Raw genomic sequence first — 57,671 nt, 5'->3', positions numbered from 1 at the left:
GACGGCAGCCGTTTTCTTGATTTTGCGTATATTCGAGGGGGACAGCGCATCTCCATTGAAATCGACGGTTATGGGGGACACCATCGAAACGCATCGCGACGAACGTTCGGGGACGATCGCTTTAGGCAGAACCAGCTCATGTTGGACGATTGGAAGGTAATTCGATTCTCTTACGACGACGTTGTCGATAAACCAAGGCAATGCCAGCAATTCATTCAGCAGATGCTGGGTAAGTTCTACGGCGTAGGGAGACGGCAGGTAGCCGATCTCGAACTCCCGGCGATTTTGCGCGAATTGCTAAGATGGGCGCTTAAGCATGGGCAAGGGTTCGAGTTTAGTCCGAAGGAGGCGAGGGGGTTGCTGGGTAAGGACCGCACGACGATATATAAATATTTGGATCGTTTGAGAAGCCTCGAAATAATAGAGCCAGTTGCTGGTGGGCAACGAATTCGCTCCTACCGTCTTACGGATAAAGCGCTAAAGCTGTATCCGTAGCAACGGGCGGCGCTTGTAAACAGAATAGGATGGGAAATCCCTCCTATTCGCGCAAATATGAGTTACTGGAGGGAGGATAGGTGGAGAAATCCGACTTATTAAGGTGGGAGCGACGAAAGGAGGAGAGAAAGCGACGCTTGTAGACAGAATAGGATGGGAAATCCCGCCTATTCGCGCAAATATAGGTTACTGGAGGGAGGATAGGTGGAGAAAACCGACTTATTAAGGTGGGGGCGACGAAAGGAGGAGAGAAAGCGACGCTTGTAGACAGAATAGGATGGGAAATCCCGCCTATTCGCGCAAATATGAGTTACTGGAGGGAGGATAGGTGGAGAAATCCGACTTATTAAGGTGGGAGCGACGAAAGGAGGAGAGAAAGCGGCGCTTGTAGACAGAATAGGATGGGAAATCCCGCCTATTCGCGCAAATATGAGTTACTGGAGGGAGGATAGGTGGAGAAATCCGACTAATCAAGGTGGGAGCGACGAAAGGAGGAGAGAAAGCGGCGCTTGTAGACAGAATAGGATGGGAAATCCCGCCTATTCGCGCAAATATAGGTTACTGGAGGGAGAATAGGTGGAGAAAACCGACTTATGCCCGAGGGATTTTAGTTGAGACCGCCGTGTTGAGGCAGCGCAGCCGCCGCACAATGCCCGCCGCAACAGGTAAAGGGAGCAAGCCAACCAGCGGCATGCTCCCTTCACACCCTTCCTCGCTTTCCCGCTTTCCTCGCTTCCCAAGCTTCCCAAGCTTCCCAAGCTTCCCAAGCCTTCAAAGCCTACCCATTAAAGCCCGAGGCGAAGTAGGCGTATTGAACGAACTTCTTCACCGATGGGCGGGCTTTGCCGCTTTGGTCGAGCGGCGAGGAGTCCTCCTTGGACGGCTTGGCGTTGACCTCGATCAGCCATACTCGCCCCTGCGTGTCGATCGCCAGATCGATTCCCAGCTCGGCGAAGTGGCCGGGGATCTGGGAATCGATCCCTTTGGCGATCAGCAGCGAGACGCGCCGCAGCTTCGACAAGCCGCCCGCCGCCGCGGACGAGCCCGTGCGCGCAAGCGCGGCTTTGACGGTGCTGATCGTCCCGCCCCGCGCCACGTTCGAGACGAACTGGTTATTTTCCGCGATCCGCGCCACGATTGACGTAATCGTCCATTGCCCGGTCTCGCCCCGCTGGACGAGCGCCCGGAAGTCGATCGGTCTGCCGTTCACCGACAGCAGCTTCAGTCCGCGTTGGATCTGGTGCTGGCTCCTCTTCAGCTTGGCAGCGATCGAACCGTAGAGCTTATCCAGCGTGGAGAAGGTTTGTGCGCGAATGCCGGTCACATTGTTCACATGGCTCGTATAACCCTGCTCAGGCCCGCCTCCCCGATACACCTTCACGATGCCTTTGCCTAGACTGCCGTTGATCGGCTTAATGAAGACGACCTCGTACTTGCTGCACATCGTCTTCAGCATCTTGGAGCCTCGCAACGGATACGACTCCGGCAAATATGGCTTCAGTGAAGCCTCCTTCTTAAGCGCCTCGAATACTTCCGTCTTATTCAAATATTTTTCATTGAAAAACACGGCGTTATGCCGTTTTTTCGCATAGCGAACGAATTGCTGCACGCCCGGCAGCCTCTCCTTCCTGCGGGACGTGATGCGATTATAAATGATATGGGGTACGGGAAAGCGTCCACGCACCCAACTGTCCGTATAGTGCCACCCCTTGATCGAATCGCTCTGGCTCATGACATCCTCCTTCGTGAAAAAGAAGATGGACGCGCCATAGCTTTTGCACAGCTCGGATAGCTCATAGCAAAAAGACGTATTAGTGCCGAATGGCATCTCGGACGAATTTCGGTTAACGCGGCTTACGATAACCCCGATGAGCGGGCCAAGCTGTATGGTTTTGGTAGAGTTTTTATAAACAAAGCTTAATAACTGTTCGTGCTTGGCACCCCACTTGGCGGCAAGTTTCGCATCGATTTGCAAGAAGCTGCCCTCGGTTGACGGTTCAACCGTAATCTCTTGCCTGGCGGAGCCAAACGATAGAGTTAGAGGCGTACGATAGGGGATGTTCCATCTCTTGGCGTGTTCTTCGCTGAGCAGCAGCGAGGGACTGCTTGCGCTTGCACCAGGCTCATCCTGATTGATGCGCAGCGTTACCTTTGTACTATTCATGAATACTCCTTCCCAGCACCGACTTGTTCAATCGATTTCACTGCATGCAAGCGTCAATAGCCTCCAACACGGAACGTCAATTGGAACGTTCTCCGAACTGGATTCTATAAGGCAAGCAGCAAGCAGGCGCTGTTAGGCGGATGTAGATCGGATAGCGCGAACGGAGGCCGCGATCTGACCGAACAAACGCGGGTTTGAATGATAGCGGAATAGCTGGTACTGCGGCTTCGTATTGGCTTCTACCAGCCAAATCTTCCGGTCCGTATCGATAGCGATATCAAGACCAAGCTCAGCAATTTTTGGAAAATGCTCCTTCATTGCCGCTGCGATCTTAAGCGATATCTCTTTGATTCGTTTATACCATTCCTGGCCGTCTTCCTTCGTAACGCCTAGCGCAGTATACAGCCTTATCGCTTTGCCGCCGTTGCTGTGGTTCGTTACGAATCGATTCGGTGCGGCAACCTTTCCCATTATGCCGAAGAACCGCCAGTCCCCATCCGGCTTCAGATGAAGCAGGGCGCGAAAGTCGATCGGGTTGCCTTTTATCTGGATCAGGTCGATGCCTTGCTGAACGATATATCGCTTATCTTTGATCAGTTGCTTCAGCTTTAGAGCGGCGTGCTTCTTACTCCGGTACTTATGTGTGCAGGATGCCGTTCGGATAATATAGTCGTCTTTCTCATGCGTAACCTTCATAACGCCCTGCCCTTTCATTCCAAGATCCGGCTTGAGGAAGAGGACAGTGTATTTATCGATCATTTCAATAAAGTTTTTCGGCGTGAACAGCATCGTGTCGGGCAAATATTCCCTGAGCAGCGGATCACTCCAAAGCGACACATGCTTCAGCCACTTTCTTCCGGGATACCTGATCTGTTTGGCTATCATGGCGAATTCTCCTCCGTGCTTCTGTAAAAGCGACTGTATGCCTTGCAATAGGCTCCGATCGACGTCATTCATGTTATTCGAATGGAGGCCAAATCGTACCTGTCCCCTGCCGCATTCGTGAAATGGGTGATAGCCTAAGGCCCGCCCCCACGCGATTGTCATAGGATAATGCGGAAGAGTAGATCCAGACAGGAGAGCGAATTCATTATGACAAAAATATTGGGGATCATGACGCACCGCGTCTCCCGCCCGCAAGCGTTTAACCGCCAAGCCAAGTCCGCGATTGCCGAGAAGTTCGACGGTTTGCTCGTATACACGCCGAAGGATGTCAGTATCAAGCGACGCGCCATAAGCGGCAGCTTGTACCGGAACGGGAGCTGGGCGAGGGCGACGGTACCTTTTCCGAAAATGAATCTCGACATCGGCTTCTATACCCCTGCGGATATGCACAGAGCGACGATCGTAAAGAAGAGCAGCCGGCTGCCGTTCACAGCCTACGGTCTCGGCAACAAATGCCGGATTCAGAGCCATCTGGTGCAGTCCGCCTACTTGAAGCCATATTTGCTGCCGACAGAGCAGGTGAAATCGGCGGAAGCGTTCATTGCATTTCTGAAAAAGCATGAAAGCGTCATGCTGAAGCCGATCAATGGATGGGGAGGCAGAGGCATTATACGTGTTACGCTTCATAAGGAGCATTTCACCGTACAACGGGACGGCAAGAAAAATCAGCAGTTGCCGCGAAGCGGGCTTGGAGGTTATATTCGAGGCGTGCTGGGGACCGGCAGGCACTTGATGCAGAAGTGGATCGATATCCGGGGCAGCAGGGGCGGGGTATTCGATATTCGCGCGCTTGTGCAGAAAAACGGGAACGGGCAGTGGCAGACGTCAGGAATGGCTGTTCGCGAGGGTAAGCGCGGCAAGATTACTTCGAACATTAAAAGTGGCGGCAACGCCTTTGGCGTGGTCCAGTATCTGACAAAGGAATTCGGCGCTGAAAAGGGCGAAAAGCTTACAGAAATGGTTGCGGAGGTAGCGGAGTACATCCCTTCATTTCTGGAAAAATCGTACAAATCCAGACTGTCAGAATTAGGGATCGACCTCGCGGTCGATACGAGCGGCAAGCTGTGGCTGATCGAGGTCAACATAAAGCCCGGAAAGACGATCATGAAGCGGGTTTACGGGCACAAAGCATGGGAGCAAAGCCTTCATATCGGCTTTCAATATGCGCGACAATTATTAGAAAAATAAGAAAAATATCGCCCGATATCGCTTTCATTAGGAGATGTCGGGCGATCTACATATGGAATAGGCTGACAGAAAAACGGCAACTGGTTAGATATACCAGCGAAATGGGGCAGCAAATCTTGCTATTATAGGGGTATATCTCAGGCTAAGGAGCTGATAGGATGAAGAAGAAGATTATCGTATTATCACTGGCATTATCTCTTAGCGCGACGGGCGTTGCTTTCGGGGCTGCAAGCTCGACGAAGGCGGATGCGATCGCCAAATACAATAAGTATATTAACGCAGACAGCTATGTAAAGGATGAATTGTATAACGTGGCGGATTTCCGCGCCAAATACGCAGGTCAATCCGGCACTTTGGCATACAAAGTCGTAGAGCGAGCAATATGGTATATGGAGCATGGTTATTTAGTATACGGTCATGGCAGCAAAGCGTACGGCAAATACGGCTATGAGGATTGCTCGGGTTTCACGAGTCTCGTATACGGCGACTTCGGCTATAGCCTCACCGAAACGTCTAGAAACTATGACAGCGTCGGCACCAAAGTAACGGGCGTCGGCAAGAAGAAAGTGAATGGCAAATGGCAGCTTACCGGAATCGAGAACCTGCGCATCGGAGATCTTCTGACATGGCAAACAACGGATCACATTATGCATGTTGCGATCTATATGGGTACGAATCGCAACGGGCAACCTGTCGTTATCGGTACGCGTGGCGACGGCAATCCGACCGCGCTGGGTACTATAGACGGCTGGTCCTATTGGTGGGGAGAGAACTTCCATTCAGCAAGACGCGTTCTGCCTGACGCAGCCTTTACAGGCATGGCGGGCAAGACTGAACAGGCGCCGGTAATTCCAAAGTCCTACATACTTCCGCCCCAAAAATCGATCCCAAAGTGGGATAGCCCTATCGTACAACAACCTGACCCGACACCGCAACCGCCGGAAATTGTCAATCCAGGGGAAGAGCAGTCGGACAAGCAGTATGTGGCAACGAAGAAGGGCTGGGTTTCGCTGAAAGCATCAGCCAGCTCAAGCTCTTCGACGGTAGGGCGTTTGGAACTAGGACAGAAGGCTGAACTTGTGAAAAAGGTGAATAGCTACTGGTATCAAGTGAAGGTCGACGGGAAGCTGGTCTATATTACGACAAGCAGCACGTATACGCAGGTCATCGGAGGCTCGACAAGCGGCGGTTCGGCGCCGCAGGCGGAGAAGAAGGACTACGTGACGACTGTTAAAGGCTGGGTATCGCTGAAGGCGTCGGCAAGCTCGAGCTCGGCAACGGTCGGCCGTCTGGAACTGGGACAGAAGGCCGAACTTGTGAAGAAGGCGAACAGCTACTGGTACGAGGTTAAAGTAGACGGCAAGAGCGTCTATATTACGACAAGCTCGACTTATACGAAAGTAATCAACGAGTAACTCATTGATTAATAAGGAAGAGGAAGGGACGGAGTTCCGCATCGAGCGGAGCTTTTTTCCTTCCTCTATTTTATTTTGACGGACAAAACTTCATCTAGGCACATATCCATACGGAGTCATTCGCCTACTCATATAATGTGTTGTGTTGCGGTCTCGACCCCGAGGGGGACCGCTCACTCAGGTACAGGTTAGAGAACGGAGATGAATCATGAGCACGGACATTACGATTGCCGCGGTCGGCGATTTTCTAATCAAGACGAGAATTATTAATTCAGCGAAGGTATCGGGCGATAAAGGATATTCCTTCGATCCGATATTCGAACCTGTCGCTTCCCATTTGCGCAGCGCCGACTTTACGATCGGCAACCTGGAAACGAACTTCGGCGGACCGAAAGCAAGCGACTATTCCATCGTGAAGCGGCATCCGAAGACGAACTGGCCGATGTTCAACTGCCCTGATCCGTTCGCCGATACGCTCAAAAACCTTGGCTTCGATGTGCTTACGACGGCCAACAACCATTGCATGGATTGCGGCATCGGCGGCCTTAAGCGAACTTTGAACGTTTTGGACAAAGTAGGCATTGCCCATACGGGCACGTTTCGCTCGCATAGCGAGTCGCAGGAGTTGCTTATTCATGAGGTCAAAGGGATTAAGATCGGCGTTATCGCTTACACGAAGACGACAAACCAAATACCGGTTCCTTCCGATCATAAATGGGCCGTTAATCTCATCGACAATGCCAAGATCGTTGCCGATCTTAAGAAGCTAAGGGCTGCGGGCGCCGAGGTTATTATTGTATGCATGCACTTCGGGAAGGAATACGGGATGTATCCGAACGACCAGCAGAGAACGCTTATTCCGTTGTTATTCAAGAACGGAGCCGACATTATTCTAGGCGCTCATTCGCATGTTATTCAACCGGCGTTATTTTATGAATCACGAGATATATGGGGCACGAGCAAGCGCAGATTCGCGATCTATTCGCTGGGCAACTTCATTTCGACGAGGCTGTACTATAACGACCACACGCTGACCGGCCTTATTACGCGCATTCATGTTCGCAAGAACGACAATGGCAAGATCGAAATCAGGAACGTCGAGTTTACCCCGACCTGGACGCGCATTACCAAGAACGGAGCGAGAAGCAAGTTCCGGATACTGCCGATGGCCGAGACAATCAAGGCGCAAGCGGGAGGAAGCGGCGAGCTGAACCGCATGAGGAAGGTGCATGAGCATGTGAAGCGGCATTTGAAGAGAAGCACGGATGCTCCGGAGTTAAAGGTTATGTAGCAGCGCGGTTGAAAATAATAATACCCTATTAACGCAGGTTCTTTCCTTGCGCTTGATAGGGTATTATTATTTGTTCAGTCTATGCCGGTAAATAGATCGGGAATAATTGCGTTTTTTGGATAACGATTACTTAATAACGCGTCTTGCAACGATAAATCTTTCTTTGTAGTAGCTGCTATAGACGTTGGAGATGACAACGTCTTTGCTCACGCTTGCGTTGTGGATCATTTTGCCGTTGCCGATGTAGATGCCTACGTGGCCAACGTCGCTTTTGTTTTTCGAGCCGCCATTCCATGTGAAGATCAAATCGCCTTTCTCGAATTTGCCCCAAGCAACCCGTTGTCCAACTTTCGCTTGATCGTCGTCGTCTCTGTTAACGAGCTTTACGCCGACATTCGCCAGTCTGTATGCCAAGTATGTGAAGCCGGAGCAGTCCGTTTTGTATGGAGGCTTGCTCTCTTGACGCTGATTCCAGTGCACGTAATCCACTTTGTTTTTAAGGGAAATAGCCGTTTGGACAACCTTGTTTCGTTTTGCCTCAACGGATGCAGATGCTGCGAAGCTCACATCGTTCAACAATGCCGTAGCAGGGATGCTTACCGCCATCATGAGTACCGCAAGTTTTGTTTTGAAGCCTTGTTTCATAAGAGTATCGCTCCTCTTCAGTAGTGTCACTCGTATTATAAATTTAAAAATAAAGCGCAGAATACCCTGCAAAAATTGGCATAGTAAGCGCTATCATTCTGCTGACATAGCGCAAAGCGAGCACTGGCGCGGGTTTGCCGAGCAGGCGCAAAGATAGATGAGCTTGTATGAATATTTTTTTTCTTGTTATGGATCTTTCGATATGTTAGAATGGCGAATTTCGCTTGCCCTTGCCAAAAGGATGGCGTTAGCCGTCTCGCCTTCGGTAGAATGCAGCAGGAAACAGTGATAAAATGAGATAAGAAGGTAACGGAACGACAAGAGATGGGAGCGGCGGACGATATATGACTGTAGACTCACAGAAGGATATTGACGGACTTAAGGAAATCGGACGAATTGTTGCGATAACTTTAAATGAAAAGAAGCGGCAAACCGAAGCGGGAATAACGACGAGGGAGCTTGATGAGCTTGGCGGAAAGCTGCTCAAGAGCCATGGCGCTTTCTCAGCACCTAAGAAGGCGTTCCACTTTCCGGGACATACTTGCATCAGCGTTAACAATGAAGTGGCGCACGGTATTCCGGGCAGCCGTATAATAGAGCCGGGCGATCTGGTCAATATCGACGTATGCGCCGAGAAGGACGGATATGTGGCGGATACGGGCACGTCCTTCCAAGTAGCGCCGTATACCGAGGAGATTCAGCAGCTTTGCAGTTTTACGCATGAGACGATGATGAAGGTGATCTCCTCGCTGAGGCATGGGGTGAAGGTGAATCAGATCGGCAAAATGTTCGAGCAGCAGGCGAAGCTTGGTGGGTACCAGATCATCGGCGATCTATGCAGCCACGGCGTCGGCCGAGCGGTTCATGAATGGCCGCAAATATCGCCTCTCTATAATAAGAGGGATAAGCGTGTACTTCGCGAAGGGCTCGTTATAACAATAGAACCTTTTCTCTCCACGGGCGCGGACTACGTCGTGCAGCAAGCTGACGGCTGGACATTATGTACGCCGGACAAGAGCGTGGCAGCCCAGCACGAGCATACGATCATCATTACGAAGGAAGCTCCGATTATTTTGACGGTGGCATAGTTCATTGCAAATGAAGAAGAAGCTGCCCTTATGGCGCAAGGGCCTAGGCAGCTTCTTTTTTATTTTCCGGCCTGAAGTTACTGCCAAAATCCAACATAGCTCTAAACATGCGATCAGCCGGCAGCACACATTAAGTAAACCAAATGTCGCGAAAGCGAACCCAACCGAGCGATTCGAGCGAGATGCCGCGAACGGACGGGTGAAACGCCGTCTTTAGATGTTTCCGGTATAGAAAAATGAGGCTGTGCGCGCGCTTTAGCTCTTCCTCGATCTGTAGAAACAGCGCCTTCCGCTGTTGCGGATCAGCCTCGGATAGAATAGATTGAAGCTGGTCGCCAAGAGCCCTGTATATAGCGGGCAGCATATGCTGCTGCATGCTTTTGTACAGATCAACGAGACGGAGCTCCCGGTGCTCGTCTAACATGATGGCGAACAAAAGGAAGTCGGCTTCCAACCTCGACTTTCCTTTGAACTCTTCGGCGGCAATGAGCCTTATTTCAATGGCGACCCCTGCCGCTGCGCATACCTGCTTGATCAGCGCGGCATCGGATTCATACTGCGGAATCGTTGCCAGCACAAGCTTTTCGCCATTATAACCAGCCTCGGCGAGCAGTACGCGTATTTCGGCTACAGATGTCGGATCGCTTTGTTTCATTCCGTCGGGTGTTGCCGATTCTTGGTGAAGCCAAAAGCTGATCCCTTCCTCGATGACATCGCCGGAGAGCAGCTCGAGCAATCGCTCCCGATTAATGGCAAGGTCGATCGCTTCGCGGATGGAAGGGTTCGCAAGCGGGCCATGCTTCAGTTCGTTGACCGTTATGAACTTGCAGGTCATGCCCGACTGGCGAACCTGCTGCCATTGCTCGCTCGCCGTTTCGCTCATCCGTACGTTGTGCATGAGCTGGAAACTCGCAAGCTCGGGCGCCATTAAACGATCCTCGACCTCCTCCAGCGTCCATATCTCGACCCGATCGAGAAACGCCCTGCCTTGGAAATAAGGGGCGAATGCCTCCAGCACCCATACGCCTTGTTCATGACCGGCCAGCTTGAAAGGCCCGGTACCGACGGGATTTTCGAGGAATTGCCCGGTCTCGGCATCGCATGCGTCTTGCGGCACGATTGAAGCTCTATTCGTAGCGAGAAACGATAAGAAAACCTCGTTTCGTTCGGCAAGCCGGATGCGAATCGTCGTATCGTCCGGCGTCTCCATCGATGCAATTCCGGCATATACCCAGCCGTGGAGGCCGCTTGGCGCGAGCTCGCGCAGCCGCTCCAGCGAGTACTTCACGTCGGACGATGACAGCTCGCGTCCGTTATGGAAGAGAACGCCCTTGCGCAAGTAGAATGTCCACAATGTTCGGCTCTCATCGACTTCCCAAGCATGCGCAAGATGGGGCAGAATCGACTCGCCCTTCGCATCCATGCGGACAAGTCCATCGAAGAGCTGATTGACCAGATGGGATTCGCCCGTGTAATGGATAGCGGCGGGGTCAAGGGAATGGATCGTCTGCGGGAGCGGGAAGCGAAGGATATCGGTACGCCGATTGCCCTGCACCTCGGAGTGAAAACCGAACTGACCGGCAAGCCATTGCTGGAACCGGACTTGTACGCTGGCGGATTGCTGCGCCGATTGCACGATCGCAAGCGCGCCTTGCAGATCTTGTTTATGAACGAGCTCTTGCGCCTCTTGAAGCATTAAGGCGTCCGCTCCGGCTATGAACGTAAGCAGCGATCGGTTGCCCCGGCCGCGCTTCGGTTGCCATTGCAGCCACTCTTCCTGCTGCATCCGCTGCAGCAGCATAACCATATTGCGATGCGTGCATGCCAGCAGCTCGGCAAGCTCCTGTGTCGTCGCTTCTACCGATGCCCCCTCCTGCACATGGGCGTATGCGCGTCTCAACGTTAAGTAATGTCGGCGTATTTTCAACAGCGAAACACTCCCGTTCTATAAAATATGAAATTTCCAGTTTTGAATTTGCACTTTTTGTTCTTGTTTTCTAGGTTACAATAAAAGGAGCTTCATCACAAATCGGGTAAAGTAGAGGTGTAAGACATGAGAGATCCGGCGCCATGGCAGAAGAAATACGATACAATGGTCGTACTTGCATGTGTTTTCGGACTTCTGAGTCAATATTTGTTCGTAGAAGCGAGGGCAGGCCTATCGGTGCTCTTGTTCGTAAGCGCCTTCTATGGACTGTTTTTCTACGCGGTGAAAGGCCGAATCGGCGGCTTCGAGAAGTGGCGGGGGCAATTCAGCTCGGCGTGGACGCTATTTGTGCCGATAGGCTTACTGACGTTGACCTATTCCTTGTTCGCGAATGACGTATTCCGGGTATTGAACGGATTTGTGCTATTCGCTCTTATTATTTCGCAGACGGTGCTGCTGACGAAGAGCAGCGCGCTTCCATGGTATCGGGGCAGATTTTATAGGGAGCTGCTGTTCTTGAGCATCATTAAACCTTTCTCTTATGTGACCGTGCCGTTCAGCTTGATCGGCAGCCGGCTAAAGGATAATGAGCGGGGCGACGCGAAGCATGCCGCGGTCAAAAAAGCGATTATCGGCTTGCTGCTAGCTGCACCGCTGCTGATCGTCGTTATTACGTTATTGGCATCGGCGGATTCGATCTTCCAGTCGTGGCTGAACAAAATTCCAGAGCTGTTCCGGCTAAGGACGGCAGGCGACTTATTCGGACGCGGACTGTACGGCGGCGTTATCGCGCTGTACGCTTTCTGTTATATATGGGTACTGCTGTTCCGCAAGACGAACGTCGAGTCGAAGGATCCAACATTGAGCCCGAGCCCGGGACCAGCCTCCGTTCGGGAGCGAATGATGCTTGACCCCGTTACGGCAGGCACATTCCTTATCAGCATCAACGCGGTATACTTATTGTTTGTGAGCATCCAATTTTCGTATTTGTTCGGTGCTGCGGGCGGTATGCTCCCGGATGGTTCGGCTTACGCCGAATATGCGCGCAGAGGCTTCGTAGAGCTTGTTCTGGTATCGGTAATTAATGTGTGCCTGCTTCTCGTGGGACTTCATCGCATACGTAGGGCGGGCCGCGGTGGGGAGCTCGTACGCAAGCTTTCCTTGACGTCGCTTATCTTCTGTACTCTCGTCATGCTCATTTCCGCATACAGCCGCCTCTCCTTATATGAAGAAGCTTACGGCTATACGCAGACGAGACTGCTCGTTCACGGCTTCATGATCTACTTGACGGTGCTGTGCGTCGTTGCTGTTATCCGTATTTGGAAAGAGCGATTCTCACTGGCCAAAGTCTATATCGGCGTGTCAATCGCGGCATATGCGTTGATGAACTATATAAATATCGACGCAAGAATTGCGGACAAAAACATAGAACGATTCGAACAGACCGGCATCATCGACATTGCCTATTTAAGCACGCTTTCCTTGGATGCAGCGCCGGCGATGTATAAGCTGGAGAAGAAGCATCCGGAGCTGGACGGCATAGGCGATTCCGTAGCCGATTGGAGGAGTGAGGCAAGCTCGTATCGCGAGTGGCAGTCTTGGAGCCTGGCGATACAGCGCGCTAAATAATGAAATAACAGAAGGGAAGTTTGATCATGCGCCTTGCAAGATTACGAATGACGAAGAAGAGAGGGTTAATCGTGGTTATTGTTATCATAGCCTTAGCTATTTCTTTCTTTTATTTCGAAAATAACGCGATTACGACATCGACGTTGCGTATGCAATCGGATAAGCTGCCGAGCGGCTTCGATCGATACCGTATCGTGCAGCTATCGGACTTGCACAGCAAAATGTTCGGCGATAACCAGAGGCGATTAGTACGCAAGGTGAGCAAGCTTAAGCCTGATCTCATTGTGGTGACCGGCGACTTAGTGGACGCGAGGCGGTACAACGCAGAGAACAGCTTAACCGCCATGCGCGAGATGCTGAAGCTCGCGCCCGTTTATTTCGTGACCGGCAACCATGAACGGCGTTCGGGACGCTATGACCAGCTCGAGGAGGGGCTGATTGAGCTCGGCGTTCATGTGATGCGAAATGCAGGCGAAACCATTAAGCTGGGAGATGGAAGCTTCCGCTTAATCGGCATAGATGATCCGGCGTTCTACGGATATATGGGGAGTCAAGGCGCTGACGAGAGAATACGGAAAGCACTGGATTCAATCGATGAAGAGGCAAACAACAAGAAGGAGGGATCCTTCACGGTTCTGCTATCCCACAGGCCTGAGCTGTTTGACGTTTACACCTATAACCATATCGATCTGACCTTTTCCGGTCACGCGCATGGCGGACAGATCAGGCTGCCATTCCTCGGCGGATTGATTGCTCCGAATCAAGGTTATTTTCCGCGTTACGACGCGGGTAAGTTCGAGGTCGGATCATCAACGATGGTCGTTAGCCGCGGGTTAGGGAACAGCCTCTTTCCGCTAAGAGTTTTCAACCGCCCCGAGGTCATTATGGTCGAACTGACCCGATAGGCAAAAAAAGAGCCCCGCAGCAACGGGCTGCGGGGCTTAAAGTGTTTCTATATTTCAAAAGGGGGTTGAAACCTATTATAGCCGCCTATTATTAAAGAGGGATGAAAGAAATATTTCAATACGATTACAAATTATTGCTAATGCCCGATGCCTGATCTTCGCTGGCCGCCGATATAAGCTGCTTCACGGCGTTCCATTCGGCGAGATGCTTCTCCAGCGTATCGATAAGCTGGTCGAGCATATGCTCGAAGCCCAGCTGATCCGCAGCCTCAATATTTTGTACGGAGGCGAGCAACGAGCTGCTGAGCGGGCTGTGGCTCGGGATAGACGAAATAAGTTTGTACAGCTTTGCTTCGATTGGAGCAGCGGCGGCAGTCTGCGTCGTACTCTCTGCTGCCGGCAGTTCGGCGGCCGGAGCTGCTGCAGCGGGAGCAACCTTCGGTTCGGCAGGTTTGGCGCGCTCCGCTTTGTTCTGCTCATGAGTCGCCCAAGTCTCGAGCAGGCCGCTGCCTGTCTTGAACAGAAGCTTCGCTTTCGTGCTTTCCGAGATCGCCTTGTCCTTGAACAGCTTGGCGATCTTCTTCACGTCGCTGACAGGGAGCTCGTCCCGCGCCGCGATGAGCGCGAGCGGATCGCGATGCTCCATCGGCAAGTCCTTAAGAGGAAGCAGTTGGTCCTCGGTCAGCTTGTCTTTCCGAATCTCCGTTCCGCTCACGATCAGCTTCTTGACGGCGTTGCTGAACTTCAGCAGCTCGCACTTGTTCTTAATATACGATTCCGGCTTGCCGAGCTTACCGGACAAATATTTGGTCGAGCTGCGGAACTTCGGATCGTTCAGAAGCTTATTGAACGCTTCCGCCTCCTCGATCGGGGAGAAGCCCTCGCGCGTCAAGTTTTCCGCGATTTGCTCCAAATAAATTTCCATCTCGTCGGTCACGGTGGATACGATACACGGCATAGAAGGCAGCCCAAGCATCTTGCAAGCCTTGTATCTTCTATTGCCGTAGATGATTTTGTAACGGCCGTCGCCGGTCGTTCTTACTTTAATGGGAGACAGCAGCCCGATCTCCCCGATGCTCTTCATAAGCTCCTGCAACGCTTCATCGTCGAATTGGTATCTCGGTTGATCCTTATCTTCGTCAATCAAATCCGTAGTTATTTGGATAATGTCCATATCATTTCTCCTATCGTTCGGTTAGCATAACCTACTTAAGCGTCCGATGGGGACAATCGTATTATAACCTACAGATCGATATCTGGAAAATAAACTCACGCGATTTGCTTGCCTGTCGCCGTGATGATCGCCGTTATCTGCCCCTCGAAGCTATATATTTTCGCTTTCTGCTCGTTGATCTGCTTCGAATAAGCGAGCAACTTCGATAGCGAGCCGAGCGTCCGCTTCGAATCGCCTTTCTTAAGCGCATCCTTTACGATTCTCGCCTCCGCGTCGAACAGCTTCTTGGTGCTGCTGTTCGTAGCTTTGGCCGTCTTAATCTTCGATTCGTAGGATTCGATTCCCTCCAAAGTCTTCTTATACGCAGCGATCTTCTTGGCAGCGGCCGTTTTCGCTGCCTTGTAAGCGGCGTCCTTGCCGCGAATATCGTCGCGTGCAATGGCAACGGCTATCTTGAGGCTGTCCACTTGCGGCTTCAGCAGCGCGACAGCCGTCTTGCTGTCGATGGACTTCGCCAATCTCAGCTGGCTGTTCATTTTATCGTAAAGCTCGAATAAGTCGGCGTATTTCTCGCGCGTTTTGTCCGCTTCGCTTTTCAGCTTCGCGAGCTTGGCGGCGTCGACCTGCTTGATTTTTTCCCGCACGGCAGTCTCGGCTGTCGTGTTGCGGCTATGCAGCCCGCTTATGAACGTGTCCCATGAAACCTCTTGTTTCTGCGATGCGAGCAGATCGGCATATTGCTGCTTAAGCTTAGCCGCTGTCGTCTTGTCGGCGCTCGCGGTCATTTTGTCAAATGCGGTTTTGTACGTTACGGTGAGCTCGAACGGGGCGGCGTGTACCGCAGGTACTGCTGTTCCAGCCGCAATGATGACGGCAAGCAGCATCGAGGCAAGCAGAATCGGCCATCTTGGATTCATAATCATGATTCACAACCTCCTTGGATTTTTGACCCGCTGTAACAAAACGCAAAAAAAAAAGCACCGGCAAGAAAGAGCGCTAGCGCGCCTTCTCTTACGGGTGCTTCCATCGTAAGCGGGTCGTTATTTGGTTGATTTCCATCAATATACAGGACGGGCAGGAGATCCGTCAAGTGAAATTGAAATGGATATGAAGACGCAAACCGTCTAAAATTAAGCTCTAACGTTTTGTATATACGGGATGTAATTATGGCTTCTATAGAGAGCCAATGAAGGAGGAATTTCGGTGAGAAAAAATCGGTTGGGAAGCTCGGACCTGTTCGTCAGCGAGATCGGACTCGGCTGCATGTCGCTCGGAACGGACAAGCAAGCGGCAATCTCGCTTATCGTAGAGGCGCTGGAGGGCGGCGTTAATTTCTTCGATACGGCCGACCTGTACGATGACGGTTTGAATGAAACGATCGTAGGCGAAGCCATTCGCGGCAAGCGGAAGGACGTCGTGCTGGCGACGAAGGTTGGCAATCGGCGCGTGCCGGGACAGGAGGGATGGGTGTGGGATCCGTCCAAGGCGTATATCAAGGATGCGGTGAAAAAGAGTTTAAGCAGGCTGCAAACCGACTATATCGATCTGTATCAGCTGCATGGCGGAACGTTGGACGATCCGATCGACGAAACGATCGAGGCGTTCGAGGAGCTGAAGCAGGAAGGTCTGATTCGCCACTATGGCATATCTTCGATCCGTCCGAATGTCATCCGCGAGTATGCGCAGCGCTCGAATATCGTTAGCGTGATGAGCCAGTACAGCATTCTGGACAGACGTCCCGAGGAGGAAGTGCTGCCGCTGCTTGCCGAGAAGGGAATTAGTCTGATCGCCAGAGGCCCGGTCGCGAAGGGCATATTGACCGGTAATGGAGCCGCCAAGGCCGACAAAGGTTATTTGGATTACGGCAAGGAAGAGGCGCTGCAGGTTCGGGAGCAGCTTCAGGAGCTTGATTTGCAAGGGCGCAGCCTGTCGCAAACGGCGATTCGTTATGCGCTGTCGCCGCCTGCGGTCGCTATAGCCATACCGGGCGCGAGCTCATCTGCGCAACTGAGACTCAATATCGAGGCTGGCGGAGCACAGCCGCTGACGGGAGCCGAGCTTGGAGCAATTCGTATCATTGCGCGCGCCAATCGTTACGAGCAGCACCGCTAGTAGGTAGAAATGCGGAATAATAAGACAAATCTCATTGGTTACGAACGCAGGTTCATGGGCAAAGAGGTTTGTCTTTTTTTGTATTTACAGAACAAGTGTTCTGGGTTAATATGAGCTTGTGGTTATCAATTCCAATAATGACATTTGGCCGAGATAGGCTTTGAAAATAATTTTTTTCCGATGACAGGTTTGACTCGCATTCGGCATCTGTTAGGCAGGAGGGGTGAATCCAGATTGATGATTGAGATTGCAGGCTTAGGGCAAGCGTCTGCCGAGACGCAAGAGCAGGAGCTGGTTGAGCGCGCGAGAGCCGGAGAGAATGAGGCGTTCGGCGAGCTTGTTCGCCGTCATCGGGCGAAGGCGCTTGGCTTGGCAGGAACGCTGACGAAGGATGCCTACATGGCGGAGGACATCGTCCAGGAAGCGCTTATACGGGCGTTTTTGCATTTGGGGACGCTTACAGATGCGAACCGATTCATGCCGTGGCTGCATCACATCATTCGTAACCAAGCATATATGAAGCTTAGGCGAGGCGGGCCGTATGCGAAGGAGAAACCGTTTATCGGATTCATGAGTCAATCGGGCATGTCCGAGCGTGGCTTAAATGATGGGGCGATGGATTGGAGCGACATCGATTGCATTCTGTTTCACTTTGCCAGCCATGCCGAGGAGGAGGTGCAGAGAGGCCATAATCCCGAGCACCATATGATGCGGCAAGAGACGCTGCAAGGCATTCATCGTCTTATTCACTGCTTGAGCAAGCGCGAGAGAAGCATATTCGAGGCAAGATTCTTCGGCGAACTGCCCCCTTCGGAGATTGCCGAATTGTTCGACATGACGACCGCTAACGTTTACAACCTACTGTCCCGTTCACGAGCCAAGCTGCAGAAGGAACGTATTCGCCATTCCATCAGCCTGCACGTGCAGCGCAGATCTGCACTAGGAATGCCAAGACGGAAGCTGCTTGCTCCTCATATATTATGAAAGGCTCATAGAACAGAGAAGGAAGAAGGATGACAATGGAGAAGGACTGGGCGAAGACATGGACTTCCGCTGCAAGCGCGATCCATGGAGCTGTCAGCTATACCGATAAGAAGCATTTGACGTTATCCGATGTCATGGGATATACGGGCCATGCTTTCCGAATGAACATCGATAGGGATACGATGCATATCGCGGCCCCGACCTCTTTTCCCGGGGGATACATACTGCGGCGAAACTTGTGCAATCTCGGCTTTACGAGCTGCTTGGCCGATCCGATGGCGCCGCTCACCCCGGATAAGGTGGAGAGGACGATCGCGCTCGTCCAGCAATCGATTGACCGAGGCGTGCCTGCGATCGCCTTTGATCTGTTCATTCCCGAGTTCGGCTTGATCTACGGCTATGACGACGATCAGCAGTTGTTTTACGCGAAGGATGTATCCAAGGACGGAACGATCTCCTATTCAGAGTTCGCCGACCCGAAGATTGACTTGCTGTTCGTGACGACGATTAGCGAGAGCTTGCCGCATTCCAAATACGAAATGCTTAGAATGGCGCTCGATATGATTGTTCAGCATGCAAGGGGCCGAGAGTGGATGCATATATTCGAAGGCAAATTCGTGCAGGGGCTTGCCGGATACGACGCTTGGATATCCGTACTCGAGCGGCGGAGCGCGGATGGTTATGGTCATGCCTATAACACGGAAGTTATCGCAGACGCACGGGAGCATGCGGCCCGGTTTTTGCAGGACATGGCGTTTCGCTGGGACAGCGGCAACGTGGTGGAGCGGAATGTACGCAAGCATGCGGGTGAAGCAGCTCTCTGTTATAGTACCGTCGCGGAGGCGCTAGGCGAGTTGAGGGAGCTGTTTCCTTTTCCCGAGGGAGGAATTCCGAATGATGGGGAGACGGCGGATAAGGCTATCGCATTATTGAAGCAGGCACAAGAAGCGGAGACGCGAGGCGTCGAGATATTGGAGCGCCTGCTTCATTTTATGAAAGAATATCATTCGGAGACTTGGGTGAACTGATTAGGAGGAGAGACTTGTTATGATTAAACGGATCGAATGCGCGTACGTCCCGGTATCGGATGTGGAGAGATCGGCAAGGTGGTATGTAGAGGTACTCGGTATGGGGCTCCGCTCAGAGGTAGAACCAGGCAAAGGGGCGATTATGATAATGGGCGATGGCGGATGGTTGTTCCTCCTCCCTAGTCCGGACATGACTCCGCTGACGTTTCCAACGACAGGCTGGACGGTGGATGGCGACCATTTCGAGATGTTCCCGATCTGCTTCGAGACGGATGATATTCAGAAGCTGTATAAATCTTTGCTCCAAGCAGGTTTGTGGCTAGAGGCCGAGGTGCGCGATGAAGGGAGCTGCGGACATCAGCTTACTTTCAAGGACCCGGACGGGAACAAATTTCAGGTGTGGCAGCAGCCGGAGTAATATGTAGCGGCAAGGGGGCGTCAATTACCGCTGCAGGAATTCATGTGATTGGCGGCCCTGGCTAACAGTTCAAAAATATTTGACTTCATTAACTGTATGAAATAGAATTACAGTATCCTTCATAGGAGGCGTTGCATCGATGAATAGTGAATTTACAGTCGCTGTTCACAGCCTTGTGCTGCTGGCTTACTTGCCTGAGCATATGGCGAGCAGCGAGACGATTGCGCGGAATGTATCGACGAATCCGACCCGTATTCGCAAAATTATGGGCATCTTGCGCAAGCATGGATATGTAAGCACGAAGGAAGGCGTCGGCGGAGGCTATATTCTGAATTGCGAGCCGCAACGGGTCACTCTTGCGGAAGTATACAAAGCATTCGGCGGTGGCACGCTTAAGCCCCACTGGTGCTCCGGTAATCCGGACGAGGAATGTCTCGTGTCCGCCAATATTGAAGGCGTGATGGATCATTTCTTCCACGAAGCGGAGCAGTATTACGTGTCGTATTTGGAACAAAATACGATTCATTCCGTTCTTGATCGAATCCGGCTTTGTCAGCAGAATCAGAAGAAGATATCGCAGCAGTCGCACCAAGTGCAACTGGAGCAGACATAACCGTATTCGGTTATCGTCTACTCCTAACTATAATGTATTTTTATTTCATACAGTTAATGGAATGGCATCAACCACTACAATAAAGCAGGTGAAAGCATGTCCGAAATTGATGAACAAGCTCAAGCTCAAGTTCAAGTTCAAGGAAAATCCATCCCGCTGTCCGTATTGGACGTCTCTCCGATTATAGAAGGGGGTACGGTAGCGGAGTCTCTTCATAATACGCTGGACCTTGCCCGTCATGCGGAACAGTGGGGCTATAACCGCTATTGGCTTGCCGAGCATCACAATTCGCCGAGTATCGCAAGTTCGGCAACCTCAGTCGTGATCGGCCATGTAGCGGCTGGAACGTCGAAGATACGCGTAGGGGCGGGCGGCATTATGCTGCCTAACCATGCTCCTCTAGTCATCGCCGAGCAATTCGGTACCCTTGAGGCTTTATTTCCCGGGCGCATCGATCTTGGCCTTGGCAGAGCGCCGGGTACCGATCAACTGACGGCGGCTGCGCTACGCGGAGGCCGTCGCGGCAACGGTCTTGACTTCCCCGACCAACTTGAGGAACTGCGGGCCTTCCTGGAGCCGGAAGGTTCTGAGCTTAATCGGGGCGTAAGAGCCATTCCTGGCGAAGGCCAGAATATACCGATCTGGCTGCTCGGCTCCAGCGACTTCAGTGCGAATCTTGCCGGACAGCTCGGTCTGCCGTTCGCTTTCGCCGGACATTTCTCCCCGGCCTTCACGGTTCCGGCGATGAACCTGTACCGCAGCAGCTTCCAGCCTTCAGACGTGCTTGAGAAGCCGCATGGCATGGTGGCGGTTAACGTAATCGCCGCCGATACGGACGAGGAAGCGATTCGTCTCTCGACGTCCATGCAGCAGCTGTTCCTGTCCTTCATCCGCAATCGTCCAGGTCCGCTTAAGCCGCCCGTCGACAATATGGATGAGGTATGGAGCGAGCAAGAAAAAGCAGCTATCCAGCAGCAGCTTGGATCATCCATAGTCGGAAGTCCCGATACGGTTAAGCAGAAGCTCCAGGCGTTCATTGAAGCGACTGGTGCGGATGAGATTATGATAGCAGCGCATATTTATGATCATCAAGCCAGACTGCGATCTTATGAGTTAGTGTCAAGCTTGATCTAATAGAAAGGAAAGGAGCTGTTCCCCGGGGATATGGGAAGCAGCTCCTTTCTTATGTCTTATGGGTTCGATTGATGACGCTGAGAGCACATAGGTTCTTACAGCATCAAAGCCGCATAAGCAGCGAGCGTGAAAGAGCAAAATACGCGCTTACAGAGCAAAGTGAACGCGTAGTAGGCGGAGTACTGGTGCTGTAAGAGCACATAGGTCCTTACAGCGCCAAAGCCGCATGAGCGGCGAGTGTGAAAAAGCAAATACGCGCTAACAAAGCAAAGTGACCATGTCCGAGGCGGATGCTTGGCTCAATGGAGCGTATTGTTGTATTATTCCATAGGCGGCCGCTTGCCCCGCAGCAGTTCCCGGATGGAATAACCGAAGTCCATTTGAAGATGCGGATAATCCTTGAAGCCTTCCCAATCTCCTCCCCATGAGAAGCCAAGCTTCTTCGCTATCGCTACGACCTCCAACCAGTCGGCTTTACTATTCCCGTTTCCATCGTATTTCATATCCCATACGACTTCGCCATCCTTCGTTCGAAGCGCGAAGTCGATCGCAAGGCCATAATTATGGTAGGAATGTCCGCCGCGAACCTGCGTTACGACGGGACCGTCCGTCGATCTGCCTTGTTCATACAGTCCGTTCTGTTCCTCGGTGGATCGGAAGCCGTCCGTAATCAGGATCGTGATGCCGGCTTCGGAAGTTTGCGCGATTAGTTCTTGCTGCTTGGCCGCTACTATCGGATGCAATTCCGTAACGGGAGGCACATTTATTTCTGGCGAGAAAGGCAGCTCTGAGCCCGATCGCTCAAACAGCTTCCATGCTGTGGCTGCAACAAGGAAGGCAATAATGAAAATAAGCGCCTGATTGCGTCTGCGCCTGCTTGAGGACTTCCGGTTGACCGGAAGCGGCGGCTGCGGCAAGCTGCCGGGCGTATAGGAAGTACGTTCGATCATCGTTGTTCTCCTTCAGTGTAAGCAAGAAATATCGGAAATATAGGCATTATAAGTATGCCGCTTAAGTCGGATAAGCTATCCGCTTATATTACCATACGAGCCTAAACTCCGCCCTAGTCTTAAGTCTAAAGTAAGAAATGCGTATGAAAAGTTAAACTGTTGACATTTTATCAGTTTAGATCTAAACTGACTACATGAAGAAGAAACGAGGTGATAAGTTGGAGCCAAACGACACAATGTCTGATTACAGCAAGCAAGACGAACGATTAGGCTTGTTGATCTGGTACCGCTTGTCCCGGGTATACGGCCGCAACGTTCGCGAGACGCAGCAGCATTTGAAAAAATGGGATTTGACGGTTGCCCAGTTCGATGTGATCGCGCAGATCGGCGAGCAAGGAAAGTTGACGCAGCAACAGCTTGCGGATAAGCTCTTTGTCACCAAGGGAAATATTACGCAGCTTCTGGCGAAGCTGGAGGAGCAAGGGCTTATAACTCGCGAGCAGCAATGGAAGATCAAGCTGGTATCGCTGACTAACAAAGGTAAGGCATTATACGCTCAAGTCGTTCCTAAGCAAGAAACGTTTCAAGTCTCGCAATTCGATGCGTTGAGCCGGGATGAGAAGAAACAGCTCGTTCGACTGCTAAGAAAAATTCAGAAGTAATCAAAACCATTTTGGGAGGTCATCACATGCAATTAAAAGGTATCCATCACGTATCCGCGATTACCGGCAAAGGGTCCGCTAACTTCGATTTTTATACAAGAATATTGGGTCTTCGCCTTGTGAAAAAAACCGTCAACCAGGACGACACATCGGTGTACCACTTGTTCTACGGAGACGAGAAGGGCAACCCGGGTACGGAACTGACGTTCTTCGAATTTCCTGGCGCACCGCAGAACCGCGAGGGCTTGAGCAGCATCTCTACAACATCCCTACGGGTGCCAAGCGATGCGGCGTTGACGTATTGGAAAGAGCGGTTCGCCGAATTCGGCGTCGAGCATGACGACATAATCGAACGCGCCGGACGGCAGACGATTGCCTTCCGCGACTTCGAACGGCAGCGCCTCGTGCTCGTATCCGACGAGAGCAACGTTGGCGTCGCAGCGGGCATTCCGTGGGCAAAAAGCCCCGTTCCCGCACCCTATGGCATTACGGGTCTTGGTCCCGTTCAATTGACAGTCCATAATGCGGAACAGACCGCTCTTGTACTGACACAGCTTATGGGCTTCCGCCAAAAAGGCCAATATGCTTCGACGATCGCAGGCCAGAAGGATATTGCCGTCTATGAGACAGGAGAAGGCGGCAGCGGCGCGGAGATCCACATCGAAGAGCGGAACGATCTGCCTCGCGAGGTGCAAGGCGTCGGCGGCGTCCATCACGTTGCGTTCCGCGTCGATAACGACGATGAGCTGCGCGAATGGATTGAACATATCCGCGGCGTACGAATTCCGAATTCGGGCTTCGTGGACCGGTTCTACTTCCGTTCGCTTTACTTCCGTGAGCCAAACGGCATCTTGTTCGAGCTGGCGACCGATGGACCGGGCTTCGATACGGACGAGGATATTCACCACCTTGGCGAGTCGCTCTCTTTGCCTCCATTCCTGGAAGGCAGAAGAGCACAGATTGAAGCAGGCTTGCAGCCGTTGAGCACGCCGATTAAATAACGTTTATCCGATTCGGTTATTGAGAAAATAGAAAGGTGTGAGGAGTATGAAACATATTTTCGAGCAAGGCGACAATCCGAAAGCGCCGACATTGCTGCTGCTTCATGGAACGGGGGGGAGCGAACAGGATTTGCTCGGCATCGGGCGGATGATCTCTCCCGGTTCATCGCTGCTGGGCGTTAAGGGCAATGTATCCGAGAACGGCCATGCGCGGTTCTTCCGCCGACTGGCGGAAGGCATCTTCGACGAGGAAGACTTGATCTTCCGCACGGAGGAGCTGAAGACTTTTGTGGACGAGAGCGCGGAGCAGTACAAGTTCGACCGAAACAACGTAATCGCTGTCGGCTATTCGAATGGCGCGAACATTGCGGGCAGCCTGCTTTTCCACTACGAGAATGTTCTGAATGGCGCGATTTTATTCCATCCCATGGTGCCGCGAAGAGGCATAACACTGCCCAATCTGGGCGGAACTGCGGTCTTCATCGGCGCCGGTGACAACGATCCGATCTGCCCGCCGAACGAGACGACGGACTTGAGTGCCTTACTTGAAGGCGCATCGGCTGACGTAACGCTGCACTGGGAAAGCTACGGTCATCAGTTAACGCGGGGCGAAGTGCTGGAAGCGGTTAAGTGGTTCAATACGAACTATGTCTTTAATTAACTAAATAGCGTGCGCTAAGCAGGTAGCCCGATGTTGACGGAGAGCATCGGGTTATTTGCCGTCTGAAAGGGCGGTTCTACAAAAGATAGAACTGCTGCCTTCTGCTCTTAGGGTTTATGCTGAGCGTATAAGAGTAGCTTCGTAACCTTGAGAGGAGAATGAATATGTTTCAGACATGGAACTGGAAACAGGCAACTCCCTATGCAGCTTCGAAGCTGATAGGCTCAGGGGTGCTGTATCTGGCAACTATTCTTATTCTTGACGGATTCCGCCACGTCGGTCATTGGCCGGAGACGGCCAAAGTTCCGCACTATTGGATTTTTTACTACGGCTATGCACCGCTATTTTCTATCCTCGTCGATTATCTGACGCGCAAGACGAACCCGGAAGATCACATTTTCATCAAGATCCCACTCTATCTGGTTGGTGGCACTTTGCCATTCGTAGTGCTGTTGGGCGGATTTCACTTATTCTCGATGGTGGCCAGTCTGATTGGAATAGCGTGTGCCAGTATCTATTACGGCGTCTCGAGCTGCGCTTATCGCTTTAATCGGCTATGGCCGTTTTCCAGCGTTATCTCGGTTGTTATGACGGTCTTTCTCGCCGTATTGGTTCTCTTGTGAGTAAAGTTTATTTTGAATCGAAATTTATCTTTCCTTTCGTACATTCTATTTTCTATGATTATGAAAGTAGAGTCGGGAGAGGATGCTTCTTATGAACATGATTGCTGAGTTGGAACAATGGATTGTCGAAGCGGATATCGGGAGCATGCAGCTTGCTATGGATAACGGATGGCTAAGCTCGGAGCAGCTGACGCAAACCTATATGAATCGGATACAAAAGTATGACGGCAAGCTGAGGTCGGTGCTTGAATTGAATCCGGACGCGCTGGATATTGCCAGAGAGCTGGACGAAGAGCGAGGCAAGAAAGGGAGCAGAGGCCGGTTGCATGGCATTCCGATTCTGCTAAAGGATAATATCGCAACGAAGGACCGGATGCATACAAGCGCAGGAGCATTGGCGCTGGCCAATTCCTTTGCCGCTGCGGATGCGCCGTTAGCCGGGCAATTGCGACTCGCTGGCGCTGTCTTATTGGGCAAAACGAATATGACCGAATGGGCGAACTTCATGGCTAGCGGCATGTGGTCGGGCTATAGCGCAAGAGGAGGACAAACGCTCAATCCGTACGGTGCGGTCGATCTATTCGTTGGCGGCTCAAGCTCCGGTTCGGCGGCTGCCGTGGCGGCCAATCTGGCAGCGGCAGCTATCGGGACGGAGACGGACAGCTCGATCATCGAGCCTGCGAGCCAGAACATGGTCGTCGGCATCAAGCCGACGGTTGGACTTCATAGCCGTACAGGCATCATACCCATCTCGCACAGACAAGACACGGCAGGTCCGATTGCGCGTACGGTGACGGATGCCGCGATTTTGCTAGGTGCATTAACGGCAATCGATACGGGGGACAAGGCGATGCTCAAGGGCGATCGAACGCCGATCCGGGATTATACGCCGTATTTGGATGCGACGTACTTGAAGCAGGCGCGTATCGGCGTTCCCCGTTTCTACTATCGCCTTCTTGATGAAGAAAGACTGGCGATTATGGAACAGGCCATTGCACAGTTGAAGCATCAGGGCGCGACGATTATTGACAACGTGATGCTGCCATGCCAGAACGCAGAGTGGGATCACAATCTGCTCGCAATCGAATTCAAGCAGGGCGTGAATGATTATTTGTCGACGTTGCCAGTCACCTCGGATGTGTCCGTACGCAATTTGCAGGATGTGATCACCTTTAACAACAACCATGCGGCAGACGCATTGAAATACGGTCAGGATGTCTTGGAATGGTCGGAATCGATGACCTTATCGGTAGACGATCCCGCGTATCTGGCAAGCGCGGCGCGTACAGAGGAGCTTGCTCGCGAGCGAGGAATCGACTATGCGCTGAAGGAACATCAGCTGGATGCGCTGCTGCTCCCGGCGATGCATGACGAGCAGGATCCTGCTGCCAAAGCGGGTTATCCGCTTATTACCGTTCCTGCGGGCTGGTCCGAGAACGGCTGCAGTCATCCGAACGGCTTCTCGACGAGAGGGCCTTTCGGCATTGCATTCGCGGGAACGGCATATAGCGAGCCGACGTTAATCCGGCTCGCCTATGGATTCGAGCAAGCGACGAAACGCCGCTTCCCGCCCGATCTTGATTAACGGTGCCTTGCAAAGCATCAGACAGGCAGTCCCTGCTCCTGCTTATTCTTCAGCTCGACGAGCAGCGCGTGCAGCTGCTCCGTCGCAAGCCCATGCAGCACGAGCCGGAAGCCGGCTCTGAGCGTCGTAAGCGGCACCATAGGATGCTTGTTGTTAATGAGCGCGAGCCGATCGTTGCTGCCGATGATTTTCGAAGCGAGAATGCCGATCGTTTCATCCAACTGCAGGGAATTGGTAGCCCGCCAGAAGTCGTTATCGGTCAGAAACAGCTGGTACACGGGCGTGAAGCATTCAATCGCCGTCGTCAAATCCACGAAGTTGGTCCACCGCTTCGGCATCGGCCCGATCGGAAGCGGAATCGACGAGATAGCGGCGAAGTTAAGCCGTTCTTGCTTCGTTACCTCCAGCTTGTTTTCCCGCAGCTCCTTATTCAGGTTGATGACGAAGTTGTATAAGTTCAAGTCATGAATGAGGAACAGATCGTCCTTCACCGGCTCCAGATTCGTTGGCTTTAGCGGGTTCATTGTTATGTTCACGCCCGGCACATTATCGCGAATGAACTGCAACACCTCCGATCCGAGATAGAAGTGGCGGAGGATCATATAGTTGGCACTCGGACTGACGAACGTCTTCATGCCCCAGTACAGTACCCGGTGCAGCAAGCGGGAGGAGGTGAGCGCCTTCGGTACAATGATCTTGTAGATTTGCAGTAAAATAATCATGAGACGGGCAAGCGGACGAAGCAGCGGAAGCAGAAACTGCCGCGATCGGCTGGAGCAGTCTTTCAAATAAGCGGCCTTCGCTTCTTCATTGAACGGAATGCTTTGATCGAGATAAATCGCCAGAAAAGGATTCGGGTCGTTCCGGTCATGCGCCATATTGCGAAAATAGTCGGCCTCGCTCATACGTTGTTCAGCTCCTCTAATTGCAGCAAATAGAGCCGGGCTGTCGTCTTCGCCGTCTTGACGATGCGAGCGGCAATGTCCGCCGTCAGCAGCGGATGCTGCACGACCGTTTCCAGCCGTTCAAAGTGAAGCTCGTCGGAATCGCTATGATAGAGCAAGAAAGACACCTGCTCGTCGTCCAGCCCCAGCTGGTCGCGGATCATCTCGCCCCAATATCGCGCCATCCGGCAGCCGAGTCCTTCGATAATCCACATGGCGCCGATCAGATCGACAGGATTGTCGCGGCTCGCTCGCTGGAACAGGTAGGCAGACAGCGCCTCGCTGCCGATATTTTTGTCCCCTGCTTGAATAGCCGCCAAGTCCCCGCCCACAGCTACGTAATTGCGCTCCAGAATTTGAAAATCGCGGTGCTCATCGCGCGCATGGGCAATAAACGCCGAACGCAGATCGATATGCTCGATCGGAATGTAAGAAGCTGCGCGCGCGATCCATTGCGACCCGTCGATAACTTGCTGGCGAATATTTTCCATAAGCGATTTGTAATCGTTCATTGTGAACTTGCCATGATACAGCTTATGGATGACGGGAACACGGGCCAGCTTCTGCTCGAAGTCGATCCATACGCGCACGAGCTGGCGAACGAGCTGCGCCTGCACATCATTTGAACTGTCGTACTTAAGCTGCGGCGCTTCGGGCGCCCGCTCCTCGAACACAGCCGGACTTGAAGCGTCCGTGGTCCCTACGACTGTCAGCAGCATATACGACGTTTGGAACCGGCCGCTCTCCGGCACCATGCATAGCACACGCTCGCCTGGAGAAAGCTTGCCGCTGCCAAGGAGCTCCTCCAGCATAATGTAGATCGATGCCGCCCCCGTATTGCCTCTCGTGTATAGATTCGTGTACCATTTCTCCTCTGGAATCGTTAAACCGCCAAGCTGCAGCAGCCGGAATATTTCATCACGGAAAAAATGCGAGGAATAGTGACACACCATCCAGTCGATAGCGGAAGGATCAACCGCGCCTTCCTCCACAAGCTCGAAAAACCGGTCAACGCCGACCTTCGGCATTTCGTTCACGAGCCGAATGTCCTGCTTCAGATTGACCGCACCGTCGTCGGCTGCTTCATGTATCGAACGATAATCAAGCCAGCTTGCATGATCCTTGTCATCCTTGTTAAACCCTGCGTACATGCACACGTCATAGTTGTTCGCATACGACTTGTTGTCGATCCACTCGATACGAAGCGACAGGCCGCTCGCGGCAGGCGTATTCTGCAAGACGGCCGCACCCGCGCCGTCCGACAGCATGAAGCGGAGGAAGTCGGTATCGAACGGCACGGCACTGTCCCGATAAGCCTGCTGCGCTTCGAACCGCGTATGCTTGAAGACGCGGCTAGGAAACTCGCTGGCACAGGATATGGCTATGCGGCTCTCGCCGGACAGTACTTGCAGATAGGCGTTCTTCATCGCCTGCATGCCGCTGGCGCAAACGCCGTGATGCGTCGCGATTTCCATGACGGGCAAGCCGGTCTCGGCATGAACCATGCTCGCGAAGCCGGGAACGAGCAGGTCGCCTTGCGTCGTGCCGACGGCAAGGAAGTCGATGTCGCTCTCGAGTGCGTTCGGGTTGCGATCGAGCGCATCGCGAATGGCTAGAGCCGCCATCCCGGCATTGCTGTACAAGCTTCGTTGCTGCTTATCGATGGCATAATGGCGGTAGCGGATTTTATTTTGTTCGAGGATTCGCCGCATGGACTTGGAGCTCTTGCCGTTAATTCGGCCGAGATAGTCTTCAATCTCCTCGTTGCCGACAGGCTCTCCCGGCAGAAACTTTCCCATGCTCGTCACATAGACGTGATTCATCCTGTACACCTCCTGAAGGATATGTTATATATCCCATAATCGCTGACGGGGCTTGCAACGGATAGTTCCAACTTTTTATGGTACTGGTGCGTTATCCTGAATTTTGATGAAACCATTTCCGTTCTCGTGTGTCATTGTATTAGAAAGAGGGTGAGAGACAGTTGGAAATCGATAAGCAATTAAAAGAATGGATGGAGCTTTATTACGATCGGCTCTGCTATGTAGCTTATTCGTATGTGCGGGACCGGAGCAGAGCGGAGGATGCCGTGCAGGAGGCATTCGTAAATGCGTATCTCAAAGTACGGCAATTGAAGGATAAGGATCGCCCTTATCCGTGGCTCGTTCGAATTGTCATTAATCAATGTCTGAACACGATTCGGAATCATAAACGCGAGAAGCTGGCCGGGCATGTTCCCGAGAGGAGCATCGCCAGTACCGAGGACGTGTATATGGAGCGCAGCAGAGATAGGGAAGTATATGCGGGCATTATGAGTTTGGAGGCCAAATTTCGGATGCCGATTATTTTGTATTATTTTGAGGACATGTCGGTCAAAGAAATGGCTTATGCTCTTGGAATCGGAGAGGGAGCGGCGAAGACGCGACTGGCAAGAGGACGGAAACAATTAGAGAATTTATTAAGAAGAGGTGATAGCGATGAATGTGGAGAGTCGTATTCGTCAGGCAAAACCGGCCTATCTCCGCGCTAATAGCGATCAAGCGGCAGAGGCTGTATGGGATAAACTGCAGCAGCGGGAGACCGCCCTGGTTCAAAAGAGAAGCCGCATAAGCAGAGTCAGTATCGCTGTTGCAGCCGCGGCGGCGGTCATCATCTGCCTCATAGGTTCAGGCTTCGTGTCGCCAATAATGGCGAGCGCGCTTAAACAGTTGCCGCTTATCGGCGGGTTGTTCGGTCAGGCAGGCGATGCAGGGCTGCAGACGGTGGCTGAGCAAGGAATGATCCAGAATGTGAATACAAGCGTAACCCATAACGGGGTGACGTTCACGATCTCGGACATGATGTATGACGGCACTCGTATTTCCATGGTGCTGACGAGAGAAACGAGTGACGGCAACAACCCGCCGCTTAAGAAGTGGGTGGACAAATCAACGGATACGTATATCGCTGCCTTGAAAAAAGGCGAAACGCCAAGCGATGTCATCGAGGTTCGCGCGAATGGCGAGAAGCTGGCGGTTTCGCGTCATCTGGCTTCTGATATTATGCATCACAATTCTTCCATTCTGACGATACAGCCGGATGTGGGCGTAACGGGTTCGTCGTCGTTCGATCTGCCGGAGCAATTCGAATTCGAGGTAAAAATTCAGGATGCGACCATTAACCAGGAGTTCAAGCTGGGCTTCCCGGTTACGAAGACGACGAATCAATATATCGTGCTTGCTTCCGAGAAAGCGAAGTCGCATGGCGATTATGATATGAGCATTAGCAAGCTGGAAATGACCGAAGCGACCATGCAGATGGAGGTTCGATTAGACTTCAAGGCGGGCCAAGAGATGGAGGCAATCGGCGATCATCTGGGCTATGATGTTCTGAATGAGCGTGGAGAGCTTGCGACGCTGCTGGGGGGCAGCTCGGCTGAAGGAACGGACGAGAAATCGTATGTGAATGTGCTGCTGTTTGAGCCGTTCAAGGAATTGCCGAAGACGCTTTTCGTTAAGCCTTACGTGCAGGAGAACAAAGAGAAGGTGTACATCAAGGAGCTTGAATTCACACTATCTGTGCAATAAAATAACGGCAGCCATCAGGGCTGCCGTTTGTTTTAATTAAAGTAGCTTCTCAATACGAAAGCAGGCTCATCGCCGGCATTGCCTTCAATATCAAAGGCATCATAATATCCATCAATGACAGCACGGCTGACGGTCTTGGTTTGCATATCGATCTTCACGATTTCGGTATAAAGCGGTCTGTTCGTCTCTTCTTGTTGCATAAGCTGGCGATAACGCTCTTCCAAGTCGCTATGAAGCATGAAGTAAATGCTGTCTCCGTGCCTTAGGAGCGGACCTATATCAGCATAGTTTTGGCGGAAAACCGTATTCACCTCATTACGAGCCAAATCAATCGCCAAAATCCGATAGCCTTGAACTAAATAATACAGTTCCGATGTTTCATCGACGATTAGAGAGCTCTCCCCCTGTGTCGTCATATCATAGATACCGTCCGGAGTGGAACGAGGATAAGCCAGCGTGCTTAACCAGTTCCCTTGTCGATCGAACCGCTCCAGGCGGTGATCAAGCAGCAAGACGACTTCATCCCTATAAGGGATGATTTTCTCACTTGCCCGGGCGTTTACTGTAAACCCAACATAAAAAGAGCGATACTGTTGCTTTTTGGCATCATATTGATAAAGGGAACCGTCGAAATAGTACCAAGTAAGTCCGGATGTTGTATCGTCGTACAATTGATGAGGCATGAATCCATCGAACATTGCCTTCTTCATGCGTGCCGTGGATTCGAATGGCAGTTGTTTGGTGTTCAGTAGCTTAAACTGCGCATCTACCGTTAATTGACCCGCGATGGACGCAATACGCAATTGATCGCCGTCAGAGGTTAGCCGGTAGGGGGTATGAACAGCGAACTCGGCTTCTACCTCCAGCTTGTCATTCAGCTTGATGACGCGTGAGCCTTCCGTATCCGAGATAAACCAAGCGTCTCTCCAACGAATGAAGTCCATCGCTCCTCGCCCGCCAGCCGCTTCCCCGATCGAGACCTTAACCGTGACCGGAAGCTCTCCAAGCTCGCTCAGCTGTCCGTCCGTATATTCATAGAAATAACGATCGTATAACACAAACCATTGCGATCCATATTTGCGGAATACCTTCGCGTAACCGTAATCTCCTTCTCTTCTTACTTCTTCCAATGCGCCCAGCAGCTCTTCAGGGATCGATTCGTTCGTATTAAAATCCTGATAACTCCAATCCGGAATCTCGTAGCTGAAGTATGGTGGGATATAAGCAGGACGTTCTTCTTTCTTGATGGCGAACTCTTTTAAGGGCGAAGACCATAGATGACGGGGAGACGCTTCTTCCGTGTTAACGAAATCATATAAGGAAATATATTGGGTCATTCCTCGCACGTCGTACTCCGCAAGCATTCCTCTCGTCGTGATCAAGCGTCCTTCTGTCGTTGGAAAATAGTCATACGTCGGCGTATTGGTATCGAAAGGCGCGTCTTCTTTGTACTGAATCACTTCAATCTGCTCGGGCGTAGCGCGGGTGAAAGTGGAGTTATTCAAGGCCTGCCACTCGCCTTCCCATAGCCTCGGCTCATAAGGCATATACGCAAACGATAGGTCGAGATAGGATAGGGCTTCATCGCCAGCTTCATTGCTGAAGCGGCCTATGAGGCGGTTTGCGTGCTCCTTTGGAGAGAACACTTGCTTCACATCGGTTAAGCTGTAGTCCGCATAACGAAGCACATAGGGATAAGCGGATTGAAAATAGAGGAGACTGCTGTATTCGTCGGCAAAGCTATAGATGGCCGAGCCTTCAGGTAATGGAAAGGTATGGACATTTGTGAAATAGCGAAGTTGATTATCTGTCCCGGGCTCTTTCGGATTCGGCGTGAACGTTATTTGGCTGTTGTTGGGAATCCATTCTTTATGTGAGGGAGCGACGATATACTCGGAAAAATTGGATATGCCGTTGCGCACCATGATGAGAAATATACTGGGTTCATTGGCGGCCGTGACGGCAAGCACCTGTTGCGGGCCAAAATAAATGTTGTCTAGCTCCGTAATTGCAGGCGTAGGCTGCGTCTGCACCGAGATCCATGCACCACGATGTCCTTCTTGCTCCAAACTGCTGTCGATAAGCTGAGTGCCTATAAGCAGGGCATTCCCACTAACCCATGCTTGTGTGGTGAGGGATTGTTCCCATGTATAAAGTACTCGCTCGTCTACTCCGTCCGATGAGTAATAAAGATGAGAGTCCTGTACGTAAATGCTGTTTTGTTCCTTCTTCCAAAGCACAAGCGGCTCTGCCGTATCGGGATCAAACGGTTCTGCGGGAGGGGTCCAGTCCGGCGCTGCGTCAGCAATCGGTTGTGTCGAGACAAGACGCGTTGCGGCAGGGATAACCGCCTCGCGCTTAGCATCGGCTGACCAATAAAAATAAAGGATGATCGTAAGCATCGGAATAACGATACATACGGTCCAAATGATTCGCCGCCTGCGCAGCTTCATAATAGCCACTCCCTCATTCATCTCGCAATTCCTTCCATTTATTGACGAATGATACAGACCGAATGTTGCTGTCAGTGGAGTTACATGCGGCAGTCGTTACGCGTAACTTCTATACCGACTCCATCACATAAGCGAGCAGAAGCGCTGCCGTATTGACGACGGCGTCGGCATGCGTCCGCTCCATGCCGTGCGAGGCGTGCACGCCAGGGCCGATAAGGGCTGCGCGGATGTTGCTTCCTCCGCGGAGGGCGGCGGAAGCGTCCGATCCGTAGTGCGGATAAATATCGACCGCATACGGGATCTGCTCTCGCTTCGCGAGCTCAATGAGCCGGCTCGTCATATTGTAATCGTACGGGCCGGAGGAGTCTTTGGCGCAAATCGATACATCCAGCTCAGTCGTTGACAGATCGTCGCCGATCGCCCCCATGTCGACGGCGATCATCTCCGAAATGTCGCTTGGAATATGGGAGCTGCCGTGGCCGACCTCTTCGTACGTGGACAAGATGAGCTTGAGCGTATGGGCAGGAGTTTGCCCCGACCGTTTCAACCATTCAAGCAAACCGAATAACGCGGCCACGCTAGCTTTGTCGTCGAGATGGCGTGATTTGATCCAGCCGTTAGGCAGAATGCGCGTCCTGGCGTCCCATGATATGAAATCGCCGACGGCGATCCCCAGCTTCTCGGTATCCTCCTTCGTCTTCACGGCTTCGTCGATCCGAATCTCCATATTCGCCTCCTCGCGTTTCCAATCGCGCGCATCGGTATACACATGAACGGAAGCTTTGGTCGACAATACCGTTCCTTCGTATGTACGGCCATCCCTCGCATGAATCAGGCAATATTCCCCTTCTACCGTATGCATCGCATACCCGCCAATCGGCGTGAACCGGATCATGCCGTTAGGCTTGATTGAGCGAACCATTGCGCCAAGCGTATCGACATGGGCGGATAAGCCGATTACTCGTCCGGTGTCCTGCCCGGGAATCGTAATGATCGCATTTCCTTTTGGGGTCATTTCGAGCGAGTATCCAAGCTTCCCTGTCTCGGCTTGCACATATTTCATAACGTCCATGCAGTATCCGCTAGGGCTCGGAATTCGCAGCAGCGCCTCCAGCTGGTTAACGATATATTGCCGGTCAAGCTGGGATGCGTAAGCATCAGGCATAGTTAAGCTCTCCTTCCAATGTTCGAAGTTATTCTTGCAGTTTGGCATAAAAGCGTCGTTTTGCCGTATGGAGCTTTTTCTTAAATAATAGGCTCAGGTAAACGCCTTGTATAGTGCCGAGCAGGAATGTACCTAGCGATGCGGGCAATCCGATGACTAATATAAGTATCCCGGCTCCGAAGTTTCCATCGTCGTTTAGGCTGGCTGGGCCGCCATTAAGATTGGCAAAAGCAACGATCCCAATAAAGAACAGCAGATACAGAATAGTTGAAGTAATCAAAAAGTGCCATTTTCCGTTAGCTGTAAAGGTGGTTGCCGCTATATTCGTCAAAAGCATCAGAAGTCCAAACAGAACGCCGACAACGATGCTCGTCTCCATTACTACCAAATCGATAAAGCAGATACTTAATATTGCGTGAAGCAGCGGACTGAAAAGTAATTCAATAATCCGTATTCCCTTCATAACAGCAGACCTCCCAGTTTCTGTAATTTCAATATACTGTAACAATTGCTGCGAAAGCAACGTCTAGCCTAGTAGTGAAGGCGTTGGAAGGGATGAGCATGATGAGAAGTTTGAAAATGACAATTGCTGCGATAACGATGATTTTGCCACTTGCATTAGCGGGCTGCGGCAATCGTGAGCCAGGGTCAGGTACTGGATCAACGCAGTCACCAACCGAAACCGAAACGGGTACGCGAGCCGAGACGAACAGCGGGGCGGGGTGGAGGGACGACCACGATATTAATGATACGAACGATGTTATTGCCATCCATAACAGCGTCAGCAATTGGGAGAAGCTCGATACCTTTACGGAGCTTAAACCTGGTACGCAGCGCATCGTACATTACACGATCGAAGGAGATCCTATATTTTACGACTTAAAATATAGCGATAGCGGTTTCCAGCTTCGTTACGATACGACAGCAGATAAGTTCGGGTCGCCGAGCGTTAAAGTTTACGATTGCAAAGGTTTCGAGAAGAGTGAATCGGATGTAGAGCTACGTTATACGCTAACCGGTTGTCAGGGGGATAACGATGAATTCGTCGTCCTGGAGCTGGACTACAACGTCGCGGAGCAGGATTTGTTCGAATTCACTTTGCTCTACGGGATTACGGAGAAAAACGAGGTTCATACGGCCGAGAATAAGCTTGTCAAGGATCTTCAAAACGGCGAGGTTGCGGAGCTGGACGACTTCAAGCTAACATCTCAAGAACGAGGTCTTATCTATAAGGAAATGGTGCTCGCGAATTATTTGGCGGAGAAGAAGCTGTCAAGTACTTGCAATGCGGAGCCTCATGCAAGCTATGACTTGACCGTACGCATTAATGGCGGCGAGAGACATTATGAATGGTCGGAATGCAATAGCGGCGAGGATAACGAGACGATGACGAAAATGGTGCGGAAGATTATCGCCATCGTAGAAGGGAAGAATGAGTACAAGGCGCTGCCGGCGGTTAAGGGCGCTTACGAATAATGGATGTTATCGAAGCAACGCATAGAGATGCTGGGCGGATTGCATCGCATATTCCTTGCGAAGAGGAACGCCTCCGTCCAGTACGACGAGGCAAGGGACGCTTGCGATCTGCCACTGGTCGCGCAGCTTGGGGGCATAATTAATGTTTATTTTGTAGAGCGGGGTGGAGACGCCTGTCGCTTCGGCAATTTCGAGCATCCGCTCACCCACCATGCAAGTACCGCATAACGGCGTGAAGAACAGTATGCCGGCTTTGCCGCAGCTGCTTTGAATGCGTTCAAATAACGCTGCTTCTTCGAGCTCTTTGATAGCCATAGTTACGCCGCTCCTCTTACTAAACTTCTTTAATTTAATTTACGTTATTTCATACAGATATTCAATATATCCTATTGTGCGAAAGGGGAATCCGAACTTCATGAGGATAAGAAAAAGAGTAATCGTTATAGTTTCCGCTGCGGTTATCGTTCTACTATGGGCGCTTAGCTTCTTGTCGCCTGAATGGACGATAAGAAGGCATATTTTAGAGCATCTGCAACCGATTAATAGCCTGAAGGCCGAAATATCGACGCTAGGCAAAGTGGATCCGGAATATGGGTATTTATATAACGTCGACGGTTTAATGGATACGACAACGGGCGACGAACTAGGTGCGGTCTATTTGAAAAAAGCGGGAATTTTCTGGTATGTAGCCAGCGCAGGCTCAGGACCATGATTGTTATAGGATGGCTTGAAAGAGGGGATGAATGAAATGAAGCGTTTGACGGCGGGTACTGGATTTACGATTTCATATCGGACGGGTCTACCGTTACGATGAGGGTTGATTCGACCCGCGACTCCTATGCGCAGGGCAAAGTTGCTACATATACGTGCCAAGGGGTTGCGATTGTGAAGGAGAAAAGCGAGGACGGCGAATGGATCGACTACTTGTCTGTCAGCGATTGCGACGGCGAGGAGAAATTCAAGCAAGGAAACGAATTGGCTTTAATTCCCCGCGAATATCAATGAGCCGCAGCGGTTTTCGAAAATGATGGATGAGGTGATGAAATGGTGATATCCCGGACTCGGAAATTTTTACTCATTGGTATCGTTGCGGCGGTAGTATGCGCAGCTCTTCTAGCGTGGCTGCTGCTGCAGGAAAGCCGGGACGAGGAAACCCTCATTCACCTAAATGAGAACCTGTCCGCTGCGGGTGCGCAACTCGCTCAAACCGAGCAGAAAATAATCGCTTCGTTTGGCGAAGGCGAGAATGTGGAAGGCTCTGGCGGGCATCTTCGGACATACGAGGCTAACGGTATTCGAATCGGTTTTTCCGGAGATCAAGACAATGATCTTTACGGCCTAGTAAGTTCCATCGCCTTCTGGGATCCAGCTTATGACGTGTATAGCATTAACATTGGGGACGATAGGATGGCTGCAATCGATACTCTTCTGTCGCAAGGTTACAAACATTTGACAGAGGGAATGTACCGCAATGGGGAATACATCATTTCATTGAGCGGCGCTGAGACGGTAGAACTCATTCAAATATGGTTCGACGACAAAGATTTGAGGGATAGGCAGTATTAGGCAATACAACTCAAACTATATTTGACCATAAATCTTGAACGATATATATACCTTTCTAATGCTAGTATATACCTATTTTTTCTAAAAATAGATTGTCGTCTAATCGCATTGATATAAATGTCCATGCCTCCAGTAGACTTCGAGAGTACTATACAACAAATAAAAATGGAGGTGTGTGCATTGGGTTGTCCTAAGCCAAGGCGAAAAAGCAGTTGCATAAAGGTAGGAACGATTGTTTGTCCATCAATGAAACCAAAAGGTATAAAGAAAAAATGCAAGCCGAAAAGAAAAAGTTGCTGCAAGAAAATTATTATCAAAAAAAGAATTGTTCGTGTAATAAATCGGATAAATAGAGCTGGCCGTGTTGGTTCTGCAGGATCTGTAGGATCGGCAGGTAGCGTGGGCAGCGCAGGGTCAGCTGGCAGTGCGGGCAGCATAGGTTCAGCAGGCAGTGTGGGTTCGGCAGGTTCGGTCGGCCCTGCAGGAGAAGTAGGCTCAGCTGGAAGCGTAGGATCAGCGGGTGCAGTAGGTTCAGCAGGCGCGGTAGGCGCTGCAGGTGCTGTAGGCGAAGCTGGTGTAGTTGGTGCTACTGGCGCGACTGGTGCCACCGGTGCGGCAGGTCTAGGACTTTCCCAGTATGGGTATATTTACAATCTTACTTCTCGGGTAGTTGCATTAGAAGAGGATGTTATTTTTGATTCCAATGGTATTCTTACGCCAGGTATTACGCATGCCCCTGGAACTACTACGATTTCAGTTAGCGAAACGGGCGATTATGAGGTTACTTTTTCCGTATCGGGTGTACAACCGAACCAATTTGCGATATTTCATAATAACGCCCCCGTTGCGGGAACCGTATACGGTTCGGGTGCCGGTACTCAAATAACCACCGGGCAGGTGATTCTCACTTTATCGGCCGGTGATTTCATTACGCTACGAAATCACACTTCAACTGCCGGGGTTACGTTACAGCCTGTAGCCGGCGGCACACAAGCAAACGTAAATGCCTCTATTGTTATTAAAAAGCTAAATTAGCTCTTTCGAGTCATGCGATGATTCGGCGCTTTAAACGAAAATAAGATTTAGTTCGTTTAAAGAGCAGGAGGCTTAGCATGACGGAAGAGCAGGAGAAAAAGCTGTCATTTTGGTTGTTTGTTGCATGGGCAGTGGCCGTTCTGGCAACGGCGGGAAGCTTGTATTTGAGCGAGGTGAAGCATTTTCCCCCATGCAGCTTATGCTGGTTCCAGCGCATATTCATGTACCCGCTAACGCTGCTGTTCGTAGTGGCCTATGCCAAGGGGGATAAGGGAATTGTCTCTTACGCGCTGCCGCTCGTTGCAATTGGAGGAGGCTTCTCGCTGTACCACACCATTCTGCAGAAGCTCCCGCATGATTCCACGTTGAATGCTTGCGGTCCAGTATCCTGCAAGGGCGACTATTTGAACTGGTTCGGCTTTATTACGATACCGATGCTTGCGCTAACGGCGTTCATTATAATCTTGGTGGCGCTAATTAAGATTAGAATGCTGGTCAAGTAAAGGAATCGTAATGGTTGAGAATCGTAGCAGCGTTATTTGTGATGTTGGGGGTTATATTGGAGTGTTATATTGGAGTTTGGCGGACCGTATAAACGTTATTTGCTACAAATGATGCTAACTATGCACAATAGGATTGAAATTAGGTTTCCTCGTTTCGCTGCTGCTCCAAATGGAGAGTATTCGGCGGAATAGCGTTAACGAGGTTCGTAACGGGAAGCGGCGGGCCGAATGAAGGGGTAATCATCAATAAAATCCAGTATCTAGTAGATCCTATAGGATCTTAATAGATACTGGATTTTTTTATATTCAACCAAATAAAAGCGTTTTATTTCGATTCTTCCGTTGTTTTGTTGTGAAGAATGAGGGCGTTTACACCATCATTAGCCGTCTTGGCAAGTTCGGCGAGATCGAGAAGCTCGATCAGATGGTGACCGGTCTCGCGAAGTTTTACCGGCTAACGCTTAATCATGGCAAGTTCATTATTCCGGTGGAGAAGGAGATTGAGCAGGTGAAGATGTATATCGAAATTCAGAAAATCAAATACGGCAGCCGGATCGTGGTCATGTACGACATAGAAGCGGACATCTATGGGTATGATACGGTTAAGCTTATTTTGCAGCCATTTATCGAAAATATTTTGGAGCATGCGTTGTTTCAAAGCTGTGTTACAATCAAGTTATGCGCATATCGGGACAAGGACACTATCTTCTTTAAAACCATCGACGACGGCGTCGGCATGAATCAGGAACGCGTCCATCAGATCAATCAACGGAGCAGCGGTGAGCAGGCAGGCTACAGCATTCGCAATGTCGATGAGCGTATCATGCTGCAATTCGGAGTACAATATGGTGCTTGAATCGGAAGCCGATTCGGAGCAGGTACAACCGTCCTTATTCGCATTCCATTTTTTAAGGAAAAAATATTTTAAAAAAAATGAAACCTAAACAATATAGGCTTCGTAACTATACGGTATCAGAATGCTGCACAAATTGCATAGCGTACTGAAACACTCCAAAGGGGAGTAGCTTTTACAGTAAAGTCGTCATTACGAGAATGACCTTCTCCGGCTTTATTGGCAACGTCAACGTTGTTAGCCAGACCTTTGCCTATTTAGGCAGAGGTTTTTTTTATGCCTCGGGAGATACTACAAATCAAAACGGAGGGATCAGCATGGATTTATCACTGTTGTTGGAGTACGGTTGGGTATTGCTCGTATTGATCGTACTGGAAGGTTTGCTGGCGGCGGATAATGCGCTCGTCTTGGCAATCATGGTTAAGCACTTGCCTGATGAGCAGCGCAAAAAAGCGTTGTTCTACGGCTTGGTCGGAGCATTCGTGCTTCGTTTCGGTTCCTTGTTCGCCATCTCGTTCTTGGTGGACGTATGGCAAGTTCAAGCAATTGGAGCGCTTTACCTGTTATTCATTGCGTGTAACCACATCTTCCGAAAGCTGATCGTCAAGAAAGCCGAGGACGAAGCCGACGAGGCAGCAGGCAAGCCTGTCAAAGAGAGGAAGGGCAGCAGCTTCTGGATGACGGTCGTAAAGGTCGAGATTGCCGACATCGCGTTCGCAGTCGACTCGATTCTTGCAGCAGTTGCGCTTGCAGTTGCGCTTCCGCCAACAGGCTTGGGTACGTTTGGCGGTATGGATGTTGGACAATTCACCGTTATTTTTCTTGGGGGCTTTATCGGCTTGCTTATTATGCGTTTCGCGGCATCCGCATTCGTCAAGCTGCTGGAGCGCAAGCCGGGGCTTGAGCTTGCGGCATTCTTCATCGTAGGCTGGGTCGGCGTTAAGCTGGCCGTCATCACGCTTGCGCATCCGTCCATTGGCGTTGTTTCCGAGCACTTCGCGCATTCGACAGGCTGGAAGCTGACGTTCTACATCGTGCTTATTATCATTGCCGCACTTGGCTGGTTCTTGTCGAGCGACAAAGAAAAAGAAGGCACTTCGCAAACAGCTGCTTAATCAGAATCAGATGATCGCCACCTTATAAAGTTGTTATCCGTTACGCCGTCATCTTCCTGTATAATAGGCTTACTGATCTGTTAGGTGGAGGAGATACGCGTGGCACAGCTTTATTACAAATACGGAACGATGAACAGCGGCAAGTCGTTCGAGATCATTAAGGTCGCACACAACTATGAAGAGCAGGGAAAGCCGGTCCTTATATTTTCGCCGTCGGTAAGCGCCAGAGGCAACATCGACCGAGTCGGATCGCGCGTCGGCTTCGAGCGCGACGCGATACCGGTTCACGATGAGACCGATCTGTACGAGAGCGTGAAGTCGTTCCTGAATCCCGGGGTACAGCATAAACAAATTTATTGCGTACTCATTGACGAGGCGCAGTTTCTGAAGAAACATCATATATTGGAGCTCACACGGGTCGTAGACGAGCTGAACATTCCGGTAATGGCGTTCGGGCTGAAGAACGACTTCCAGAATCAGCTGTTCGAGGGCAGCTACTATTTGCTCGTGCAAGCGGACAAGATCGAAGAGATCAAGACGATCTGCTGGTATTGCGACCGCAAGGCTACAATGGTTATTCGCTTCCGCGAGGGCCAGCCGATCAACGCGGGCGAGCAGATTCAAGTAGGCGGCAATGAAGATTACAAGCCGGTATGCAGACGCTGCTATAACCATGCATTCCGCGGAGGCGTAAGCTATGACTGATTCGTTGAGGACAGGCATTGGAGCGACGGAGGAGCATGCGTTATTGCTTATGGACAGCTACTTGCGCTGGACAGGCAGGGAGCTGGTCAACCGCGAGTCGGTAGATTCTTCACCTTGGTAACAGCCTATGGCTATGTTGACGACTACACGAGCATTCGAATATCGAGCACGGGCCGGCGCTTCTATATCAAGCAGGCAACGGTTTGGAATGTGATCGACGAAGCGGGTGTCTATAGAGGACAAGCAGCGACGTTCACGGAGTATAGTTATATCGAATGAATGGGAACAGGCTATACTGAGAGTAGACGACAAGGTCCTCTCTTGGTATAGCCTGTTTTTTGTGCCTAGGTTTGGTGTTTGTCGTGTCGCCGAGTCTCTCTGGCTTCGATTCAATAGCTCATAAAAAAAGCATCTCCTCCTAGCTGAGTTGGGCTAGCGGAGATGCTTTCTTTGCGTTAAAGCCTACTTTACGACGCCGCAAGCAATGCGGCCGCCGGAATTGCCCGAAGGATCGGTTACGTAGTCGTCCGCCTTCTCATGGATGACAAGCGCTGCGCCATCTGCCTTGATGATCGAATTCGGTTGTCCCGGCTGAAGCGTGACAACGGCGGTCTCGAGATCCGCGGTTACTTTGCCGTCCGCGCCGACTTCGATATTCGGGAGGTCGCCTCCGTGGAAGCCCTTCGGATTGTTGAACCCATGCTGCTTATGCGTCGGATTGAAGTGCTCGCCCGCCGACTTGAAGTCCGGCGGATCACATTTGCCGAACTGGTGAAAGTGGAAGCCGTGTTTGCCCGGAGGAAGCTTCTCTGCTTCAAGATGGATCATCACCTTGTCGCCTTTCTGAGTCAAGGTCGCTTTGCCGATCGCTTGGTTTTCCGCATTCACGATCGAAATCGAAGCGCCGGCAGTCTCATTTCCTTCGTGGGCATTTGCGGCTCCGAACGCTTGCGATTGAAGCATAAGCAGCAGTGCTGCCGTTATTGCGATAATTTTCATCGTGTATCGTTTCCCTCCACATACGGATCATGGTTTGCAGCCGCTTAAACGGGGCATTTCTAGTATGTGTATAAAAATGGAAGATATTCATTTTGATAAAATAAGATTGAGTTAATAACGGAATTTGATTGCGGCAATGTTTCCATTTATAGTAAAGGGAAAAAAGGAAACGAATGGGGTGAAAGGCATGCCGATTCATATCGGACTGGCCGGCTGGGGCGATCAGGATCGGCTGTACAAGTCTGGCACGAGAGCAAACGAGAAGCTGGGCGCGTACGCGAACCATTTTCCGGTCGTCGAGGTGGACAGCACCTTCTATGCGATACAACCTCGGGAGCGGTTCGCCAAGTGGGTGGGCGATACGCCGGTTACGCTTCACTTTGTCGTTAAGGCGTATCAAGGAATGACGGGCCATCTGCGGGGAGCGGGAGCTGCGGCCGCCGTCGCCAAGAACGGGGCGCTGCAGGACGGCATGTTCGGTGCGTTCCGTCATATGCTTGAGCCAGCGGTTGCCGCCGGACGGCTGCGGGCCGCGTTGTTCCAGTACCCGCCGTGGTTCGATTGCACGCGCGAGAACGTACAGCTGCTGCGGGAAGCGAAGCGGCGCATGGAGGGGATTCCCTGCGCGCTCGAGTTCCGCCACCAAAGCTGGTTCGCGCCGGATTTCCGCGACAAGACGATCGAATTTATGAAGAAGGAACAATGGATTCATAGCGTATGCGACGAACCGCAGGTTCATCCGGGCTCGGTGCCGACCGTCCTGGAGACGACGGATGAAGAAGTGACGATCGTGCGGATGCACGGGCGCAATGCGTCCGGTTGGAAGCAAAGCAGCGCGTCGAATTGGCGGGATGTGCGATATTTATATCGCTATAACGAGACCGAGCTGACGGAGTGGGCGGAGCGGGTTCGTCTGCTGGAGCAGGGCAGCCGCTACGTCTGCGTCATCTTCAACAACAATTCCGGCGGAGATGCGGCGGACAACGCCAAGCAGCTGATGGCGATGCTGGGCCAGCGCCGTCCCGACGGCGGCGACCCGCTCGAGCCGAAGGAGAGGGAACAGCCTGCCGCGGAGCAGCTGGATTTGTTCGACCTGAATCCGTAATGCGGTAGTACAGCGCGAATCGGCGCCCGCGCTGCTGATCCAACGTTGCTTAAGCGGCTAAGGACTGAGGGGACCCTAGTAAAGCGATGAGGGGCGTTTGGAGTAAGCTTGCGGACACGCAAGACTTTAATCGCTAGGAAATAAGCTGCAGAAGCTGATTTTTTCTTCGTTAGGGTATCTAGTGTCCGCAGCTTGCCTCTAACTGCGATTTTGCTGCAGATAAGGGCTTCTGTGTCCGTAAGGCCGAGGGTGACAGTCCAACAATTGTCGACGTGGGCCAATCTTTTGTCATACCTAGTGTTAATTTTGAGCACTAATCGGCCGCTGCACGCATAATGTGGGCGAATAGTGTCCTTACAGGCAACTAATAGAGCGGAAAATATCTTTTTGCGGAAAAAGCTTTGAATAGCTTCCGAAATGGAGCTAATCAAGGCTTTTTTGGCGTTGGAGACCTTTACTTTCCCGGAGTGACGCTAATCGTACTCGTGCCACAGTTAGCGATCCGCACCTCTGGACTGAAACCTATAAGCACGCGGGCTGACGCCGTGGAAAGAGCTGAATTGGCGGGTAAACGGGTGGATGGACGCGTATCCGAGCTTGTCCGCGATGTCGGTAACGGAGAGGCTGGTCTCGATCAGGAGATGAGCAGCCCGTTTCATAAGCAGCCTATGGCGGTAGGCGCTGGGCGAGTAGCCGGTCTCGCGTTGGAACAGCGCATGGAAATAAGAGCGCTTCAGACCGCACATGGCCGACCACGCATCAACCGACGATCGCTCCTCCGGGTGCGCGTCCAGATGAGCGAGCAGCTTGACGATCCGATAGTCGCTCGGCTGACGGGTATGAACGGCATTGTACCAGCTAAGCATCCAGGCATACAGCAGGCTGTTCGCGAGCTCGGCGCGGTAGCGGCGGGTTTCCTCGAATAGCTTGGCAAGCGTCACGAACGAGTCGTATAGCCATGGAAACGGCTGAAGCGTGAAGCGGCTTGGGAGCGTGTCGAGCTCTGGACAAGTCTCCTCTGCCGAGACGGTCTCGAACTTGAATGGCTCGGGAGCATGTATGAAATGCCGGTTAAGCGAGACCGGGCTGGCCGCATCCGTCGTCCACATATCGCAATAGAGATTGTAAGAGGAGAGGGGCTGTCCCGCCTTTACATGAAACGCATGCGGCTCGCTGGGCCGCAAAAAAATAAGCGTCTTCCGCTCGATCGGGTACAGCTTGCCGTTCACTTCCATCTCGCCCGGGCCGTCCTCGAACAGATGAAAGGCGTAGACGCTGCATACGCGCAGCTTCTCGTTCCAGCTGCCATCGTATAAGTAACGCATGGAGTCTCCGAGGAATGGCTTTAATTCGTTTAATTTTTTCATAGAGCGTCTCCTTATGATGGCGGATTATTCGTCAACTGATAGGATAGGCGGTCAAATACGGAATCGTTCTTCAATGGTACAATAATGGCGGATTTTACGATAGTGGCTGATTCGAGGCAAAGGACGATCGATCAAAAAAAGCGAGGGGATACGGGCTATGAAATTGCTATACAACGGACCGGGAAAAGACTGGTCGCAAGGGCTGCCGCTTGGCAACGGACGATTAGGGGCTGTCTTGCACGGCGGCGCTGGCCATGAAACATGGAACATGACGGAGATTACGTTCTGGTCAGGCAAAAGCGAGCGTTTCGGCGGTGCGCCTAACGCCAAGGAGAAGCTGGCGCAGATGAGGGAGGCGTTCTTTCGCGGCGATTACGCCGAAGGCGACAAGCTGGCCAAGGAGACGCTGCAGCCGAAGAAAGGAAACTTCGGAACGAACTTGTCGCTGTGCGACGTCTTGATTACTTACGCGCATGAGGGCGAGGGGCTGATGCGCGAACTGGATCTGGAAACAGCGGTAGCTTCTATTTCGTATCGCGGTCAGGACGCTGTTCCGATTCAGCGGGAATATTTCGCATCCCATGCCGACGGCGTCGTCGCGGCGCGCATCGCAGGCGAGCGCAAAGGAAAAGTATCATTCACCTTGCGGTTGCAGGGGAGGACGGATACGTTCGCGGCGTGGAACGAAGAGGACGGCGAAAGCATCGGCTTCCGCGCCCAAGCGACGGAAAGCATTCATAGCGACGGGACATGCGGAGTAATGGCGCAAGGGCTTGCGCGAGTCGCCATCGAGGGCGGGAAGCTGCTAAGCGAAGACGGACAATTGACAGTTGAGGGGGCGGATGCGGCGGTCATCTATTTCGCGGTCGCGACCGATTTCGGACGCGAGAACGATGACGGCTGGCTTAAGGAGAGCAGAGAGAAGGTAGAAGCGGCAACGACGTTAGGCTTTGAGAAGCTAAAGGAGAGCCATGTTGCCGATTACCGGTCGTTGTACGGGCGAGTTAGCCTTGGGCTCGACAGTCCGGCAGAGCTTGCTGAGCTACCGACCGATGTACGGATCAGACGCTTGCGGAGCGGACAGACCGGCGATCTGGCGCTTATCGCGCTGTTTTATCAATACGGACGTTACTTGACGATTGCGGGATCGCGCGAAGATTCGCCGCTGCCGCTTAACTTGCAAGGCATATGGAATGACGGGGAAGCGAACCGCATGGCTTGGAGCTGCGACTACCATCTCGATGTGAATACGCAGATGAACTATTATCCGACGGAAATAAGCAATTTGGCTGAGTGTCATGTGCCTTTGATGAACTATATCGAGCGTCTTGCCGAGGCCGGAAGGGCAGCGGCGACCGACTTTTACGGCGCGGACGGCTGGGTTGCGCATGTCTTCTCGAACGCTTGGGGCTTCGCATCGCCAGGCTGGGAGACGTCGTGGGGGCTCAACGTAACCGGAGGCCTATGGATTGCGATGCATATGAAAGAGCATTACGAGTACGGGCTGGACCGTCAGTTCCTGACTCGCCAAGCCTATCCGGTCATGAAGCAGGCGGCGCTCTTCTTCCTCGACTACATGACCGTGCATCCGAAGTACGGCTGGCTGGTGACCGGTCCTTCGAATTCGCCGGAAAACAGTTTCTTCCCGGGTGCTCCCGAAGACGGAGCACAGCAGCTGTCGATGGGCACCACGATGGATCAGATGCTGGTGCACGACTTATTTGTTTTCTGCTTGGAAGCGGCAGAGCAATTGCAGATCGATGCCGAGTTTCGCGCGCAGCTGCGTGCAGCGATTCGCCTGCTGCCTCCGCTTATGATCGGGAAGCGGGGACAGCTGCAGGAGTGGCTGGAAGACTATGAAGAGGCGCAGCCGGAGCATCGGCATTTCTCGCATTTGTACGGCTTGTATCCGGGCAGCCAGATCGATCCCAAGCAGACGCCGGAACTGGCTGAAGCTATTCGGAATACGCTGCTTGGGCGCATGCAGCAGGGAGAATTGGAGGATATCGAATTTACGGCGGCACTGTTCGCGACGGGATTCTCTCGCCTGCATGACGGCGATCGAGCGGCGAGTCACGTCAGACATCTGATCGGCGAACTGTGCTTCGACAACCTGCTCTCGTACTCGAAGCCGGGCGTGGCCGGAGCGGAGACGAACATTTTCGTCATCGACGGCAACTTCGGCGGCACGGCGGCCATCGCCGATATGCTGCTGCAAAGCCATGCCGGCGTGATTCACCTGTTGCCCGCGCTTCCGCAAGATTGGGCTAGCGGTTCTTATCGCGGGCTTAGAGCGAAAGGCGGTATCGAGGTCGATGCAGCTTGGGAGAGCGGGCGTCTCAGCGGAGCGGTCATTAAGGCTTACCAAGCCTGCGAGGTGAGCGTGAGATACGGAAGCCAAACCGTTCAAATGGTGCTAGAGGCAGGAAAAAGCCGCAGACTAGATCATGGATTGAATGTTAGGGATATAGCAGCAAAAAGGGATTAGGACAATACGACGGTCGGGGGGCGTTCGAAAGAACGGCCCCTAAATACTGCGGTTTGGGTTATCGATCGTTAAATATTGGGATTGTTTGGGCTTGTCCGCTGTTTTACATTGAAAGTGAGATTGAAAGCGCTTCGCAAATTCGTGCAACGAATAGGAGGAAATGACGAATGGTTAACAAAAAAAGATTGCGATCTCCGCGAGTCTGGCTCGTACTGCTTGCGGCCGTATTGCTTATGCAGACGGTCTATCTGACTCCGTGGAGGCAGGCCGATCGGAGCGTCGAAGCTGCAAGCACGGCTGCTGTCCAAGCGGACGACAGTTATTCGTTCGAAGCGGAAGCGGAAGGCCATGTGCTGTCCGGCAGGGCAGAACGCAAAACATGCGCAGAGGCTACCGAGTGCTCAGGCGGCATGGCCGTCGGCGGGCTATGGGACGGCTCGTCGCTAACGATGAACGGCCTTACCGTTGATGAGGCGGGCATATATACGATGACGGTGCACTACATCTCGGGCGATCCGAGATCTTTCGCCGTTAGCGTGAACGGCGGTGCAGGCGATCATTACGAACTCCCGCGCACGGCGGATTGGGAGACGCTTGGCACGTACGCGATCGAGCTTGAATTGCAGGCGGGCAGCAACGCAATCCGCTTCGACGACGAAGGCGGTTATTCGCCGGATATCGATCGGATCGTGCTCAGCAAATCCGGCACGGGAGGGCCGGGAGGGCCGTCCACTGGCTACGAGGCGGAAGCTGCCGTGAACGTACGGACAGGCAATGCCGCGGTATCTGCTTGTCAGCCGGCAACAGGCTGTTCAGGAGGCCTTAAGGTAGGCAATCTGTGGGGCGGTTCGACGCTGCAGTTCCGAGATATAGCCGCTGAGGAAGCCGGCGTCTATACGCTGAGCATCTCGTATGTATCGGGCGACCCTCGTCCTGTCTCCATTAAGGTGAACGACGGACTATCCGAGAACTACGCGCTGCCGAAGACAGCCGATTGGGATACGCTTGGTATATTCACAGTCGAAGTGGAGCTTCAGGCTGGAATGAATACGATTACGTTCGATGACGACGGCGGCTGGTCGCCCGACATCGATAAGATCGAGCTTGCCAAAGCGGGTGGTTCGGGCGAGGATCCCGGTCCAATCGACGATATTGGCCAGATCGGCGGCGTCATCGGCACGGCGAAGCATGGTTCGATTAAAGTGAACGCTCACGAGAAAGGGGCCGTGTTCTCGACCCATTCATACAGCATTACGTACAATACGGAATCGGGCTTGTCCGCTTACGCATGGGGGGACAAGACGATCGTCAAGGGTGCTTATGCGACCGCACAGCTGGAGGATCAACTGCTCGATAGCCGCCAGTACGGCGAGCATGTCTTCAAGCTAAGCGAAGTCGAGAAGATCAAGGACGGACACGGCAAGGGCGTCCGTATTACAATCGAGAACAGCAGCGAGGGTCTTCCGACGATGAAGCAGACGTACCAGCTATACGAAGATCGGCCTTACTTCCTTGTATCGCAGCAGATTGTCGGCAGCTTGGAGATGAGCGCCAGCGATACAGCTCCGCTCGTTGTTAACGCCAAGGGTGGCATAGACATTGGCAGCTACGGGGACAATCGCGTCCTTATCACGCCGTTCGACAACGATATGTGGTCGCGTTACCAAGCGCGGACAATCAATACGCCGCTGAACAACAACAATTACGTCAGCTCGGAGATGACGGCGATCTACGACAACGTCAGCCGCGGCGGACTCGTTATCGGATCGGTGACGCATGATACGTGGAAGACCGGCATTTACTGGAGCGGGTCGAACGACCGCCTCAATAAACTGAAGGTGTACGGCGGTTTCACATCGCAAACCTCCACTCATGACACGCTGCCGCATGGCAAGGTGTCGGGCAAGACGATCACATCGCCGCAGATCGCTGTCGGCTATTATAGCGATTACCGCAGCGGGCTTGAGAGCTACGGACAGGCGAATGCCGCTGTCGCTCCGCCTTTGAAGTTCGACCGCGGAGTGCCATCCGGGGTGCCGGTCGGCTGGAATAGCTGGGGAGCGTATGAAAGCTCGCTAAGCTACGACAAGGTCGTCAGCGTATCGAACTTTTTCAAGGACAACTTGCAGAAGACGTTCTCGAACAAAGGGACGGTCTACATCAACATGGATTCGTATTGGGACAATCTAACCGAGCAGCAGCTGCGTGACGCGGTTAAGGTAATCCGCAAAAACGGTCAGAAGGCAGGCATCTACTATGGACCGTTCGTCTATTGGGGCGACAATATGGCACAGCCGGTAGAAGGGACGGACGGTAAGTATACGTACGGCGACATCATCCTGCGTGACGCGGACGGTAACCCGCTGCCGAAGGTGGACGGCGCTTATGCGATCGATCCGACACATCCGGGGTCGAAGCAGCGCGTCGAATATATTTTCAAGAAATTCATCGATTACGGCTTCGAATATATTAAGATCGACTTCCTGAGCCACGGCTCGTTCGAAGGGCAGCATTACGATCCGAAGGCGCAGACGGGCATTCAAGCGTATAACCAGGGCATGGCGCATATCAACAAAGTGCTCGAAGGCCGCATGTTCATCAGCGCGTCGATCGCTCCCCTGTTCCCGAGCCAATATGCCCATGCGAGACGCATATCGTGCGACATCGATGGATCGCTTGGCCGCACTGAATATCAGCTTAACAACCTGACGTACGGCTGGTGGCAGAGCGGCACGATCTATCGTTATACCGACCCGGATTACATGACGCTTGCCAAAGGCGGTTCGTACAATGCCGCGCAAACGAGAGTGAACGCAGCTGCTATCTCAGGTACGGTCTATATGAGCTCGGATGACGTTAACGATCCTGTTGCGCAGGAGCTCATGAAGTCGCTGCTCACGAACAAGCGCGTGAACGACATCGCGACCATCGGCAAGGCGTTCCAGCCGGTCGAAGGCAATACCGGTTCAGCGGCCGCCGAAGTATTCGTCATGAAGGATAAGGACGATTACTATGTCGCGATCTTCAACTATACGAACGAACAGGCGGTGAAGTCTGTCGATCTGACGCGGGCGCTGGGAGTTAAATCAACTTCGAGGGTACAACTGACGGATGCATGGACGGGCTCGAAGCTGGAAGCGAAGGGAAGTCTCGAAGTCAGCTTGGAAGGCGCACAGTCGAAGCTTTACAAAGTATCCGTTAAACATTAAAGCAAGACAGCGCCAAACCACATAGTACGGAACGCTGAATAAAAAGAGGACCTCATCCGCTGTTATAGCGGGATAGGAGGTCCTTTCGCTTGCTCTTGGGAAATTTTCATTATGTACCGACGTTCTCGGAATATGCGGACAAGGCGCCCAACCTCTTTTAGACTGAGAAAATAAGGGACGTTTCGTCATTAATATCGTAACAATTCGCCGGCAAATTTTATTAATAAAACTCTACCGACATATATCAACAAAAACTAGTCCTTGGTACATATTAACAAATTATTATCCAAGTAGGATAATAAACTCAATCTTTAGTTGGGGGAGAGTGAGTGTTGGATTTGAAGAGAATAAAAATGTTAATGGCCGCTGCGTTGGTTGGTTTTTGTCTGTTTATGATAACCGCAGGAACGGCTTCCGCTTCTTCCGGGTTATGGCTCGACGAGAAACCGGGAGATTACAATCCGGAAGTCCGCACCTCAAAGCACCGTACCATTGGGAGAATTGGTTATTTTACGGACTATGGTCCTATAGGTGATTGGACAAACATTAGCGGCAAGCCACTTAAGGTAACAATAAGAATTTTTCCACCACCAGGAGATTTAAAAATCCTAGCCTGGGTTTATGATGCTGGAGGCATTCTGGATCCAAATCCGAAGCCGATCTCGGACGGCGTTGCACAAGTATATACCACAATAGTCCAGCCAAATGATAAACTTGTATATTATTTAGAGGCTTATGATTACGAAGAAATTGAGGAGCTAAGAAGTAAACCTATAATAGTGGTAATTGATGCTATACCGTTAAGCTAACACAAAAATCCCCGCCAGCCGAAGCCGGCGGGGATTTCACTTTACAATAGTGCACCTTCTATCGGAGCCAGCTAGCAAAATCCCATCCCAGCTTTTTGACTTTCCACGCAAGCTTCCCCGTTACGATGATATCAAGTCCCCATTTGCGTACCCACATCAACCCGCGATTTTGCCCAAGGCCGATGCCGAAGGTATCCAAAAAAGATTTGTGAACCGGCGCGGAACTGCCCTCCAGATCAGCCATCACGATTTTTCCCAGTCTTAACGCCTGCGGCCCTGCTTCTTTGCACGTCATCTGATCTGCCTTGCCGGTACTCGGATCGACGATTCTCGCACAATCGCCAATGCTGTATACGCCCGACATCCCTTGGACGCGATAACATTCATCCACCAGCACTTTACCTTCAGAAGCAAGCGGCAAGCCCATGCTGCGGAGGGCCGGATTCGGTATCAGACCAATCGTCCATATACACAGGCCAACCGGCAGACGATCACTGTTGCTGAGCGTCAACACTCCTGCTTGCTCCCGCATTGCCTTACGATTGTGAAGCACTGTCACGCCACATTCTCTGAGCGTCATCTCCAACTTTCGTCCGACTTTTTCCGGCCCTTCCGGGAACAGCTGCTCGTTCGCATTTAACAAATAGACGGAGATATCGGACGGATTCAGTCCTAGTGCCGCCGCTTCCTTCCGCATGGCCAGCACCAGCTCGGCGGACGTCTCGATGCCGCTGATGCCCGCCCCCGCAACCGCGATTGTCATAAGTCGCTTTCGTTCCTCAGGGTTCGTCTCGACGGCAGCCTTCCGCAGATTGGCACGCCAGCGCTCCCGGATGTCCGCCGCGGCTTGCGGGTCGGTCAAGGCGATCCCTCCCTTATCGGGATCCGGTCGACGAACAATGCTTCCGGCCGCAACTACTGAAAGGTCATAATGAATTCGGGCATCATTTCCTTGCGCATCCGTATATCGAATCCGTTTTGCCTTACTATCTACGGAAGTAACCGTACCTTGCAAGAATCCGACTCCTTCTGAACAATAACGCGTCCATGGGACCATAATCTCTTCCTCGCCTGCGGCCGGCCGGAACAACATCACTTTGCGCACATGACCGGGCTGCTTGTCGATCAGAACAAACCGAATACGCTGTCCGTGCGCCATGCCTCTGGTCTCTTCCTTTATTGCTTTGAGCGCCCCAAGCCCTGCATGGCCGCCTCCAATGATAATGCATGTTAAGTCGTTCATCTCTCATCATCTCCATTACATTTTTTACGCATATAACAACGTAAGGATCCGATTTGTGACAGTGTAAACGTCAATGAGAATTCTTGCATGAGCCCGTTTAAAGCAGCCATTCCTTCTTGCCGGTTTGTTGAGTATTATGAAAATTCTGCAGTCAACTACCTAAATCCGGACAAGCTTATCCGGGTTTAGCACGAAGTAGATTCTGGCCAACTTTCCGCGTCGGAGTTGCATAAACATAGCGAGCAGAGTTTCATCCCCCGAACGAATTACGATACTGGTCTCGCCATTCAGAGGGGCATACTCGAATTGAAGACTTTCCCGATAATGGGAATGTGCGCCCTTGAACCCGCCGAGCAGGTATCGGGCCACGCGATCGCGCGTTTGTATCGGACGCGTGGCCGCGGTTGCTTTTCCGCCTCCGTCGGCGACGACCATGACGTCTTCAGTCAGCAAAGACAGCACATGATCGACGTTACCTTCCTCAAGGGATGTGAGGAACCGGCTAACCCATTCCAATTCGACCGCTTCGGCCGCGACCGGCTCCTCCTCGGATATTCCCATCTTGTTTCTTGCCCGGCTCATCAGCTTGCGGCAATTCGCCACTTGCTTGCCGAGCAGTTCGGCTATTTCTGGATAATCGAAGCCCAGCGCTTCACGCAGGACAAAAACCGTCCGCTCTGTCGGCGTCAGCCGCTCGAGCAGAACGAGCATGGCGTAAGACAGCAGATCGCGGCGGACGACCGTCATATCGAGCGTATCCGCCTCCGGTGTCCGAATCGGTTCGGGGAGCCACGGACCGACGTACATTTCCCTCTTCTTCCGCGCCGACTTCTGCAGGTTGAGGCAGCGATTGGTTACCATTTTGCACAAATATGCCTTCGGCTCCTCCAAACGTTCGGGATGTACGTCGCACGCCTTAACAAACACATCCTGAACCGCATCTTCCGCGTCTGCCGCAGAGCCTGTCAACTGATAGGCCAGCGTGAACAGCAGCGCTCTATATTGATCGTACAGTTCCTCCATCCGCCGCCTCACCTTTTCTTGCTTTTAGGTATATTACAATCTTGGTTTCTTTGTTTCTATCGTAGCTTACTGCCTGCATCCCATGCCAGATTCCTGAATTTCCATGCAGGCTTTCCCGTTACAATCATATTAAGTCCCCATTTGCGTCCCCACACCAATCCGCGATTTTCCCCCATGCCGATACAGAATAAATCCATAATCGAGCTGGAGGATTTGTGAACCGGCGCGGGGCGGCCCTCCAGATCGGCCAGCACGATTTTCCCCAGTCGACCTGCCTGTAGCCCGCTTTCTGCGCACCTCATCGGGTCTGCCTTGCCGTTTTTCGGATCGATTATTCTGGCACAGTCGCCAATGCTATATACGCCCGGCGCTCCTTTGACGTGATAGGATCCATCCACCAGCACTTGACCATCAGGAGTAAGTGGCAAGCCCATTGTGCGAAGGGCCGGATTCGGAATCAGACCAATCGTCCATATAGATAGGCCAACCGGCAGACGATCGCCATTGCTGATCGTCACCACCCCTGCCTCCTCCCGAATTACCTTACGGTTGTAAAGCACTGTCACGCCGCATTCGCTGAGTATCTGTTCCAATTTTCGTCCAACTTTCTCCGGTCCTTCCATGAACAATCGTTCCTGTCCACTCAGTAAATAGACAGAGATATCGGACGGGTTCAGTCCCAGTGACGATGCTTCCTTCTGCATCTCAAGTGTCAGCTCGGCGGATGTCTCAATGCCACTGATGCCCGCCCCTGCAATTGCGACTGTCATCAGCCGCTTTCGTTCTTTAGGATTTGTCTCGCCTGCAGCTTTCTGCAGGTTGGCGCGCCAGCGCACCCGGATGTCTGCCGCGGCTTGCGGGTCGGTCAAGGCTATGCCGCCCTGATCGGGATCCGGTCGCCGAACGATGCTGCCGACCGCCACGACTAAAAGGTCGTAACGCATTCGGGCATCATTTCCTTGCGCATCCGTATATCGAACCCGTTTTTCCCCGCTATCCACGGACGTAACCGCACTTTGCACGAATTCGACTCCTTCTGAAAACCCATAACGCGTCCAAGGAATGATGATCTCTTCCTCGCCCACGGCCGGCCGGAACAACAGCACTTTGCGCACATGACCGGGCTGCTTGTCGAACAGAACAAACCGAATCCTCCGTCCGTTCGCCATGCCCCGGGTCGTTTCCTTTATTGCTTTGAGCGCGGCAAGACCTGCATGGCCTCCTCCGATGATGATGCATGTCAAGTCGTTCATCTTTCTTCAGCTCCCTTACGTTTTGCACATATAACAATATAAGGCTCTGATTTGTGACATCGGAAACGAGCGAAGACTGTTCAAAAGCATTTTTTGAGTTGATCCCTACCATCAAACGGTGGAGGGGCTGTTTGCTTTCACATGTATGGGACTAGTTATGTTAGATAGATAGACTTATCCTCTTGTATTCAATTCCACTAGGCTGCCAGTTAGTTCGAAAGGACGCTCCCACGCCTTCGCTTGGGCTACGTCCTTCAAATTATATTTCATTTCCAATTATTACCGATATTGCGCTACTAGTTTGTCCAGCATTTCTCTCATAACATGGATCAACTCGTCTGGCGCTTTTACCTTTGCATCGGTACCCAATCCAATAAAAAATTGGCCGAAAAACAGAAGACTGCTCGCAGGGATTTGATTATCCAGCCATCCTGTGCCGTCTTCTCGAACATGGATTTTGGAATAGGCCGTTGATTCGGATGAAAGATGCGTTTTGGGCAATTCGGACTCGCATCTCTGCACCCCTGTTGCAGTAAGCTCAACATAAAGTTCCATAGCTTGACTTTCCTCTTCAAAATAAGACTCCCAGTTTCCTGTATGCACATGAGTCAAATCAACGGCTTTCAGCTCGGACGGTTCAACAGATCTAACCCGGTCGCAGCGAAACAAGCGAAAATCGCGGCGGTGAAAGCAATAGGCCGGACAATACCAAAACCCGTTGCTGGCATAAATTCCGACCGGCTGAACATCTCTTGACCGCTTATGCTGTTTCGATTCGTATTCCATGCGCACTACTTTTTGATCGATCGCAGCATCCAGCAACAAGCTCAAAAAGGGCGTGCTTGCATGTCTCATCGGCGTAATCAGATCAAATCGTTTCCGCATCCGGTCGATACGGTCCCGAATATCTTCCGGCATATAAGAGTAAAATTTCCGCAACACTGAATCCGTTTCCGCTTCAAACGGAAGATCCGCGTAGTGCCTCAATGCATGGCTGGCAAAAAATACAGCAAGCGCTTCGCCTTTCGTGAAAGCAATCGGGGGCAGTATTCTCTCGTTAAGCATCTTATATCCCCCATGCTGACCGACCTCCGAATAAAAAGGAACCCCCAGCGCGCTCAACTCCTGCATATCCCGAATAATCGTCCTCGTGGAAACTCCAAATTCACTGGCAAGCTCTTTGGCGGTGAAAGACTTCTTTTTGTTGACGGCCATCATAATCTCGATCAGTCTTTTGGACTTTGCCATTATAAACTCCTTTTCATGTATTACGACAATTATTGTCACTATCATACGATATGATGCTAATGAAGTCCAAAACAATAAAGATTGGACAATCCAATTTAAAAGGAGAGTGTTTAAATGTCAATGCGCGCAACGTCGTTTATTATGCTGGATGGGCAAGCTGCGGAAGCAATTGAGTTTTACCGGGAAGCGTTGAACTCGAAATTACTGTTCAAAACTACGTACGGGGAAGGCAAGAATGCCGATGGTTTGCCTGAAGAAGTGAAAACCCGTATTTCCCATGCCGTATTGCAAACCGGTGAAAATGATATGATGGTCGCTGATCTCTTTCCGGGACAACCTTACGTAATCGGAGATCAGGTGAATATTTGCATTACAGCGACGCAACAAAGCGACATTGAAGCAATGTTTAATAAATTGAGCGAAAAAGGGCAAGTGTTGTTCCCGTTGCAAGAAACCGAATTCAGTCCTTGCTTCGGAATAGTGAAAGACCGTTATAACATTACGTTCCAATTCTATATGAATGATACAACAAGCAGTTGGAGCTGAAAATAAAAGGTATTGACCGGGGAGAAATCCCCGGTTCTTTTATGAAGCCCATCTACTAAAGGTCAGTCAGCTGCTCGACGTAGCATATAACTTAGCCCTCATCTAGTTGAACAGGTGAGGGCTATTGACGCTTACAAATGATCCGGTAACACATGTTATAGTAAACTGGAATTTTGAGTTGAGGGGGGGGAGACGGGTCGATTCGAGCCGCATTGTGCAGGACGACATTGACAAAATACGTCGCAATTGGGTTTCAGCAGCTTGTGGAATATGCCTAATGTGAATGTACTTTGCTACAGCCTAACCAAAACCAATTCGAAAGGAAGTTTGAAACATGGCTAAATTAACAGTCGGAACAGAAAA

54 protein-coding genes and 1 pseudogene (2 of these 55 cut by a window edge) are annotated in these 57,671 nt (G+C 51.8%); 36 read left to right on the top strand and 19 right to left on the bottom strand.

Going from position 1 to position 57,671, the window contains the following annotated elements; genetic code table 11:
• Positions 1-495, top strand: partial view of a DNA-binding response regulator gene (locus J2T14_RS24390; RefSeq protein ID WP_307475049.1) — the 3' portion only. The gene continues 237 nt to the left of window position 1, outside the view; the window shows 495 of its 732 coding nt (coding positions 238-732); the start codon falls outside the window, past its left edge; it ends in the stop codon at positions 493-495.
• A gap of 778 nt (positions 496-1,273) precedes the next feature.
• Here the strand turns inward: J2T14_RS24390 and J2T14_RS24385 are convergent.
• Positions 1,274-2,659: a YheC/YheD family endospore coat-associated protein gene (locus J2T14_RS24385; RefSeq protein WP_307475047.1), complete on the bottom strand. Its 1,386-nt coding sequence runs from the start codon at positions 2,657-2,659 to the stop codon at positions 1,274-1,276.
• Positions 2,660-2,791: 132 nt separating this feature from the next.
• Entirely contained in the window at positions 2,792-3,544 is a 753-nt protein-coding gene (locus tag J2T14_RS24380) for a YheC/YheD family protein (protein ID WP_307475045.1), read from the bottom strand.
• 207 nt (positions 3,545-3,751) lie between these two features.
• Here J2T14_RS24380 and J2T14_RS24375 point away from each other — a divergent pair, with 207 nt between their 5' ends.
• From J2T14_RS24375 to J2T14_RS24365, 3 genes are all read left to right on the top strand, one after another.
• Positions 3,752-4,792: a YheC/YheD family endospore coat-associated protein gene (locus J2T14_RS24375; protein WP_307475043.1), complete on the top strand. Its 1,041-nt coding sequence runs from the start codon at positions 3,752-3,754 to the stop codon at positions 4,790-4,792.
• Between the two features lie 158 nt (positions 4,793-4,950).
• Positions 4,951-6,207: a C40 family peptidase gene (locus J2T14_RS24370; protein WP_307475041.1), complete on the top strand. Its 1,257-nt coding sequence runs from the start codon at positions 4,951-4,953 to the stop codon at positions 6,205-6,207.
• Positions 6,208-6,415: 208 nt separating this feature from the next.
• Positions 6,416-7,498 (top strand): CapA family protein, encoded by a 1,083-nt coding sequence (locus J2T14_RS24365; protein ID WP_307475038.1) that lies wholly within the window; start codon positions 6,416-6,418, stop codon positions 7,496-7,498.
• A gap of 126 nt (positions 7,499-7,624) precedes the next feature.
• On the opposite strand, the gene J2T14_RS24360 is transcribed toward J2T14_RS24365, so the two are convergent.
• The gene (locus J2T14_RS24360) at positions 7,625-8,143 is read right to left on the bottom strand and encodes a C40 family peptidase (protein WP_307205206.1); all 519 of its coding nucleotides are present in this window, start codon (positions 8,141-8,143) and stop codon (positions 7,625-7,627) included.
• A gap of 344 nt (positions 8,144-8,487) precedes the next feature.
• Between J2T14_RS24360 and map the strand changes: the two genes are divergently transcribed.
• Complete coding sequence (gene map / locus J2T14_RS24355) at positions 8,488-9,231, top strand: type I methionyl aminopeptidase (protein WP_307475036.1); 744 nt, start codon at positions 8,488-8,490, stop codon at positions 9,229-9,231.
• Positions 9,232-9,361: 130 nt separating this feature from the next.
• Here the strand turns inward: map and J2T14_RS24350 are convergent, their stop codons facing one another.
• Entirely contained in the window at positions 9,362-11,158 is a 1,797-nt protein-coding gene (locus tag J2T14_RS24350; protein ID WP_307475034.1) for an ABC transporter substrate-binding protein, read from the bottom strand.
• A 126-nt stretch (positions 11,159-11,284) separates the two neighbouring features.
• Here J2T14_RS24350 and J2T14_RS24345 point away from each other — a divergent pair, with 126 nt between their 5' ends.
• Together J2T14_RS24345 and J2T14_RS24340 are read left to right on the top strand one after the other, a co-directional pair.
• Positions 11,285-12,787 carry a DUF4153 domain-containing protein gene (locus tag J2T14_RS24345; RefSeq protein WP_307475032.1) on the top strand — a complete coding sequence of 501 codons (1,503 nt, stop codon included), beginning with the start codon at positions 11,285-11,287 and terminating at the stop codon, positions 12,785-12,787.
• 26 nt (positions 12,788-12,813) lie between these two features.
• Positions 12,814-13,692 (top strand): metallophosphoesterase, encoded by an 879-nt coding sequence (locus J2T14_RS24340; RefSeq protein WP_307475030.1) that lies wholly within the window; start codon positions 12,814-12,816, stop codon positions 13,690-13,692.
• A 124-nt stretch (positions 13,693-13,816) separates the two neighbouring features.
• Here J2T14_RS24340 and J2T14_RS24335 read toward each other — a convergent pair whose 3' ends face one another.
• Entirely contained in the window at positions 13,817-14,866 is a 1,050-nt protein-coding gene (locus J2T14_RS24335) for a ParB/RepB/Spo0J family partition protein (RefSeq protein ID WP_307475028.1), read from the bottom strand.
• Between the two features lie 95 nt (positions 14,867-14,961).
• Complete coding sequence (locus J2T14_RS24330) at positions 14,962-15,789, bottom strand: hypothetical protein (protein WP_307475026.1); 828 nt, start codon at positions 15,787-15,789, stop codon at positions 14,962-14,964.
• 280 nt (positions 15,790-16,069) lie between these two features.
• Between J2T14_RS24330 and J2T14_RS24325 the strand changes: the two genes are divergently transcribed.
• From J2T14_RS24325 to J2T14_RS24300, 6 genes are all read left to right on the top strand, one after another.
• The gene (locus tag J2T14_RS24325; protein WP_307475024.1) at positions 16,070-16,978 is read left to right on the top strand and encodes an aldo/keto reductase; all 909 of its coding nucleotides are present in this window, start codon (positions 16,070-16,072) and stop codon (positions 16,976-16,978) included.
• Between the two features lie 237 nt (positions 16,979-17,215).
• On the top strand, positions 17,216-17,962 hold the full coding sequence (locus J2T14_RS24320) for an RNA polymerase sigma factor (protein ID WP_307475497.1): 747 nt from the start codon (positions 17,216-17,218) through the stop codon (positions 17,960-17,962).
• Between the two features lie 29 nt (positions 17,963-17,991).
• Entirely contained in the window at positions 17,992-18,990 is a 999-nt protein-coding gene (locus tag J2T14_RS24315; protein WP_307475022.1) for a hypothetical protein, read from the top strand.
• Between the two features lie 19 nt (positions 18,991-19,009).
• Positions 19,010-19,408, top strand: a complete 399-nt coding sequence (locus tag J2T14_RS24310; protein WP_307475020.1) for a VOC family protein — start codon at positions 19,010-19,012, stop codon at positions 19,406-19,408.
• A gap of 139 nt (positions 19,409-19,547) precedes the next feature.
• Positions 19,548-20,021 carry an Rrf2 family transcriptional regulator gene (locus tag J2T14_RS24305; RefSeq protein WP_307205214.1) on the top strand — a complete coding sequence of 158 codons (474 nt, stop codon included), beginning with the start codon at positions 19,548-19,550 and terminating at the stop codon, positions 20,019-20,021.
• A gap of 96 nt (positions 20,022-20,117) precedes the next feature.
• Positions 20,118-21,155 carry an LLM class flavin-dependent oxidoreductase gene (locus J2T14_RS24300; RefSeq protein ID WP_307475018.1) on the top strand — a complete coding sequence of 346 codons (1,038 nt, stop codon included), beginning with the start codon at positions 20,118-20,120 and terminating at the stop codon, positions 21,153-21,155.
• A 320-nt stretch (positions 21,156-21,475) separates the two neighbouring features.
• Here the strand turns inward: J2T14_RS24300 and J2T14_RS24295 are convergent, their stop codons facing one another.
• The gene (locus tag J2T14_RS24295) at positions 21,476-22,105 is read right to left on the bottom strand and encodes a M15 family metallopeptidase (protein ID WP_307475016.1); all 630 of its coding nucleotides are present in this window, start codon (positions 22,103-22,105) and stop codon (positions 21,476-21,478) included.
• 236 nt (positions 22,106-22,341) lie between these two features.
• On the opposite strand from J2T14_RS24295, the gene J2T14_RS24290 reads away from it, so the two are divergent.
• From J2T14_RS24290 to J2T14_RS24270, 5 genes are all read left to right on the top strand, one after another.
• Positions 22,342-22,767: a MarR family winged helix-turn-helix transcriptional regulator gene (locus J2T14_RS24290; RefSeq protein ID WP_307205217.1), complete on the top strand. Its 426-nt coding sequence runs from the start codon at positions 22,342-22,344 to the stop codon at positions 22,765-22,767.
• 26 nt (positions 22,768-22,793) lie between these two features.
• Positions 22,794-23,768 (top strand): ring-cleaving dioxygenase, encoded by a 975-nt coding sequence (locus J2T14_RS24285; RefSeq protein ID WP_307475014.1) that lies wholly within the window; start codon positions 22,794-22,796, stop codon positions 23,766-23,768.
• A gap of 46 nt (positions 23,769-23,814) precedes the next feature.
• Positions 23,815-24,429 carry an alpha/beta hydrolase gene (locus J2T14_RS24280; RefSeq protein WP_307205219.1) on the top strand — a complete coding sequence of 205 codons (615 nt, stop codon included), beginning with the start codon at positions 23,815-23,817 and terminating at the stop codon, positions 24,427-24,429.
• 164 nt (positions 24,430-24,593) lie between these two features.
• Positions 24,594-25,052, top strand: coding sequence for a hypothetical protein (locus J2T14_RS24275; RefSeq protein ID WP_307475012.1), 459 nt, complete (start codon positions 24,594-24,596; stop codon positions 25,050-25,052).
• A 97-nt stretch (positions 25,053-25,149) separates the two neighbouring features.
• A complete protein-coding gene (locus J2T14_RS24270) occupies positions 25,150-26,637 on the top strand; it encodes an amidase family protein (RefSeq protein ID WP_307475494.1) in 1,488 nt (495 codons plus the stop codon).
• Between the two features lie 17 nt (positions 26,638-26,654).
• Here J2T14_RS24270 and J2T14_RS24265 read toward each other — a convergent pair whose 3' ends face one another.
• Positions 26,655-27,542, bottom strand: coding sequence for a DUF6999 family protein (locus tag J2T14_RS24265; RefSeq protein WP_307475010.1), 888 nt, complete (start codon positions 27,540-27,542; stop codon positions 26,655-26,657).
• Complete coding sequence (locus J2T14_RS24260) at positions 27,539-29,404, bottom strand: 3-oxoacyl-[acyl-carrier-protein] synthase III C-terminal domain-containing protein (RefSeq protein WP_307475008.1); 1,866 nt, start codon at positions 29,402-29,404, stop codon at positions 27,539-27,541. The genes J2T14_RS24265 and J2T14_RS24260 overlap by 4 nt, the downstream gene beginning before the upstream one ends.
• Before the next feature lie 161 nt (positions 29,405-29,565).
• Between J2T14_RS24260 and J2T14_RS24255 the strand changes: the two genes are divergently transcribed.
• Both J2T14_RS24255 and J2T14_RS24250 read left to right on the top strand, forming a co-directional pair.
• Entirely contained in the window at positions 29,566-30,111 is a 546-nt protein-coding gene (locus J2T14_RS24255) for an RNA polymerase sigma factor (RefSeq protein WP_307475006.1), read from the top strand.
• The gene (locus J2T14_RS24250) at positions 30,059-31,147 is read left to right on the top strand and encodes a DUF4179 domain-containing protein (RefSeq protein WP_307475004.1); all 1,089 of its coding nucleotides are present in this window, start codon (positions 30,059-30,061) and stop codon (positions 31,145-31,147) included. The genes J2T14_RS24255 and J2T14_RS24250 overlap by 53 nt, the downstream gene beginning before the upstream one ends.
• 32 nt (positions 31,148-31,179) lie before the next feature.
• Here J2T14_RS24250 and J2T14_RS24245 read toward each other — a convergent pair whose 3' ends face one another.
• The 3 genes from J2T14_RS24245 to J2T14_RS24235 all read right to left on the bottom strand — a co-directional run bounded on the left by J2T14_RS24245 (position 31,180) and on the right by J2T14_RS24235 (position 35,228).
• Entirely contained in the window at positions 31,180-33,621 is a 2,442-nt protein-coding gene (locus tag J2T14_RS24245; protein WP_307475002.1) for a hypothetical protein, read from the bottom strand.
• 88 nt (positions 33,622-33,709) lie between these two features.
• Positions 33,710-34,765, bottom strand: a complete 1,056-nt coding sequence (locus J2T14_RS24240; protein ID WP_307475000.1) for a M42 family metallopeptidase — start codon at positions 34,763-34,765, stop codon at positions 33,710-33,712.
• 28 nt (positions 34,766-34,793) lie between these two features.
• Positions 34,794-35,228 (bottom strand): hypothetical protein, encoded by a 435-nt coding sequence (locus tag J2T14_RS24235; protein ID WP_307474998.1) that lies wholly within the window; start codon positions 35,226-35,228, stop codon positions 34,794-34,796.
• Positions 35,229-35,326: 98 nt separating this feature from the next.
• Here J2T14_RS24235 and J2T14_RS24230 point away from each other — a divergent pair, with 98 nt between their 5' ends.
• The gene (locus J2T14_RS24230) at positions 35,327-36,241 is read left to right on the top strand and encodes a DUF4362 domain-containing protein (protein WP_307474996.1); all 915 of its coding nucleotides are present in this window, start codon (positions 35,327-35,329) and stop codon (positions 36,239-36,241) included.
• Positions 36,242-36,247: 6 nt separating this feature from the next.
• Here J2T14_RS24230 and J2T14_RS24225 read toward each other — a convergent pair whose 3' ends face one another.
• A complete protein-coding gene (locus J2T14_RS24225; RefSeq protein ID WP_307474994.1) occupies positions 36,248-36,556 on the bottom strand; it encodes a thioredoxin family protein in 309 nt (102 codons plus the stop codon).
• Positions 36,557-36,656: 100 nt separating this feature from the next.
• Between J2T14_RS24225 and J2T14_RS24220 the strand changes: the two genes are divergently transcribed.
• The 9 genes from J2T14_RS24220 (at position 36,657) to J2T14_RS24180 (ending at position 42,297) form a co-directional block, all read left to right on the top strand.
• Positions 36,657-36,953 (top strand): hypothetical protein, encoded by a 297-nt coding sequence (locus tag J2T14_RS24220; RefSeq protein WP_307474993.1) that lies wholly within the window; start codon positions 36,657-36,659, stop codon positions 36,951-36,953.
• Positions 36,954-37,285: 332 nt separating this feature from the next.
• Complete coding sequence (locus J2T14_RS24215) at positions 37,286-37,807, top strand: hypothetical protein (protein ID WP_307474991.1); 522 nt, start codon at positions 37,286-37,288, stop codon at positions 37,805-37,807.
• A gap of 180 nt (positions 37,808-37,987) precedes the next feature.
• Positions 37,988-38,842, top strand: a complete 855-nt coding sequence (locus tag J2T14_RS24210; RefSeq protein WP_307474990.1) for a BclA C-terminal domain-containing protein — start codon at positions 37,988-37,990, stop codon at positions 38,840-38,842.
• Between the two features lie 77 nt (positions 38,843-38,919).
• Positions 38,920-39,345: a disulfide oxidoreductase gene (locus J2T14_RS24205; RefSeq protein WP_307474988.1), complete on the top strand. Its 426-nt coding sequence runs from the start codon at positions 38,920-38,922 to the stop codon at positions 39,343-39,345.
• Positions 39,346-39,697: 352 nt separating this feature from the next.
• The gene (locus J2T14_RS24200; protein WP_307474986.1) at positions 39,698-40,201 is read left to right on the top strand and encodes a sensor histidine kinase; all 504 of its coding nucleotides are present in this window, start codon (positions 39,698-39,700) and stop codon (positions 40,199-40,201) included.
• Positions 40,202-40,515: 314 nt separating this feature from the next.
• The gene (locus J2T14_RS24195) at positions 40,516-41,313 is read left to right on the top strand and encodes a TerC family protein (protein WP_307474984.1); all 798 of its coding nucleotides are present in this window, start codon (positions 40,516-40,518) and stop codon (positions 41,311-41,313) included.
• Positions 41,314-41,412: 99 nt separating this feature from the next.
• Positions 41,413-42,018 (top strand): thymidine kinase, encoded by a 606-nt coding sequence (locus J2T14_RS24190; protein ID WP_307474982.1) that lies wholly within the window; start codon positions 41,413-41,415, stop codon positions 42,016-42,018.
• The gene (locus J2T14_RS24185) at positions 42,011-42,139 is read left to right on the top strand and encodes a hypothetical protein (RefSeq protein ID WP_307474980.1); all 129 of its coding nucleotides are present in this window, start codon (positions 42,011-42,013) and stop codon (positions 42,137-42,139) included. The genes J2T14_RS24190 and J2T14_RS24185 overlap by 8 nt, the downstream gene beginning before the upstream one ends.
• On the top strand, positions 42,133-42,297 hold the full coding sequence (locus J2T14_RS24180; RefSeq protein WP_307474979.1) for an MEKHLA domain-containing protein: 165 nt from the start codon (positions 42,133-42,135) through the stop codon (positions 42,295-42,297). Before J2T14_RS24185 ends, J2T14_RS24180 begins: the two co-directional genes overlap by 7 nt.
• 183 nt (positions 42,298-42,480) lie before the next feature.
• Here the strand turns inward: J2T14_RS24180 and J2T14_RS24175 are convergent, their stop codons facing one another.
• Entirely contained in the window at positions 42,481-43,017 is a 537-nt protein-coding gene (locus J2T14_RS24175; protein ID WP_307474976.1) for a superoxide dismutase family protein, read from the bottom strand.
• 187 nt (positions 43,018-43,204) lie between these two features.
• Here J2T14_RS24175 and J2T14_RS24170 point away from each other — a divergent pair, with 187 nt between their 5' ends.
• Positions 43,205-44,122, top strand: coding sequence for a DUF72 domain-containing protein (locus tag J2T14_RS24170; protein WP_307474974.1), 918 nt, complete (start codon positions 43,205-43,207; stop codon positions 44,120-44,122).
• A 494-nt stretch (positions 44,123-44,616) separates the two neighbouring features.
• On the opposite strand, the gene J2T14_RS24165 is transcribed toward J2T14_RS24170, so the two are convergent.
• The gene (locus J2T14_RS24165) at positions 44,617-45,489 is read right to left on the bottom strand and encodes a helix-turn-helix domain-containing protein (protein WP_307474972.1); all 873 of its coding nucleotides are present in this window, start codon (positions 45,487-45,489) and stop codon (positions 44,617-44,619) included.
• A gap of 157 nt (positions 45,490-45,646) precedes the next feature.
• Here J2T14_RS24165 and J2T14_RS24160 point away from each other — a divergent pair, with 157 nt between their 5' ends.
• The 3 genes from J2T14_RS24160 to J2T14_RS24150 all read left to right on the top strand — a co-directional run bounded on the left by J2T14_RS24160 (position 45,647) and on the right by J2T14_RS24150 (position 51,995).
• On the top strand, positions 45,647-47,977 hold the full coding sequence (locus J2T14_RS24160) for a glycoside hydrolase family 95 protein (protein WP_307474970.1): 2,331 nt from the start codon (positions 45,647-45,649) through the stop codon (positions 47,975-47,977).
• A gap of 167 nt (positions 47,978-48,144) precedes the next feature.
• Entirely contained in the window at positions 48,145-51,186 is a 3,042-nt protein-coding gene (locus J2T14_RS24155) for a carbohydrate-binding protein (protein ID WP_307474968.1), read from the top strand.
• A 332-nt stretch (positions 51,187-51,518) separates the two neighbouring features.
• Positions 51,519-51,995, top strand: coding sequence for a hypothetical protein (locus J2T14_RS24150; RefSeq protein ID WP_307474966.1), 477 nt, complete (start codon positions 51,519-51,521; stop codon positions 51,993-51,995).
• Positions 51,996-52,053: 58 nt separating this feature from the next.
• Here J2T14_RS24150 and J2T14_RS24145 read toward each other — a convergent pair whose 3' ends face one another.
• The 4 genes from J2T14_RS24145 to J2T14_RS24130 form a co-directional block, all read right to left on the bottom strand.
• Positions 52,054-53,238 carry an NAD(P)/FAD-dependent oxidoreductase gene (locus tag J2T14_RS24145; RefSeq protein WP_307474964.1) on the bottom strand — a complete coding sequence of 395 codons (1,185 nt, stop codon included), beginning with the start codon at positions 53,236-53,238 and terminating at the stop codon, positions 52,054-52,056.
• Positions 53,239-53,397: 159 nt separating this feature from the next.
• A complete protein-coding gene (gene sigJ / locus J2T14_RS24140) occupies positions 53,398-54,261 on the bottom strand; it encodes an RNA polymerase sigma factor SigJ (RefSeq protein ID WP_307474961.1) in 864 nt (287 codons plus the stop codon).
• A 56-nt stretch (positions 54,262-54,317) separates the two neighbouring features.
• A complete protein-coding gene (locus J2T14_RS24135) occupies positions 54,318-55,514 on the bottom strand; it encodes an NAD(P)/FAD-dependent oxidoreductase (protein ID WP_307474959.1) in 1,197 nt (398 codons plus the stop codon).
• Between the two features lie 279 nt (positions 55,515-55,793).
• Positions 55,794-56,762, bottom strand: coding sequence for a helix-turn-helix transcriptional regulator (locus J2T14_RS24130; RefSeq protein WP_307475492.1), 969 nt, complete (start codon positions 56,760-56,762; stop codon positions 55,794-55,796).
• Between the two features lie 114 nt (positions 56,763-56,876).
• Here J2T14_RS24130 and J2T14_RS24125 point away from each other — a divergent pair, with 114 nt between their 5' ends.
• Together J2T14_RS24125 and J2T14_RS24120 are read left to right on the top strand one after the other, a co-directional pair.
• Positions 56,877-57,308, top strand: a complete 432-nt coding sequence (locus J2T14_RS24125) for a VOC family protein (protein WP_307474957.1) — start codon at positions 56,877-56,879, stop codon at positions 57,306-57,308.
• Between the two features lie 334 nt (positions 57,309-57,642).
• Positions 57,643-57,671, top strand: a pseudogene (locus tag J2T14_RS24120) (alpha/beta fold hydrolase); it runs 808 nt beyond the window's last position.

Source organism: Paenibacillus harenae, from assembly GCF_030812415.1.
Classification (GTDB): domain Bacteria; phylum Bacillota; class Bacilli; order Paenibacillales; family Paenibacillaceae; genus Pristimantibacillus; species Pristimantibacillus harenae_A.
This window is presented reverse-complemented; position numbering and strand designations above follow the sequence as displayed.

What these genes read in the sequence shown, in the direction of transcription:
- J2T14_RS24385 (WP_307475047.1), bottom strand. Translation starts at nt 2,659, where the DNA reads ATGAATAGTACAAAGGTAACGCTGCGCATCAATCAGGATGAGCCTGGT.
- J2T14_RS24380 (WP_307475045.1), bottom strand. Translation starts at nt 3,544, where the DNA reads ATGATAGCCAAACAGATCAGGTATCCCGGAAGAAAGTGGCTGAAGCAT.
- J2T14_RS24375 (WP_307475043.1), top strand. Translation starts at nt 3,752, where the DNA reads ATGACAAAAATATTGGGGATCATGACGCACCGCGTCTCCCGCCCGCAA.
- J2T14_RS24370 (WP_307475041.1), top strand. Translation starts at nt 4,951, where the DNA reads ATGAAGAAGAAGATTATCGTATTATCACTGGCATTATCTCTTAGCGCG.
- J2T14_RS24365 (WP_307475038.1), top strand. Translation starts at nt 6,416, where the DNA reads ATGAGCACGGACATTACGATTGCCGCGGTCGGCGATTTTCTAATCAAG.
- J2T14_RS24360 (WP_307205206.1), bottom strand. Translation starts at nt 8,143, where the DNA reads ATGAAACAAGGCTTCAAAACAAAACTTGCGGTACTCATGATGGCGGTA.
- map (WP_307475036.1), top strand. Translation starts at nt 8,488, where the DNA reads ATGACTGTAGACTCACAGAAGGATATTGACGGACTTAAGGAAATCGGA.
- J2T14_RS24345 (WP_307475032.1), top strand. Translation starts at nt 11,285, where the DNA reads ATGAGAGATCCGGCGCCATGGCAGAAGAAATACGATACAATGGTCGTA.
- J2T14_RS24340 (WP_307475030.1), top strand. Translation starts at nt 12,814, where the DNA reads ATGCGCCTTGCAAGATTACGAATGACGAAGAAGAGAGGGTTAATCGTG.
- J2T14_RS24335 (WP_307475028.1), bottom strand. Translation starts at nt 14,866, where the DNA reads ATGGACATTATCCAAATAACTACGGATTTGATTGACGAAGATAAGGAT.
- J2T14_RS24330 (WP_307475026.1), bottom strand. Translation starts at nt 15,789, where the DNA reads ATGATTATGAATCCAAGATGGCCGATTCTGCTTGCCTCGATGCTGCTT.
- J2T14_RS24320 (WP_307475497.1), top strand. Translation starts at nt 17,216, where the DNA reads ATGATTGAGATTGCAGGCTTAGGGCAAGCGTCTGCCGAGACGCAAGAG.
- J2T14_RS24315 (WP_307475022.1), top strand. Translation starts at nt 17,992, where the DNA reads ATGACAATGGAGAAGGACTGGGCGAAGACATGGACTTCCGCTGCAAGC.
- J2T14_RS24310 (WP_307475020.1), top strand. Translation starts at nt 19,010, where the DNA reads ATGATTAAACGGATCGAATGCGCGTACGTCCCGGTATCGGATGTGGAG.
- J2T14_RS24305 (WP_307205214.1), top strand. Translation starts at nt 19,548, where the DNA reads ATGAATAGTGAATTTACAGTCGCTGTTCACAGCCTTGTGCTGCTGGCT.
- J2T14_RS24300 (WP_307475018.1), top strand. Translation starts at nt 20,118, where the DNA reads ATGTCCGAAATTGATGAACAAGCTCAAGCTCAAGTTCAAGTTCAAGGA.
- J2T14_RS24295 (WP_307475016.1), bottom strand. Translation starts at nt 22,105, where the DNA reads ATGATCGAACGTACTTCCTATACGCCCGGCAGCTTGCCGCAGCCGCCG.
- J2T14_RS24290 (WP_307205217.1), top strand. Translation starts at nt 22,342, where the DNA reads ATGTCTGATTACAGCAAGCAAGACGAACGATTAGGCTTGTTGATCTGG.
- J2T14_RS24285 (WP_307475014.1), top strand. Translation starts at nt 22,794, where the DNA reads ATGCAATTAAAAGGTATCCATCACGTATCCGCGATTACCGGCAAAGGG.
- J2T14_RS24280 (WP_307205219.1), top strand. Translation starts at nt 23,815, where the DNA reads ATGAAACATATTTTCGAGCAAGGCGACAATCCGAAAGCGCCGACATTG.
- J2T14_RS24275 (WP_307475012.1), top strand. Translation starts at nt 24,594, where the DNA reads ATGTTTCAGACATGGAACTGGAAACAGGCAACTCCCTATGCAGCTTCG.
- J2T14_RS24270 (WP_307475494.1), top strand. Translation starts at nt 25,150, where the DNA reads ATGATTGCTGAGTTGGAACAATGGATTGTCGAAGCGGATATCGGGAGC.
- J2T14_RS24265 (WP_307475010.1), bottom strand. Translation starts at nt 27,542, where the DNA reads ATGAGCGAGGCCGACTATTTTCGCAATATGGCGCATGACCGGAACGAC.
- J2T14_RS24260 (WP_307475008.1), bottom strand. Translation starts at nt 29,404, where the DNA reads ATGAATCACGTCTATGTGACGAGCATGGGAAAGTTTCTGCCGGGAGAG.
- J2T14_RS24250 (WP_307475004.1), top strand. Translation starts at nt 30,059, where the DNA reads ATGAATGTGGAGAGTCGTATTCGTCAGGCAAAACCGGCCTATCTCCGC.
- J2T14_RS24245 (WP_307475002.1), bottom strand. Translation starts at nt 33,621, where the DNA reads ATGAATGAGGGAGTGGCTATTATGAAGCTGCGCAGGCGGCGAATCATT.
- J2T14_RS24240 (WP_307475000.1), bottom strand. Translation starts at nt 34,765, where the DNA reads ATGCCTGATGCTTACGCATCCCAGCTTGACCGGCAATATATCGTTAAC.
- J2T14_RS24235 (WP_307474998.1), bottom strand. Translation starts at nt 35,228, where the DNA reads ATGAAGGGAATACGGATTATTGAATTACTTTTCAGTCCGCTGCTTCAC.
- J2T14_RS24230 (WP_307474996.1), top strand. Translation starts at nt 35,327, where the DNA reads ATGATGAGAAGTTTGAAAATGACAATTGCTGCGATAACGATGATTTTG.
- J2T14_RS24225 (WP_307474994.1), bottom strand. Translation starts at nt 36,556, where the DNA reads ATGGCTATCAAAGAGCTCGAAGAAGCAGCGTTATTTGAACGCATTCAA.
- J2T14_RS24220 (WP_307474993.1), top strand. Translation starts at nt 36,657, where the DNA reads ATGAGGATAAGAAAAAGAGTAATCGTTATAGTTTCCGCTGCGGTTATC.
- J2T14_RS24215 (WP_307474991.1), top strand. Translation starts at nt 37,286, where the DNA reads ATGGTGATATCCCGGACTCGGAAATTTTTACTCATTGGTATCGTTGCG.
- J2T14_RS24205 (WP_307474988.1), top strand. Translation starts at nt 38,920, where the DNA reads ATGACGGAAGAGCAGGAGAAAAAGCTGTCATTTTGGTTGTTTGTTGCA.
- J2T14_RS24195 (WP_307474984.1), top strand. Translation starts at nt 40,516, where the DNA reads ATGGATTTATCACTGTTGTTGGAGTACGGTTGGGTATTGCTCGTATTG.
- J2T14_RS24185 (WP_307474980.1), top strand. Translation starts at nt 42,011, where the DNA reads ATGACTGATTCGTTGAGGACAGGCATTGGAGCGACGGAGGAGCATGCG.
- J2T14_RS24175 (WP_307474976.1), bottom strand. Translation starts at nt 43,017, where the DNA reads ATGAAAATTATCGCAATAACGGCAGCACTGCTGCTTATGCTTCAATCG.
- J2T14_RS24170 (WP_307474974.1), top strand. Translation starts at nt 43,205, where the DNA reads ATGCCGATTCATATCGGACTGGCCGGCTGGGGCGATCAGGATCGGCTG.
- J2T14_RS24165 (WP_307474972.1), bottom strand. Translation starts at nt 45,489, where the DNA reads ATGAAAAAATTAAACGAATTAAAGCCATTCCTCGGAGACTCCATGCGT.
- J2T14_RS24160 (WP_307474970.1), top strand. Translation starts at nt 45,647, where the DNA reads ATGAAATTGCTATACAACGGACCGGGAAAAGACTGGTCGCAAGGGCTG.
- J2T14_RS24155 (WP_307474968.1), top strand. Translation starts at nt 48,145, where the DNA reads ATGGTTAACAAAAAAAGATTGCGATCTCCGCGAGTCTGGCTCGTACTG.
- J2T14_RS24145 (WP_307474964.1), bottom strand. Translation starts at nt 53,238, where the DNA reads ATGAACGACTTAACATGCATTATCATTGGAGGCGGCCATGCAGGGCTT.
- sigJ (WP_307474961.1), bottom strand. Translation starts at nt 54,261, where the DNA reads ATGGAGGAACTGTACGATCAATATAGAGCGCTGCTGTTCACGCTGGCC.
- J2T14_RS24135 (WP_307474959.1), bottom strand. Translation starts at nt 55,514, where the DNA reads ATGAACGACTTGACATGCATCATCATCGGAGGAGGCCATGCAGGTCTT.
- J2T14_RS24130 (WP_307475492.1), bottom strand. Translation starts at nt 56,762, where the DNA reads ATGGCAAAGTCCAAAAGACTGATCGAGATTATGATGGCCGTCAACAAA.
- J2T14_RS24125 (WP_307474957.1), top strand. Translation starts at nt 56,877, where the DNA reads ATGTCAATGCGCGCAACGTCGTTTATTATGCTGGATGGGCAAGCTGCG.